General features: G+C 56.6%; 50 protein-coding genes and 2 pseudogenes. 4 read left to right on the plus strand and 48 right to left on the minus strand.

The window, feature by feature from the left end; genetic code table 11:
• A partial coding sequence (locus ACTQ3V_RS08340; RefSeq protein ID WP_441467120.1) for a hypothetical protein occupies positions 1–240 on the plus strand: 240 nt, incomplete at its 5' end.
• 113 nt (positions 241–353) lie between these two features.
• On the opposite strand, the gene ACTQ3V_RS08345 is transcribed toward ACTQ3V_RS08340, so the two are convergent.
• On the minus strand, positions 354–719 hold the full coding sequence (locus ACTQ3V_RS08345) for a hypothetical protein (protein WP_441467121.1): 366 nt from the start codon (positions 717–719) through the stop codon (positions 354–356).
• Positions 720–1219: 500 nt separating this feature from the next.
• Between ACTQ3V_RS08345 and ACTQ3V_RS08350 the strand changes: the two genes are divergently transcribed.
• Entirely contained in the window at positions 1220–1978 is a 759-nt protein-coding gene (locus ACTQ3V_RS08350; RefSeq protein WP_441467122.1) for a hypothetical protein, read from the plus strand.
• Here ACTQ3V_RS08350 and ACTQ3V_RS08355 read toward each other — a convergent pair.
• The 9 genes and pseudogenes from ACTQ3V_RS08355 to ACTQ3V_RS08395 form a co-directional block, all read right to left on the minus strand.
• Positions 1898–2794: a BRO-N domain-containing protein gene (locus ACTQ3V_RS08355; protein ID WP_441467123.1), complete on the minus strand. Its 897-nt coding sequence runs from the start codon at positions 2792–2794 to the stop codon at positions 1898–1900. The two genes, ACTQ3V_RS08350 and ACTQ3V_RS08355, sit on opposite strands and share 81 nt — an antisense overlap.
• Entirely contained in the window at positions 2795–3262 is a 468-nt protein-coding gene (locus ACTQ3V_RS08360) for a low molecular weight protein-tyrosine-phosphatase (protein ID WP_441467124.1), read from the minus strand. It abuts the gene before it with no gap.
• Between the two features lie 85 nt (positions 3263–3347).
• Positions 3348–3743: pseudogene (locus ACTQ3V_RS08365) on the minus strand (DUF1016 N-terminal domain-containing protein); the annotation flags it as partial.
• Positions 3744–3828: 85 nt separating this feature from the next.
• Positions 3829–4575, minus strand: coding sequence for a metallophosphoesterase family protein (locus ACTQ3V_RS08370; protein ID WP_441135864.1), 747 nt, complete (start codon positions 4573–4575; stop codon positions 3829–3831).
• Positions 4576–4597: 22 nt separating this feature from the next.
• The gene (locus tag ACTQ3V_RS08375; protein WP_441467125.1) at positions 4598–5257 is read right to left on the minus strand and encodes a recombinase zinc ribbon domain-containing protein; all 660 of its coding nucleotides are present in this window, start codon (positions 5255–5257) and stop codon (positions 4598–4600) included.
• Positions 5254–6033, minus strand: a complete 780-nt coding sequence (locus ACTQ3V_RS08380) for a recombinase family protein (protein WP_441467126.1) — start codon at positions 6031–6033, stop codon at positions 5254–5256. Before ACTQ3V_RS08380 ends, ACTQ3V_RS08375 begins: the two co-directional genes overlap by 4 nt.
• A gap of 74 nt (positions 6034–6107) precedes the next feature.
• Entirely contained in the window at positions 6108–6260 is a 153-nt protein-coding gene (locus tag ACTQ3V_RS08385) for a hypothetical protein (RefSeq protein WP_165366523.1), read from the minus strand.
• 549 nt (positions 6261–6809) lie between these two features.
• Positions 6810–7097 (minus strand): helix-turn-helix domain-containing protein, encoded by a 288-nt coding sequence (locus tag ACTQ3V_RS08390; protein ID WP_116721491.1) that lies wholly within the window; start codon positions 7095–7097, stop codon positions 6810–6812.
• Positions 7098–7139: 42 nt separating this feature from the next.
• The gene (locus ACTQ3V_RS08395) at positions 7140–7418 is read right to left on the minus strand and encodes a hypothetical protein (RefSeq protein WP_207723788.1); all 279 of its coding nucleotides are present in this window, start codon (positions 7416–7418) and stop codon (positions 7140–7142) included.
• A gap of 225 nt (positions 7419–7643) precedes the next feature.
• Between ACTQ3V_RS08395 and ACTQ3V_RS08400 the strand changes: the two genes are divergently transcribed.
• Positions 7644–7994, plus strand: a complete 351-nt coding sequence (locus ACTQ3V_RS08400; RefSeq protein ID WP_441467127.1) for a helix-turn-helix transcriptional regulator — start codon at positions 7644–7646, stop codon at positions 7992–7994.
• A gap of 58 nt (positions 7995–8052) precedes the next feature.
• Here ACTQ3V_RS08400 and ACTQ3V_RS08405 read toward each other — a convergent pair whose 3' ends face one another.
• From ACTQ3V_RS08405 to ACTQ3V_RS08520, 24 genes are all read right to left on the minus strand, one after another.
• Positions 8053–8229, minus strand: coding sequence for a cysteine-rich KTR domain-containing protein (locus ACTQ3V_RS08405; protein WP_116721489.1), 177 nt, complete (start codon positions 8227–8229; stop codon positions 8053–8055).
• A gap of 74 nt (positions 8230–8303) precedes the next feature.
• Positions 8304–8684, minus strand: a complete 381-nt coding sequence (locus tag ACTQ3V_RS08410; protein WP_075705351.1) for a hypothetical protein — start codon at positions 8682–8684, stop codon at positions 8304–8306.
• Positions 8685–8787: 103 nt separating this feature from the next.
• Entirely contained in the window at positions 8788–9357 is a 570-nt protein-coding gene (locus tag ACTQ3V_RS08415) for a DUF6935 domain-containing protein (protein WP_441467128.1), read from the minus strand.
• 49 nt (positions 9358–9406) lie between these two features.
• Positions 9407–10519, minus strand: coding sequence for a hypothetical protein (locus ACTQ3V_RS08420; RefSeq protein ID WP_441467129.1), 1113 nt, complete (start codon positions 10517–10519; stop codon positions 9407–9409).
• A 15-nt stretch (positions 10520–10534) separates the two neighbouring features.
• Positions 10535–11851: a TPM domain-containing protein gene (locus tag ACTQ3V_RS08425; protein WP_441467130.1), complete on the minus strand. Its 1317-nt coding sequence runs from the start codon at positions 11849–11851 to the stop codon at positions 10535–10537.
• A 19-nt stretch (positions 11852–11870) separates the two neighbouring features.
• The gene (locus ACTQ3V_RS08430; RefSeq protein ID WP_216503812.1) at positions 11871–13004 is read right to left on the minus strand and encodes a TFIIB-type zinc ribbon-containing protein; all 1134 of its coding nucleotides are present in this window, start codon (positions 13002–13004) and stop codon (positions 11871–11873) included.
• 69 nt (positions 13005–13073) lie between these two features.
• Positions 13074–14288, minus strand: a complete 1215-nt coding sequence (locus ACTQ3V_RS08435) for a hypothetical protein (protein WP_441467131.1) — start codon at positions 14286–14288, stop codon at positions 13074–13076.
• 92 nt (positions 14289–14380) lie between these two features.
• On the minus strand, positions 14381–15391 hold the full coding sequence (locus ACTQ3V_RS08440; RefSeq protein WP_441467132.1) for a DUF5067 domain-containing protein: 1011 nt from the start codon (positions 15389–15391) through the stop codon (positions 14381–14383).
• 12 nt (positions 15392–15403) lie between these two features.
• Complete coding sequence (locus tag ACTQ3V_RS08445; protein WP_441467133.1) at positions 15404–16870, minus strand: hypothetical protein; 1467 nt, start codon at positions 16868–16870, stop codon at positions 15404–15406.
• 24 nt (positions 16871–16894) lie between these two features.
• Positions 16895–17578 carry a TIGR00266 family protein gene (locus ACTQ3V_RS08450; protein WP_441467134.1) on the minus strand — a complete coding sequence of 228 codons (684 nt, stop codon included), beginning with the start codon at positions 17576–17578 and terminating at the stop codon, positions 16895–16897.
• A 48-nt stretch (positions 17579–17626) separates the two neighbouring features.
• Entirely contained in the window at positions 17627–18478 is an 852-nt protein-coding gene (locus ACTQ3V_RS08455; RefSeq protein WP_441467135.1) for a DUF4428 domain-containing protein, read from the minus strand.
• Between the two features lie 22 nt (positions 18479–18500).
• Positions 18501–18902, minus strand: coding sequence for a hypothetical protein (locus ACTQ3V_RS08460; RefSeq protein ID WP_238074045.1), 402 nt, complete (start codon positions 18900–18902; stop codon positions 18501–18503).
• A gap of 44 nt (positions 18903–18946) precedes the next feature.
• Positions 18947–19912, minus strand: a complete 966-nt coding sequence (locus ACTQ3V_RS08465) for a hypothetical protein (RefSeq protein WP_441467136.1) — start codon at positions 19910–19912, stop codon at positions 18947–18949.
• Positions 19909–21333, minus strand: a complete 1425-nt coding sequence (locus ACTQ3V_RS08470) for an SPFH domain-containing protein (protein ID WP_441467137.1) — start codon at positions 21331–21333, stop codon at positions 19909–19911. The genes ACTQ3V_RS08465 and ACTQ3V_RS08470 overlap by 4 nt, the downstream gene beginning before the upstream one ends.
• 29 nt (positions 21334–21362) lie before the next feature.
• On the minus strand, positions 21363–22697 hold the full coding sequence (locus tag ACTQ3V_RS08475; RefSeq protein WP_441467138.1) for a hypothetical protein: 1335 nt from the start codon (positions 22695–22697) through the stop codon (positions 21363–21365).
• A 215-nt stretch (positions 22698–22912) separates the two neighbouring features.
• On the minus strand, positions 22913–23053 hold the full coding sequence (locus tag ACTQ3V_RS08480) for an S-layer homology domain-containing protein (RefSeq protein ID WP_441146557.1): 141 nt from the start codon (positions 23051–23053) through the stop codon (positions 22913–22915).
• 17 nt (positions 23054–23070) lie between these two features.
• Positions 23071–23439, minus strand: a complete 369-nt coding sequence (locus ACTQ3V_RS08485) for a hypothetical protein (protein WP_075705364.1) — start codon at positions 23437–23439, stop codon at positions 23071–23073.
• Between the two features lie 150 nt (positions 23440–23589).
• The gene (locus ACTQ3V_RS08490) at positions 23590–24207 is read right to left on the minus strand and encodes a response regulator (RefSeq protein ID WP_441467139.1); all 618 of its coding nucleotides are present in this window, start codon (positions 24205–24207) and stop codon (positions 23590–23592) included.
• Positions 24204–25634, minus strand: coding sequence for a sensor histidine kinase (locus ACTQ3V_RS08495; RefSeq protein ID WP_441467140.1), 1431 nt, complete (start codon positions 25632–25634; stop codon positions 24204–24206). Before ACTQ3V_RS08495 ends, ACTQ3V_RS08490 begins: the two co-directional genes overlap by 4 nt.
• Positions 25627–28047 carry a histidine kinase N-terminal 7TM domain-containing protein gene (locus ACTQ3V_RS08500; RefSeq protein WP_441467141.1) on the minus strand — a complete coding sequence of 807 codons (2421 nt, stop codon included), beginning with the start codon at positions 28045–28047 and terminating at the stop codon, positions 25627–25629. Before ACTQ3V_RS08500 ends, ACTQ3V_RS08495 begins: the two co-directional genes overlap by 8 nt.
• Complete coding sequence (locus tag ACTQ3V_RS08505) at positions 28044–28397, minus strand: hypothetical protein (protein WP_441467142.1); 354 nt, start codon at positions 28395–28397, stop codon at positions 28044–28046. The genes ACTQ3V_RS08500 and ACTQ3V_RS08505 overlap by 4 nt, the downstream gene beginning before the upstream one ends.
• A 172-nt stretch (positions 28398–28569) precedes the next feature.
• Positions 28570–29979 (minus strand): response regulator transcription factor, encoded by a 1410-nt coding sequence (locus tag ACTQ3V_RS08510; RefSeq protein WP_441467143.1) that lies wholly within the window; start codon positions 29977–29979, stop codon positions 28570–28572.
• Between the two features lie 206 nt (positions 29980–30185).
• A complete protein-coding gene (locus tag ACTQ3V_RS08515; protein ID WP_441467144.1) occupies positions 30186–31559 on the minus strand; it encodes an ABC transporter substrate-binding protein in 1374 nt (457 codons plus the stop codon).
• 149 nt (positions 31560–31708) lie between these two features.
• Complete coding sequence (locus ACTQ3V_RS08520; protein ID WP_441467145.1) at positions 31709–32263, minus strand: SLOG family protein; 555 nt, start codon at positions 32261–32263, stop codon at positions 31709–31711.
• Positions 32264–32391: 128 nt separating this feature from the next.
• Here ACTQ3V_RS08520 and ACTQ3V_RS08525 point away from each other — a divergent pair, with 128 nt between their 5' ends.
• Positions 32392–32646, plus strand: a complete 255-nt coding sequence (locus ACTQ3V_RS08525; protein ID WP_242976500.1) for a helix-turn-helix domain-containing protein — start codon at positions 32392–32394, stop codon at positions 32644–32646.
• Between the two features lie 195 nt (positions 32647–32841).
• Here the strand turns inward: ACTQ3V_RS08525 and ACTQ3V_RS08530 are convergent, their stop codons facing one another.
• The 14 genes and pseudogenes from ACTQ3V_RS08530 to ACTQ3V_RS08595 all read right to left on the minus strand — a co-directional run.
• Positions 32842–33099, minus strand: coding sequence for a helix-turn-helix domain-containing protein (locus ACTQ3V_RS08530; RefSeq protein ID WP_006572730.1), 258 nt, complete (start codon positions 33097–33099; stop codon positions 32842–32844).
• Positions 33096–34913 (minus strand): type IV secretory system conjugative DNA transfer family protein, encoded by a 1818-nt coding sequence (locus ACTQ3V_RS08535; RefSeq protein ID WP_195560582.1) that lies wholly within the window; start codon positions 34911–34913, stop codon positions 33096–33098. Before ACTQ3V_RS08535 ends, ACTQ3V_RS08530 begins: the two co-directional genes overlap by 4 nt.
• A gap of 116 nt (positions 34914–35029) precedes the next feature.
• Positions 35030–35935: a DUF3991 and toprim domain-containing protein gene (locus tag ACTQ3V_RS08540; RefSeq protein WP_441467146.1), complete on the minus strand. Its 906-nt coding sequence runs from the start codon at positions 35933–35935 to the stop codon at positions 35030–35032.
• Between the two features lie 12 nt (positions 35936–35947).
• On the minus strand, positions 35948–37906 hold the full coding sequence (gene mobP3 / locus ACTQ3V_RS08545; RefSeq protein ID WP_441467147.1) for a MobP3 family relaxase: 1959 nt from the start codon (positions 37904–37906) through the stop codon (positions 35948–35950).
• A gap of 3 nt (positions 37907–37909) precedes the next feature.
• Positions 37910–38488, minus strand: a complete 579-nt coding sequence (locus tag ACTQ3V_RS08550) for a hypothetical protein (RefSeq protein WP_116721462.1) — start codon at positions 38486–38488, stop codon at positions 37910–37912.
• 158 nt (positions 38489–38646) lie between these two features.
• Positions 38647–39171, minus strand: coding sequence for a hypothetical protein (locus tag ACTQ3V_RS08555; protein ID WP_441467148.1), 525 nt, complete (start codon positions 39169–39171; stop codon positions 38647–38649).
• Positions 39172–39195: 24 nt separating this feature from the next.
• On the minus strand, positions 39196–40227 hold the full coding sequence (locus ACTQ3V_RS08560; protein WP_441467149.1) for a hypothetical protein: 1032 nt from the start codon (positions 40225–40227) through the stop codon (positions 39196–39198).
• Positions 40224–40838 carry a hypothetical protein gene (locus ACTQ3V_RS08565; protein WP_441467150.1) on the minus strand — a complete coding sequence of 205 codons (615 nt, stop codon included), beginning with the start codon at positions 40836–40838 and terminating at the stop codon, positions 40224–40226. Before ACTQ3V_RS08565 ends, ACTQ3V_RS08560 begins: the two co-directional genes overlap by 4 nt.
• Positions 40835–41092, minus strand: a complete 258-nt coding sequence (locus ACTQ3V_RS08570; RefSeq protein WP_441467151.1) for a DUF6103 family protein — start codon at positions 41090–41092, stop codon at positions 40835–40837. Before ACTQ3V_RS08570 ends, ACTQ3V_RS08565 begins: the two co-directional genes overlap by 4 nt.
• Before the next feature lie 14 nt (positions 41093–41106).
• Positions 41107–42303: a hypothetical protein gene (locus ACTQ3V_RS08575; RefSeq protein WP_441467152.1), complete on the minus strand. Its 1197-nt coding sequence runs from the start codon at positions 42301–42303 to the stop codon at positions 41107–41109.
• 356 nt (positions 42304–42659) lie between these two features.
• Positions 42660–43172, minus strand: a pseudogene (locus ACTQ3V_RS08580) (type VI secretion protein); the annotation flags it as partial.
• Positions 43058–43897 carry a secretion protein F gene (locus ACTQ3V_RS08585; protein ID WP_441467153.1) on the minus strand — a complete coding sequence of 280 codons (840 nt, stop codon included), beginning with the start codon at positions 43895–43897 and terminating at the stop codon, positions 43058–43060. The gene ACTQ3V_RS08585 and the pseudogene ACTQ3V_RS08580, both read right to left, overlap by 115 nt.
• Before the next feature lie 4 nt (positions 43898–43901).
• Positions 43902–44831 carry a type II secretion system F family protein gene (locus ACTQ3V_RS08590; RefSeq protein ID WP_071430776.1) on the minus strand — a complete coding sequence of 310 codons (930 nt, stop codon included), beginning with the start codon at positions 44829–44831 and terminating at the stop codon, positions 43902–43904.
• A partial coding sequence (locus ACTQ3V_RS08595) for a CpaF/VirB11 family protein (protein WP_441467154.1) occupies positions 44828–45560 on the minus strand: 733 nt, incomplete at its 5' end. The genes ACTQ3V_RS08595 and ACTQ3V_RS08590, both read right to left, overlap by 4 nt.

Below are 45560 nucleotides of genomic sequence, written 5' to 3' on the forward strand. Positions count from 1 at the left end.
ATACATGAATATGAAGCACTTGGAGGCGGCTCTGGAAGACGTCTCTATTGCCGGCTGACCTCATTCAGCCAGAATCTGCAAACATTTTTGCGCATAATTCTTGACAGCACCTGTTCTATTCAATCACGCTATGTACCTGCTGATAGAAAGGCAAAAACAACCTTCAATAATTATAAAAAAAGGATGCACTCCAACGCCAAAGAAAGCCATGTTGGAGTGCATCTTTCTAAATTTCACTGAAACAGCATTGCATGATAACAGCGAAAGCTGCTTTCGGCTGAATCCCTATCGGACACGATTCAATCACAACCATACCGGTTCATCGCGCAACAAAGAACACGGTTGCGACTCTGTTACACCGTCAGGGTGGTACCTTCTGTCACCGGAGCGATTTTTTCACAGCTGGTGCAAATATCCTCCTCAGAAGCACCGTTACAACTGACGAAGCTGTCACCCACAGTGGCTACCGCGCCAAACTCAACCGGAACAGCGACACAAATATCCTGCGAAATGGTAAAGAAGCAGGAGCCGTTCTTCACCCCGCCGCACACCTCACGGCCCGGGATAACAACCGGCGAACCACAGCATTTTGTGACGGTAGCGCCTGCCTGTGCAAAAGGCGTAACGGTTACCGGAACACAAATGGAGGCAGATTGATACCCTACGGCAGGGCAGGTCTGAGATTCATTGACAGTATCGGAATTCGTATTAACAACCATAAGAAGGTCTCCTTTCTGGCAATCGCCATTATCATATTATGAGCCAAACACAAATATGTTCTTTTGCTCTCTCCCACAAAATCAGCGCGCATGCAAAAGGGACAAGATGACTTATATCGCTCCCTTCATGTCATCCAATAAAACCATATCGACTCGGTTCTCCTGTTCGAGCCGTCTTGCTAAAGCAGTTGTTCCATTTTTTCTTGTCCATGGTATAATGCAATCAAAAGTTTAGTATCCTGTCCTTCACCTCTATATACAGCATCCCGCCATCGGGCGGGATGGAAAAGGGATGGAGAGCGTTATCATGTATCACCAAGTATCAAAATAGCCTAATTATACGCTCAAACAAGTTATTCCCCCATGCCGTCACCACATTTTGCTATAACTGATACGATGACGGAAATGGGAAATGGTCTATCGGGATAATTGGTACCATGGATTTCTATTGAAAGAATGGAACGGCTGGCCGGAACGGTCAGGAGTGCAAAGGCTGTACTATGGATAAAAGAGGTAAGGGCATGGGCGAAAAAAAGAAAAGCACTATCAGCAAAGCAATTAAAACCATAGCAGGAGTTCTGTTTGTTTTCTGGCTGTTCATGAGTGCCCCCACCGGCTGGATTTATGATTTGAGGGCCGGGACAGGGACGGAGCAAGGCCAGATACCGGATTCGTCTGTCTCGGTCGTACATACCCAGCCCGATGTGGAGGACTTCTTCTTTCACAGTACTCCGGCCACGGTGTCCAAAGCAAGCCTGATTCGTTGTCCCCTATTGCGTCTACGGGACTCAGAGTATGCGGGAGAGCACACCCACCACAACAGCGGGGGAAAGAAGACGGCTATCATTTCCGAATATATCCCCGTGGCCTATCCCACTGGCCCGGCAAGGCGTTTCCTGCTGAGATTCTTGGCGTCTGGCTCCTATAATGGTTACTATCTGGCTCCGCTGGAGGACGGCACCTATATCTGCATCTACTTTGATGATTATTTCATGCTGCGCTCCGGTGATGAGCTACCCACAGGCTATGTGCGGTATGCCACAACAGAGGAAAAGACCATGCTCCATCAAATGGCGGAGGATTATGAGGTGGATCCGGTGTATGTACTGGATATGTACCGCCACGGCAAGGTCAACTGGATGCTGGATTTTGTAATTCGCGCTGGCGTTGGGATTTTCCTACTGGTGGTCGGTTCTGGCATCGTAAAAGGCATCAAGCGGGCTCTCGGGCGTAAAAAGAAGGAAGGCGCGGAGCCATAAAACAGACACCTTTGCACACTTTGTCCAGAGGTGGAACAAGCGAGGTATAGCCTTTCGGGCATCTCCAGCGACTTTACCGCCTGCACGAGCCACTTCGATATTATCAGAAAAAGATTCCGGTGCTTTCTGCTTGGAAATTTCTGTGGTCGTAGCCTCGGCCAGCATATTCAGAACCAATTCCAGTGTAGTCATATTGTCCCGCAGGTTTTCCTTTTTCAGCCCCTTGAGATTCTTATACTGTCTGGTGGACATCCCGGACCATGCTCGGGATATCTCATCTGTAAGAATGGCATACTCAATGCCCTTTTGAACACCACGGGCATCCCATTCATCGGTCAGCTCTTTGCGGACCTGGATCGCCTGCAGTCGCTGATTGATCCATTCACGGGTATAGCCTTTCTTCAGATAGGTTTCCAGCGCCCGTTCAATGGTCAGTTCCGGATCTATCGTTTCTTCGATTCGCTCCCGACCAACCTGTGCCAACCATAGCTTAAACGGCTCAGCTTTAGGAGATGGTATGGACTGGATGATACGCAGAAGCTGTTCCGTATCTGCCACATCAGTATTATACCGTTTTCCATCCTTTGGGGACCTCAATTTCAGTTGCTGACAATTTGTCAGCAACTGATCTGCACCTTCGTCTTTAAGGCGTTGTTTCAGCTTTGCCCAGTAGTTGCTTGCGCCACGCTGATCCGGCTGATCGGTCAAAACTGCAACGACATCAACAACAGAAAAGTACCATTCCTCTTTATCCTCGTCCCAGGCGGTGCGGATGCGCTTATCTTCAAAAAGCTGAATCTTATCCTCTTGCCCCATTCATATCACACCTCTTTTCTTCAGCAAATCATCAAGCAGTCCCTGACAGCCTTCCATAACATCCTGCCAGGTCGCATCGAAGTCGCCGGTGTACCACGGGTCGGCTACCTCTCCGGGTCGGCTTGTAAAATCCATCAGAAGGTGCATTTTGTCGGCAAAGTCGCCACCACAGATCTGGTACATACTCCGGATATTGGCGCAATCCATGCCGATCAGCAGGTCGTACTTGTCGTAGTCGCTGTTCTGGAGCTGCCATGCTGTTTTGCCGGAACAGTCGATTCCATGCTCGACCAATTTCCGGCGGGCAGGTGGGTAAACAGGATTTCCGATTTCCTCGGTGCTGGTAGCTGCTGATTCGATCTGGAACTCCTGTGCCAGACCAGCTTTCTTCACCATATCTTTCATCACAAACTCGGCCATCGGGCTTCTGCAAATATTGCCGTGACAGAGAAAAAGTATCTTGATCATTTTCGGAACTCTCCAATTGATTTTCTTCATGATCAGTATAACATGGAACCTCAAATTCGTCGAGCGTGAGTTCCTGATGAGCACATTCCTGGATAGCGTTCTGAAGTGCGGATTTTGACCATCCGTACTGTTTTGCGGCCAGCAGATACCAGCGTCGCTCCGCCATGTTCAGGTCCGCCTCCAGAATCACAACATTTTGTGTCCAGGAGATCTCTGCGGCGAGTTTCAAAAGTTCTTCGTTTTCACCATACATCCGGTAAAAATCACGCATCCTCCGCAGATTGCGCGGGGAGAAGCCAGGGACATTCGGATACTGTTCAGACAGGTATTTGGCAGCAGCAACCGCAGCACCCTTTTCAGAACGACCACATACAATTCGGCCTAATTCGCAGTATAGTTGCAGTTGAGAAAAGTCAGCAGTTACTGCTGCATCCAAATCCGCAAACATGGCAGAATAGTCGATGTTTTTGCGAGTGTTCATAGTTTCTCCTTCCTGATAAATTATGCTTAACCGAAAACAGACCAAAGAGAAATACGGGATACTCCCGCACTTCTCTTTGGCCTGTTTACACCACCCGAATCATCTGTTCCCAGAGAAGAACGAATCGGTCATCCAGGATTTTGTTGTCATGATAGTGTCCGAACAGCCAGTAATGAAACCGGGTTCTTTCTTTGACTTCTTCCAGATAATCTGTCAGGGGATCATGGGCATATCCTCCTGCGCCCAGTTGGTCTACAATACTGCTGGGAGCACAGTGGGTGATGATATAGTCCACTTCATGCCGGACACGCTCCAGATTGTTTCGGGCTTCTTCATATTCCGCAGCACTCGGAAGCTCCTGTTTCCACCAGGAACGATGGTTTACACGGAAACTGGCCCCCATCCTGCGGAGTGTCCAGTACTGTTCTTCAAAATCTGGAGCGTAGGGATTCAGTACACCGTATTCCATATCGTGGCTCCTTGCTCCGCCCATAGTAAAGAATGTGTATCCCTGCAGTTCAAACACCTGTCCCCGCATCAAATGGATCACATGCGGGCGGATGCGCTGGACTTTCCCACCGTTCCATTCCTCGACAGGGTATTTCCCCAGCAGATCAAAGTTCTCGTGATTGCCGCTGACAAACAGCACGGTGAAGGGTAAGGATTCCAGCCAGTCCAGGTTCCGATTATCTTTTTTTCGCCCGTCCCACAGACCACCAAAGTCGCCGCAGATGATCATGTAATCCTCTTTGGTCATTTCAGCTTGCTCCGGGAAGTATTCGGGCTGAAACCGCTCGAAATTGCCATGGGTATCGCCGGTCGCATAAATCATATCGTTCACCTTCTTTTTCTCATTATATCATATCCTGCTCCACTTGAATGCCCCCGCGCAGGATCACCGTGATATGTTCCGCAGAAACGACCTTCACCGTATCCACCAGCTGTCGGATGAGGGTTTCATCCCATTCCTGGATCTCTGCAGATGCGCCCTCCATGACCGCGGCAGCTTCTTCGATCCGTCGAATTGCCTGCGTATTACTTTTTCGCTGTTCTTCTATGGCTTGCCGTTTTTCCTTCAGAACAGCGGCCTCGTCCATAATTTCCTTGAGCTGGACTGTATAGATGGATGGATTTTCTGCATGAGCGGCTTTTGCCACCAGAGTCCTTGTCAGGTCATTCAGCTCATCCAGCCGACTTTCTATATCTGACAGGCTCATGCTCTCGCCTGGAATCGGTGCCAGCACCTGTTCCATAGCTCCGGTGATTTTCCGGATGAGTGTGCTTTTCCGGCTCATTGCAGAGTTGATTGCTGCGAGAATCGACCGCTGAAGCTGATCTTCATCGACTGATGGCGAGTTGTGGCAATATTTTGTTCCATAGTCCAGTCGGCTGACGCAGCGCCATACAACCCGTTTTTTGCCCCGTTTGGACCATGTGCATCGGCGGTACAGTGTTCCACATTCTCCACATACAAGCCGCTCTGAGAGCGCATATTTGCTGGCATAGGAGGTCATTCCCGTGGGAGCATTCTTTTTTGAAGGACTTTTTCCTGCGTTGCGCCTTGCCATTTCTGCCTGTACCGCATCGAATGTCTTGTGATTTCCGATGCGATTTCTGTGGTGCTGTACCCAGCCAGGAACCTGTCGAAGATCAACCGCACGATTTGTGCTTCGGATTCTACGATTTCAAGCCTCCCATCGCACAACCGGTATCCAAACGGCGCCTTACAGGTAATGAACTTACCGCTTTGCATTCGTTTCTGATAGCTCCACCGCATATTACCTGAGATTGATTCGCTCTCAGCCTGAGCGAAGGCAGCGAATATGGCCGTCATCATCTCACCGGACATGGTGGATGTGTCGATATTTTCTTTTTCGAAGTAGATGCTGATTCCCAGCGCTTTCAGTTCTCGGATCGTCTCCAGACATTCTGTGGTGTTTCGGGCAAATCGGGAGATGGATTTCACCAATATCCGGTCAATCAGCCCTCTGTGGCAATCTGCCAGAAGTCGTTGGAAGTCCTCCCGCTTTTCAGCAGAAGTGCCTGTGATACCCTCATCTGCATAAATGTCCACCATGCTCCAGTTTTCTTTTCCGGAGATCAGGTCTGCGTAGTACCGATTCTGAGCGGCGAAGGAGTTGAGCTGGTCATCGGAAGCAGAGCTGACACGGGCGTAAGCAGCTACCCGCAGCTTGATGTCCTGCTGCTTTTCAGTAGCCTCTATCGTAATAACTCTGCACTGCTTTTCCTGCAGGGCCATACTTCCATCGGTCAGCTGCTTTTTCTCCATGTCAGTTCACCTCCTTACAGCAACAAACACTACCACACTTTTGCCCCAATAGCTATCACCAAATGCAACGAAAATCAGGGAAACAGAATGATCTCCACACCATCCTGCACAGAGAGGTAGCTTGCAATTTTTTGAGCCTCTTTTTCGGTGCATTTCCCAATCTGGACAAGGTTTTTAAGCAGCGTGATAATGCCACAGTAATCGATGTTTACATTCTGTACTGTCATAGTAATCCTCCCTTCATTTACGGTTTTACTGAACCTTGATACCACAAAAATAGAGGCCGCCCAATTTGGTTGGGGAAGCCTTGGCTTGCTCTACTACATTGCAGGCGACCTCCATTGCTTCTAATATCAAGAATTTTGCCTGTATTCGACACTACTTCCCCAGGCAGGGCGGCAACATAAACTGTGCTGGCGCACATCACGGGAATCTCACCCCTCCGGGGAACGCCCGAAGCTGCGTACAGGAGTACCATTGTGGGCTGACGGGATCTTGGCGAAGCAGGGTGCCAATCCTGCTCTGGCCTGAGTGGGTATCGCTCTGCACCTTAATTGGCCGTCCTTAGATGCGGAAATGATCCGCACAGGTGGTCTTCGCGCACTCGGCCTGACGCTGGCTCCGTCAGCTGATGTATCTATGCTACCGGATATGACTGCCTGGAGCAGTATTTTTCAAGGTACTGTGAGATTAACTGATCTCACTAAGATTGTAACTCTGTGTGTTTCAGAATTACATAAACAGAATGGAAGGTTACCTACCCAAAATGGAAGGTTTTAGAGTTTTGCCTCCAATTCAGACAAAAATGCAATGGTCATTCGCAGGTTCTGCTTCTGATCCATAGCTTTAAATTCTCTCCCCGACAAAAGATAATCCAGGGAGACATCGAAGAATGCTGCAAGCTCCACAGCCAGTTCAACTGAGCCGGTCTGCTTTCCGTTTTCAATTTTCAGGATGTATGTACTGGTGATGTTCATTTTCTCTGCCAGCTGCTCCTGCGTAAGTCCTCGGCTTTTCCGCAAATTCTTGATTCGAGCGGCATAGCTATCTCTGTTGAAGCCCATAACACTTGCCTCCGTTTTCTGAAATTTGGATGAGACTGAATTTCAGTTCGGAGGATCACGGCACCCAACAGAAAGATTATCATTAAAAAATAAATTGCCGATCCCGTGCAAAAATGGAGAATCGGCAACCTGTGCTTGATCTGCATTAAGAAGTCCAGGGCGGGATACAGGGGCAGCAGGCGGAGGTTTTTCTTTCTTTCTCATATGCCCAGCTTGCGTACCCCGTTTTTTCCTTGACAGTCTTCCTCGTGCTGTCCTGAAAGCAGTGTGACTCGGCTTAACCAGATGGAACAACTTAATGCGGCAGCTGTTATCTGCCATGTCGCATTTCTCCTTGTCCACTTACGCGGCCGGCACACAGACAGCCAGCATCACCCCCTTAAAATTTTTGTTTTTCGCCAAATACGACTGTCTTGCCGATAATGTAATTCAGTTTTATGTATCTCAGGCTTGTTGGTTCGTGCATCGCGATACATCTAACAAGCGAATTGTGTCGCATTCACCCGCAAAAAGATGTATTGTAGAATATCTTTGAGGTGAACTGCGATGTATGACTTCTCCTATCCATTGGGAAATGCGGTGAAGAGCACACGTTATCAGCGCGGTCTGACCCAGCTTCAGGTAGCAGACATGGCGGATATCGATGTGCGAACCGTGATGAATATTGAGAACTACAAGGCAAATCTCAAGATGGAGGTGCTCTACCCTTTGATCCGTGCCCTCCGTATTGATGCCAGAACCATTTTTAACCCTGAGCAGCAGCGCGAAACTCCCGCTCTACAGCAACTTCGGCTTATGATTGAGGAATGCAGTGAGCAGGAGGCCGAAGCGTTGATCCCGGTGGTGGAATCGGTCATTGCCGCACTCCGGACAAAGGACGCCATTGAGATTGGATGACTATATAAAAAAACAGAGCCTGCTTTTCCCCGGCAGGGGGATCAGCAGGCTCTGTGCTTTAAGCATCCGGCTCGTCGCTCAATACCATCTTCAGTTTTACCACATTGACCATGAATTCCTTTTTACATTTTGGACAGTATAGCGGGAATTTTACTAAAACCGTTTCTTCATATACTTTGACTTTCGTTTTGCTGCCGCACTGAGGACAGCAGATCCATTTTGACTCATGCCGCATAGCAATCACTCATTTATTCGTAGTTACAAGTTAGATAATTGCAGTCGGTTTTTCTTCATTGATATCCAATCATTCTATGAAAACGCCGCCAATTTCGCCAGCAGATACGCCAGAGAACTATCATAAAAGACGAAATCATCGATCAGTCCGGCATTTTTTGCATCTATGACACGGCTGCATACGGCGGACTGTTCCGGCCTGACCAGAAGCAGGATCTTGAGGTCCTGTTCAACCTGCCGAAGAGGTTGGCAGATCCCGACCGCCTGATCCATATCCGCCTGATCCACAATATCCAATATCACCACATCCGCATGAAAGATATCAACGCCGACCACAGCCTGCGGATAATGGAGCTGGGCCGCCCACAGGAAGTCAAGCTCCGGCTTTGCCTGGATGGCCGCTGACAACCCCTGTCCCAGCACCTTATTGGATGATATAAACAGCACTGTTTTCATGATCGGCACCCTCTATCCAATCCGATAAATACAGATGGTTTTCTGATCGCTCCCGCCTGCTCCGGCTTCCATGAGCCGAGCCTCCACAGCCGCGCCGCCTGACTCACGCCCAGGGGTCGGCGGACTTGGGGGTACGGACACCGGTGAGCAGATATTGCTCCCAGAGGAACCATTTCCCATCGCTGCCCCGCTGCCGGAGTTTGATGGGGCGAGGGCTGTCCGCGCCGCCGCAGGGGATAAACAGTTTCATATAGCCCTGCTCCTCGCCGGAAACATGGTTGCTTTCCACCCGGATGGTATAGGGCTGGGCGGGTGTATAATTGTTGTCGGGGGTAGAGCCGGCGAAGTAGGTGAAGGGAAGGTAGGTTTTTCCGTCACGGAAGCGGTCGTTTAAGAAGGAGATCTCCTGTCCGTTCAAAGGACGGGGCCCCCGCAGCCAATTCAGCATATCCGTGCCGATCTGCCGGTCAGCGGCATAGGCGCACAGGGCCAGCACGGTCAGCGCCGCCGTCTGAAAGGGGGTGTCAAGGGCCGCCTCCGGGAGAGCCTGCATCTGGGCAAGGCTCTCAGGGAGGGCCGTGAAGGTAAAGGTTTCCCGCTTGTTTCCAATGGCTGTGGCTGCTGTCGCCGCGGCATCCACGGCGGACTGCTTTAGCCTGTCAAAAATACTCATACAAATACTCCTTTCACGCCTGTCCCACACTCGTGCGCCTGATGTTCTCTCAGCCATAGGCGCGTATCAGATCCATACAGGTCATGCCCTCGCCAAAAAAGGGTGGACACACACCGGTTTCACGATCCTGCTGGATATGGAGAGATTCGCCGGAGGGGTCGATCAGCACCGGGAAGCTGCCGCTCATGCGGGTGCCCGCGCCATCCGAGAGGTCCAGATACAGACAGTCGCCCTCCATACGCCAGATGCCGGAATATGAGTATGCATACTCCTGCCCATCCTCCGGCTGATGGTAGAGATCGATGCGTCCGGAATAGTCCGGGTCGCTGTCGCCCCAGCCGAACTCCATGTACCAGCGCTCGCAGGTCCAATTTGTGTAAGCCAGCCCCCAGTCTGTGGGCGGCAACCAGTCCTCGGGGTAGTCCAACCCGGTCACATAGCCCCAGATGCCGAAATCCATCAGCATGGGAAGGTCGTTCTCCCCGGTGGGCACGATGGGAATGCCGTATTCATCGGTCAGCGGGAGCCACTTCACCTCCACGCCATCGTTTGCCACAAGGACGATCTCCGTGTCCGGTTCATCCCGCCATTGCTCATAATTTACGAATATCAGTACAGGCTGGGCACACTCTTCCCGGTAGAGCACCTCACCCGGTACAGGCCGAACGCCGTTACCGAGAGATTCCCAGGTGACATGGTTCACGGCAAGGCTGGTAATCTCATCCCGGGGAACGATGCAGAATAAATCCCCCCAACCTGCGCCGAGGATATGTTCGGCCGGTATATGCAGCAGAAACGGCATCGCCTCGACCAATCCGGCACAATTCTCCGCCAGCCAGTCCGACAGCGGGGTGGAGTCCTCCTGCTCCCTGTGTCCCAGATAGGCGACCGCGCCGGCGTACTGGTCATCGTATGCCATGGCGTCATGCAACAGGTTCAGGGACTCCTCCGCCAATTCCGCCTCCGCTGTTTCTTCCCCGCTGCCGGGAAACACACCCACCCCGGAATCTTTTCCTCCCTTGCTGCCAGAAAGGGTGCCCATCGCACCGTCCGTTTCCGTTTCAACGGGCGGTGTGTCTTTTCTTCCGCAGGCGGACAGGCCAAGGGCCAGCGCCATGCACAAAATCGCCGGGAGAAAGCGGCGCCGGAGCAAATTCATCATCATCTGGCCTCCTTCTCAGAATTTCCCGCTGCGGCCGCTGCCGCCGCCCCCGCTTTCGCTGTAGGTGCTGCCGCCGCTGCCACCCGAGCTCTCTTTCTGGATCTTGGTGCGTGTTTCGGTGGTATGGGTGTACCGGTCATACTGCTTTGTCAGGTGTAAGCCGCCAGCGGTGAGGTACGCATCGGCTTCCGCCTTTTGATGGACGGACTTCATCTTACGCAGCAGCCATAGGCAAACCGTCCCTGCGGCCAGACAGGAGCATCCTGCTGAAATGACGAACCAGATCCAGTAAGGACGGCGCACCGGCTTGCCGGCGTCGGCCTTCGTCAGATATTCCTCACAGGCATCTAAGTAATTGGAAATGCCGCCATACCAGTCGTCTTCCCCAAAATCTCCAAGGAATCGTTCTTCCAGCTTCTCCTGCCCATATTCATCAAAGGCATACTCGGCGTATTCGCCGTAGACGAACATGGCATAGTTCCGCTTGGCCATGCTCAGGAGCACGATGATCCCATCCCGCCCGCTGCCCATACCGAGCTCACTATCGTGGTAGAGCTGATAGGTGACCTCATAGACACTGCCGTTCCCGTATTCCGTGTAATCATCTACAAGAGCAAAATAAACGCCGCAATCCTGCTTTTGGGAAATAGCTTCGGCCCGATCCTCCAGCTTTTCCCACTTCTCATAGGGAAGAAGGTCTGCAGCATCAAATACATACTGCATCGTGCCGCTGCCCTGCACCGGTTCTTCCACACCGGCATCCTCGCCGGAGCCGGCCGGCGGGCAATTTGTGAGGATGTAATCCTCCGCCGTTTCCGCCATGGCGTCCACTACCTGTGTCAGCGCCACGGCGCTCATGGTCATGTCCTCGCCGTTCCACGCCCGCGCCGCCATATAGGGCTGTACCGCATCGTAGACGGCATCGGACAATTCCTGGCTGCTGCCCCGCTCATCGCTCAGTCTGGCGTAGACGCACCAGTCATTTTCGTCAACCATCTTGTAGGTATCCCCATCCTGCGGTTCCAGCAGAATAGTCAGCGTAACGCCCTCCTTGTGCTCGCCATAGCCGTAATCATATTCCTCATAGATTCCCGCGGCGGCGTCGCCAAGTTCGTCATAGCTGTTTTGGGTCAATACATCCACCCGCAGATCAAGGCCCAGCGCCTGGGAGAGCTGGGGGAGGGTCTGTTCTCCCTGCATGGTCAGCTCCTGCGATCCCAAGGATTCCGTTTCGTCATAGATCACGCCGTACTCCATTGCCGCCATTGCGGGAGTGCAGAGGGACAGGGCCAACAGGAACGCCAGCGCGAGAGCAGTATATGCTTTCTTCATATCCGGTCCGCCTCCTTTCTCACGGCAATAGGACCAGCGCCGAACTGATCAAAGATAGGGGGACGGCGATGGCGGCAAACAGCCCCCAGAACTTCCCCCAGCTGACCGGCAGATCGCCCACCAGCTTTCCGGTCTGTCCATTCATGGCAAAGAGGAAGTCCTTCCCATGCCATTTGGTATTCAGCATCCAGACGGGCATCAGGGCGTAATGCACCTTGCCCCTACGCAGGTGAACGCTGCTTTCTTTGAGAACGCAGAGGTCATAACGCTTCACTGTGCCGCGCAGCGCGGAGGCAAGGGTCCCCTCACAGCGCTGATCCGCCCGCTGCCGGCTCTGTTCCACCGTCACATCGAACTTATCGGCCAGGAAGCCGGGGAGATACGCGGTGGAAAAGGGCTTCAGCTCCTTGTAGTCATAGGGTTCAATGGAGTCCATGTGGCCGTCCGGCATCTTGCTGGAGGCGTCCACCGGCACCTTCTCAAAGGCGACGGTTCCGGCCCGGTAGACATCGTAGTGTTTCGTCTCCGTGATCTCGTAGTCGCCGGAGCGGTATGTGCGGGAGCGGTCAGCCTCATAATGGGCATCGCCCTCCGCCTCGCCGTCGAACATCCAGAAGGGAACATAGATCCCCCGAATCTCCTGCACGTGATTTTCACCGGTAAAGCTTTTCGGCAGGAAAAACTTCCCTTTGTAGTGGGACTTGAGGGCCTTTACCGCATCTTCCTTGCTCAGCTTGAACGGAACGATGAAATCCGGCCGCAGTGCCCCGGAGAACTGGCCCGGCACCACAGTGGGGTTCCCGCAATAGGGGCAGGAGGTCGCCGCCGTGCTCTCCTCGCAGATGAGCTCCGCACCGCAGCTGGGGCAGCTGTAGGCCCGCATACCGTCGCCCTCAGCCCCCCAATCCTCGCAAAAGTCAGAGGTGTCCCATGCGCCTCCATCCGTGGCCGGCGCGCCCTGTCCGGCGCCGCCTTCCTCCGCCGCCTGCTGGGCTTCTGCTGCCTTTTTTTCTTTCTCTGCGTAGAGCGCCTCGATCTCCGCCACATCGTAACTGGCACCGCAGTATTCGCACTCCAACCGGCCGGACGCACCGGAGAAATGCAGCGGTCCCGTGCAGCTGGGGCATTGATAATTTGTTACCTGTGTTGGCATCTGAAATTCCTCCTTCCCATGCCGACGCTGTAACGGTCTATGCCGAAACAGGCCGTAATCCGCAGAAGATCAGCCGAGCGGGTCGGTGAGCCAGCTGTCCAGCGTCAGGACGCACAGCTGCGCGTCGTACTTCGGCATAAACGGCAGGCTGACTTCGTTCTCCCCTGCGCCGATCACCATCTCCTCGCCGCTGGGACTCATCAAAATCGGATAAGTCTCCGAGATATAATACGGGCCGTCTGTGACGCCATAGTTGCTGCCGCCAACAAGGGACAGGCTGATGGTCACATAACTGGGCCCATCCATGACGGATGTGGTCGTCCAGAAACCGCTCCACACCTCTTCCCATGTCGTTTTAGAAGGATCGGCACCCTCGTATTCCCAATACAGTTCGACCGTTCCTCCCATCTCATCCTCGGGAAAGAACCACAGGTAGTAATTTGCCATACGGTCCGTATCCCATGCCACCGCCTGCGTTGTCCAGCTGCCGCCAAGCCCGGAGGCATATACGCCACTCCAGCCGTCTGCCAGCCACGGTGCAAGCTCGGAAGAAACGCCCTGCCATCCGTATTCCGTAAAGTCGAAGGAGAGGTAGTCTCCGTTTTCCGAGAAACATGGCGCGATGTGCCCCGTTGATGTATAGAGCTGCGGCTCCCACATGCAGCTGTTGCCTGCGCTGTCTACGATCTGGATCTGTGTGTAGGACAGGTATGCGTATGCATCGTCCCCGCCGGCTGCAAAGATCAGCAGCGGATCTCCAGCTTCAGACCGGTAGAGAACCTCGATGACCTCTTCGGTATCTGATTCCGGATCCCACCGCATGCGATTGACGGAAACCGTCGCATTTTCATCCAGCGGCACGATACCGTACAGATGGCCTGAACTGCCAATGATGCGGGTTTCGTCGATCTCCGCAAGGAAGGGATATTCCTCCAGCATGGCCTGGTCTGCCGCTGACAGCCAATCGCCGGCTTTTTCCACATAGCCCAGATAAGCCGCGCCGAACATGGTCTGCGGAAAAGCCATTCTCTCCCGCAGCCAAACAAGAGATTGTTCCGCTTCCGCGGAGAATCCGGTCGGTGTCGGCTGCATATCCGATCCCCCGGCCCCCGGGCGCAGCTTTTTCGGCAGTTTCTGATCGGGCATACCAGACAGCGTCTCATCATCGGCGCTTTGATTTGGTTCGTCTGTTCTCGCTTGCTGTTTTTGCTCGCAGGCACAGAGAGACAGCATCAGAACCAGTATTAGAAAAAATGCGATCACTCGTTTTGATGTCCTTTTCATAACTGCTCCTTTCAAACATCACCGCTCCATACCATTGCGCAAACGGGGATCGCTCCGCCCCAAATGGGGCGGGAACGATCCCCATTCTGGTGTTATCCGATGCTGTCCGGCATAGGCTCCTCCGCATCGATCAGAGGCAGATACCAGCTGTCATAGAGATTGGGCAGATCCTCCTCGTCCACATCCACCCAATAGGTCCCCCACGGGCGCAGGTAGATATCATAGTGGAATGCATCTCCGCCGTTTTCGTAATCACCGTCAATGTGGATCATGTCCCCATAGTCCACCAGTCCCGGGTCAACGATCCAGTCCCCGTGCTCCAGCGCAATATCCGTGAAGGCACCGCCCTCGGATGTCATGGTGCCATATATGCTGGTCCCATCATCACTGAGGCTGACCGATGCGGAAACCATCGGTTCCGACTTCGTGTAGTCCTCATCCCAGAGGGTGACAGTGCCCGTGCCGTCCCCGCCGATGTCAATGGCGCCGCAGATGTCCCACCAGGCGCCCTCCAGATCCTCGTAATCGCCCGAGCAGCCGGTCATGATCCACCAGCCGTACCAGTCGCCGTTCCACCAGTCCAGCAGTATATCTCCGGTCCCAGTATCCTGACCTGTACCGCTTCCCGCCGTTTCCCGGCTGAGTGTGGACGGATCGACGGTGATCTTACCGGTTTTGTCGCCGAATGCCTCCTCAAAGGTCACCTCGACCTTGCTGGTGGTATCCGCCAGCACAAAGGCGGTGCGGAGTTCAAGGGTTTCACCCGGCGCGACATCCGTAAATTGACTGTCGATCACCGTGTCGTAGGAGTCGCTGTTCGCAAAGACGGTGGCGATAGCCAATTCTGCGCCGTTCTGTATCGCTGTTTCAGAGATGGACCATACATAGGAGCCGCTGTCCTTGCTGTTGTTGGTAAAATCCAGCGTCAGGACCAGCGCGTCGTTTCCATCTAAGTCCTCCATGATGCTGGCCCCCTTGTAGAGCAGCGCATAGTCCCCGATCTGGAGCGAATTGGACTCTTTCGGGTCGTCCTTGCCGCAGGCGGCCAGACTGAGCAGCATCGCCGCCGCAAGCAGGACGCAGAACAACCTTGTGCGTTTCATGTCAGGCCCTCCTTAAAAGCCACTGAGTTTGAATGCCACCAGTTCCATTGCGGACTCGTCCGCTCTGTCTTCGGTCATAATGGCAAGGATGCTGCCGTCAGCCAGCTTCGCGCCGCCGCAGAACCAGGGATAGTCCGTGCCGAACAGGTCGCCGTCATCCGCCTCGCCGAGATAGGTGCCGTCCTTCGTCCAGAGCACCACCTCACGCATATTTCCATCCAGAGCAAGATACCCGTTTGCGGTCTCTGTAATAAAGGTAATGCTTCCCAGGCCGCTTCCGTCGGAATCTGCCAAAGTCATTTGCAGCGCGCCATTGCTGTCATAGACAAACACCTTGTGACCGCTGCCATCCACGGCAGACCCGCAGACATAGATGTGGCTGTCGTCGATCAGCAGATGACTGAGGATATCCACTTCCTGGAATACAATGGGCTCCGTCTTGAGGGCTCCGCCGGAGAGGGTGATCTTTTCACATTCCGGGCCGGAGAACCAGCTGACGCCCCAGGTCCCGGATGGGTGCATGGTGACGTGATCCGGGCCCTCATAGGACGCCGTCTGTGCGCCGTCCTTCCAGCTGATCAGCGGCTCCATAAAATTCGCCAGCCAGAGGGTCCCTGTGGTGTCGGCGGAAATATCCTCATATTCCGCGTCCAGCACAATATCCTCTGCAAAGGTCAGGGATGTGCCGTCGTAATCGTAGCGCTTCAATTCTCCGTCCACCAGAAGGTAAGCCTGATCTCCTGTGACAGCAGCTGCGTGATTGAAGGTCTCCTTTGTGATGATGCAGTCTGTAATAGGCAGCCACTGGCTGCTGAGCGTGTGCGTCCCCACCATGACGCTGCGGGGCTGGGCGGAAAAGGGCTCACCCTCCCAGTACCAGGGGCCATCCTCGTTTCCGGTATCCTCCAGATGGATCGTCAGGCCGGAGAGCAGCTTGTCTACACGCTCATCCTCGTACTCGCCGATGATCTCCATAAATACGGTGGCTCCCGCGCCCTCCACCCGGTTCATATACCGCAGGCAGGGGGAGCCCCAATAGTTTCCTTCTGCTTTGAGGCAATCGATACCGCCGACCTGAGTGAAGTCATAAGCCTGATTGACCGCGTATTCATATTCATCAAAGCCGTAGCTGGTAAGATAGTCGCGGAAGGTATACGGATCTTCCACAGAAACGCGGATCTCCGCATCGACGATGCTTCCATCCTCGCCTTCCTTGGGAAGCGTCAGGATGATCTTGGAGGATGTTTCATCGTCATGAAGGTCGTCCTCCTCATAGACCCAGCCGTCCGCCTCATCGTAAGTAAGATCCCACAGATTTGTATGGATCGTTGTTCCGCTTCCCGCTTCCACAGGAGGCTTTGTCTGCTCGGTTCCTTCCGATGTCGAGCTGGGCTCCGGGTTGTCCTTGCCGCAGGCAGTGAGGCTGAACAGCATCAGCGCCGCAAGGAACAGGCACGACAGCTTGAACTTGGTTTTCATGGCCATTCTCCTCTCTGTCCTTTCTTATTTTTTGTTGCTGAAAAACGGCGTCAGCAGCTCGGCTACCTTGCTGATGGGCATGGTCTGCAGGATCACCTTGCCGGGTCCCCGGACAACGGTATTGAAAATACCCTCTCCGCCCAGGAGCATGTTCTTTGCGCCCTTGACCGCAACCACATCCATGGTGCAGCTCTCCTCCATAGCCGCCAGGTACCCCGTGCTGACCAGAAGCTCCTGTCCGGCGCTCAGGTCATACTCTGCCGCGTGACCGTCGATCTCAATAAAGGCGATCCCGTTTCCGCTCAGTTTCTGCATGATGAAGCCCTCGCCGCCAAAGATGCCGGAGCCCAGTTTTTTCTGGAAGTGCATGGACAGCTCCACACCCTCCTCAGAGGCAAGAAACGCGCTTTTCTGCACAATCATGGACCGGCCGCCACTGATATTCAGAGCCTTGATGGCCCCGGGAAAGCTGGAAGCGAAGGCGATGAACCCGTCCCCACCCTCTGCGGTGAACTTGTTCTGGAATGCGGAATCACCGGACACCAGCCGCCCCAGCATCTTCTTCATACCGCCTCCGGTGGTGGTTTCCATTTTCATATTTGGGCTCATCCAGCTCATGCTGCCGCTCTCCGTGATCATGGATTCGCCTGGGGACAATTCACATACGACGACCGGCAGATTTTCTCCTAAAATTTCATACTTCTTCATGGTGGAGCTCCTTTCATTTTCGTTGTTTTCTATTGCTCCAAGGTATTCTTATCCGTTGATTGCGCCGCCGCAAAACTCGCAGCAGCCGCTGGCATCCGGTGTGGTGGTCGCCCCGCAGTACGGACAGGTCACCGCCGCCTTGGGTGCTGCTGCCGCGGCCGCTTCCTCCCGCGCCTGCTGCCGGACCTGCAGCAGCGCATCCCGGATCTCACAGCCCATTTCCTCATATTGCCGGTATTCCACGCTGGAGCGCACCTCCTCCGCGTTGGAGGTCAGGGAGCCGCCGCCCATTCCGCCGGCTTTAGCCCGGAGACCCCCGCGGGGTCTGCGCATGGCGTCGGGCCCACCCAGCAGTGTTTCCTCATCGTTATCCACTGAGCTGCTGTTGAGTTGAAAGCGGATCTCGCTGAAATAGGGATTGTTGACGTTGATCACGATGTAGAAATCGTAGGAATAGGCATACCGTTTGGGATTGAAGCTCTGCCGCTCTCCATCCTTATCCCTGTATTCGATCTCCGTCCTGCGCTCGTCGATGTCCAGCTTGCAGCCGGTCACATCGGAGAAGGACAGCACATCCGGATTGGCCTCCTCCCAATTTCTGGCAGAGGTGACCATAAACAGACCCGCATCCTCGTCCAGCAGCACCTTGGTACGCTCACCCAGAGTACGGGTGGTGCGAAAAGAGGATACCTTGGCTTGATTGGCCTCCCGGTAGGTCAGCTGCTCCTGGATCTCCGCCACCGTGCTCTGGCGGCGGTCGCTGAACCAGGGGGAGAGCTTGGCGGCGCATTCCTTGCACAGATTGCCGTCCTCCAGCTTGCGGTTGCCCAGCAGCCCGATCTCGCCGCCGCAGACCGAGCATTCCTTTTTATCAAATAGTTTTCCAAAGAGCCCCATCATCTGCACCCCTTTCTGAAGCCGCTTACGCGGTACCCTTCATCTGCATGGCGCCGTAGACATACAATCCCGGCAGCAGAAGATTGAGCACCAGACTGGTGATGCTGAACTGGCCTCCGCCTACAAGGCCAATGATAATGGAGATGATCGCTAAGATCGCAATGATAATGCCCCATTTGACGCAGGAAGCGGCCTTCTGGGGTGCGCTGCAGGCCCCGATGCCCTTGATGCCCGCGATAAACTGGATTACAGAGGCAACCGTTACAAGAATGGAACTGGCATAGAGCAGGCCGGTACCCTCCGCGCTCCCCGACAGGGCTGCCAGGGCGCTGACGCCGAGAATGGCGATGACGCCGGCGATGGCGGCGATGATGCCGCCGATGATCATGAGAATGGATGTGACTTTCAAAATCTTCTGACCTTTCATTTGTAGTACCTCCTATGTTCTGTTTTTATGGATCGATTTGCGTACTATGGCTGTTCATCCAGCAGGCACAGGGCCAGCTCTGTAAAATACGCCCGGAGCTGCTTCGCTGTTTCCTGATCCAATTTCTTCTGTTGCTGTTTGCCGTCAGAGTAATAGAGGGTGCAGGCAGGCTTTTCAGAGCTGCCGTCCGGCTGCTGCTCCAGACGGATCTCCTCCGCAAACGCGGTGAAGGCATCCCACTCCTCATCTGACACGGCCCAGTCACTCCAGATCTCCTGCTTCCGACCGGACGGGGTAAATCTGGCCCGGAGGATATAGGGGGCGTCCTCTCCGTACACAACAGACGGACCCCGGTCGAATTGGAAGAAATAGTCTTTGGAGAAGAGAGCCCCGGACTGCCCCATATAGAAGCCGCTCAGCTCCGGCGGGTCATAGCGGGGGATCTCCCGTCCAATGGGGTCGGCCAGCTCCTCCAGCAGAGCGATCAGCGTATGGATACGGCGGTCGTTTGGCGGATCATAACGGATGCTCCGTGTTCCGTCTTCTGTGCTCCAGGTCAGGATCAGGCTGGTGGAGTCCCCGCCATCCATGACTTCGATCCCCGGTGGCAGCTTCACCTCACGCCGGTTTTCCGGGATGGGCTCCATCAGCGGGTAGAGCTCCAGAATGATCTGCTCCACATCCGACCACTGAGCCGCGGTGATGGGGACATTCTCTTTGGTGGACGGATGATACCAGTCCTCGTCCTCCGCCGTATCCGGAGCAAGGGCCGGATAATAGCTTGTTTCCAGAATGGCCTCCGGCGAAAGCGTGATGGCAAAATCCGCTCTGGCAACCATGCCGCTGGTGTGGCTGTATGTGACGCCGGTCAAGGTACCGGGCGGCACGGCAGATTTCTTCTGTATGGATGAATCACCTCCCTGATGACCTCTGAAACAATATCCCGCAGCCGCCAGAAGCAGGAACAGACCTACAACAGAAAATACGGCGGTTTTTCTTCCACGGGTCATCCCTGCACATCGCCATCGTCAAAGGGATCGCCGCACTCCGGGCAGAACTTGGGCGGATGGGCGGGATCATCCGGCTCCCAGCCGCATTTGTCGCATTTGTACTGGGGCACGCCGGCGGGCTTTTTCGCCCCGCACTCCGCGCAGAATTTCCCTTTGTTCACCGCGCCGCAGGAACAGGTCCAGCCGTCCGCTGCGGGCCGGGGCTTGCCGCACTCTGGGCAGAATTTTCCGGTGACGGCCGCACCGCAGGTACACTGCCAGCTCTCTGCTGCCGGCTTGGGCTCCGGCTTTTTGCTGCCGCAGTTAGGGCAGAAGCTGCCGGTGATGCCGCTTTGTCCGCAGGCGCAGGTCCAGCCAGGGGCGGCAGGCGGGGGCGTGGGTACAGGTGCGGGGGTGGGCTGAGCCTGCTGCTGCGCGCCCATCTGATAGAGATTCTGGGCGTTCATGCCGCCCATCTGTCCAGCCATCCCCATGCCCATAAAAGCCATAGCGGGACCGGCATTGGGGTTGCTGGCCGCGGACTGCATGGCGCTGGCCTGTGCGCCCACCAGATGGGCCGCCGCCCGGGTGGGGTCCATAAAGGCCGCGTTGCGCTGCAGCTCTTTGATCATCTGCTCATCTTCCTCGTTGGCCTTGACGCTGGAGACGCCAAAGGAAACGATCTCCATGCCCCGCAGGTCCCGCCACCGGGAGGAGAGCTGCTCGTTGAGGGCTTCTGCCAGCTCCAGGGTGTGACCAGGGAGAGCGGAGTAACGGATACCCATTTCCGAGATCTTTGCGAATGCGGGCTGCAGGGCGGTGAGCAGCTCCGTCTTCATCTGCCCCGCGATCTGCTCGGTCTTAAAGTCCTCGCTGACGTTGCCGCAGACATTGGTATAGAACAGCATGGGGTTTTTCAGGCGGATACTGTACTCGCCGAAGCAGCGGATGGCGATATCGATGTCGATACCCGCCCGCTGGTCCACCACCCGGAAGGGGACGGGGCTTGGGGTTCCGTACTTGTTGCCGGTGAGCTCCTTGGTATTGAAATAGTAGATGCGCTGGTCCTTGGGGGCCTCGCCGCCGAAGGTGAAGCGCTTGCCGATGTTCTGGAACACGCCCTTGATGGATTCGCCCAGATCGCCGGAGAAAAGGCTGGGCTCGGTGGACATATCGTAGGTGTACTCGCCCGGCTCGGCGCACATATCCACCACCTTGCCCTGCTCCACGATGAGCATACACTGGCCGTCTGCCACCGCGATGACAGAGCCGTTGGTGATGATGTTGTCATCCCCCTTGGTGTTGCTGGAGCGGCCCGTGACCTTCTTTTTTCCTTTGACGGCCAGTACATCCGCGGGAATCGCTTCGCAGTAGAAGAATTCCTTCCACTGGTCGGCCATCACGCCGCCGGCGGCTCCCAATGCAGCTTTGATCAGTCCCATAATGCGGTCTCCTCTCTTGTTTTATTTTGTTATGGTGTCAGGAATGTCCACCCATCCACCAGATACCCGTTTGTGTCGGTGATGGGCCAGAGGTACCAAAAATCCTCCCAGGAGCGCTTGATGTGCAGGCACAGGTTCGGTACGCCTTCCGGGATCGTCAGGGAAAACCACCGAGGTTCATCAATGTTGAGCGTTTCGTCGTACAGGATCTCGTCCGTGACCCAATCCAGAAGCCGTCCGCTGTCATCCCACAGGGGCTCGCCCGTACAGAACCGGATCTGTGTTTCATACCAGCGCCCCACCACCAGCAGCCTGTCCAGTCCATCCGGCTCCAGCTTTGTGACCGGCAGTACCTCCAGCCATGCGGATACATCGTCCGGTGGGTTGGGCCAGTAGAAAATCAGGCTGTCAGACGGTTCCTCATACAAAGCCGTCTGCAGCGTTTCCGGCAGGAATGCGTCTACCCGCTGGTAGACCGCCGTGCGGACTGCCGGAGCGCCGTCCGTCTCATAATGCTCCTGGAGATACAGCGTATCCGGATCGGTCAGCGTGAGAAAGAACTCCGCGCCGGTATCATCGTGAAAGAGCCGGACGCTCCAAAGCTCGTTGGAGAGGCCGTGGAACAGCGGTTCCTCCAGCAGCTCCGTCCGAAGCTCGACTTCCTGCCGGTATTCCGGCTCATCCGTATCCAGAAAGTCCGCGAAGTAATAATCCGCGCTCAGCACATATCCCTCGATGGCGTCGCTCCACCTGCTTTCAAAAACCAGCGTGGAGGCCAGGCCTTCTTCCCGGACGTTATAGCTCCAGCCCTCCACCTCGCCTGTGGTCATGTGCCATGTCCCATGCAGATTTGCGATGCACAGTTCGCCGCCCGGGCCCGGCCGCTCCGCTTTTTCAAAATAGAACCGGTCCCCATAGAAGGATTCCAAAATGATGCGGCCATCTTCAATGCGGCCATTCATCTCACCATCTTCATCGCCGTCCGAACTTGTCAGCCGCAGGGTGTGATCCGCGCCGAGCCACCAGGTCCCGCTGCCCAGATAGCTGTTGAAGCTGTCGCCCAGGACCTCACGGAATTGCGCCGTTCCGTCCTCGTTGAGAAAGAGATCGGCCCACCACCGCTCCGTGGGCATCTGGCTCACCTCTGTGCGATCAAAGAGATCGTTGTAGGACTCGTGCTGTACAGCCGTCCAATAGGTACCGCCCAATGAACTGTCGGAGTTATGGTCGGACGGAGGGGCGGAGGTCGCTGTGTCATCAGGAGACTCGGGCGGCCCTTCTTCTCCGCCGCCGGGGGTGCCGCCGCAGGCCGTCAGGCAGAGCGCCAACAGCAAGGCCAGCATAGACATCCATACTCGTTTCATCTCACTGCACACCTTGACATCATCATTTTCCTGTTTGCAGTTACTTGCATGACGACACCTCTTTTCTTTCTGTTTTTGTTTCTCTGCGCTCTACTATGGTTTCATTTTACCGGGTGCCGCTGTTTTGCGCCCTACCCGCAGCGGGTAGTTTTTCGGACAAAACGCAAAAAAGCGGAGCGGCATTTGCCGCTTCGCTTGGTAAGAATATCCTGTTATTATTCCACATACCGATAGAGGAAGGTGACGATCTGGGCGCGGGTGCAGTTGTTATCCGAACCGAACAGGCCATTGCCGATCCCGCCAGTGATGCCCTTGTTCGCCGCCCATGTGACCGCGTCGGCATACCCCCATTTCAAAATGATTTTTGCCTATCTCAAAGGGATTGCAGACTGGCGGCCAAATAGTCCAGAGATACATCATAAAACACAAAGTCGTCGATCTCGCCCCTACGCTTAGCCTCGATGGCGCGGCTCACAGCCTCCGGCTGTCCTTCGGGGCACATCAGCATGAGCCGGCAGTGGGGCGTGACTTCCCGCAGCCATGCGCACAGGGCCAGACAGAAGTCGATGCCGTGATCGCCGTCCTCGGAGACCTCCAGCAGTGCCCCAGAGGCCAGATGGCTGCGGATGGCCACATCCGCGTTGGCATAGTCCGGCTCATAGCACAGCTGTATTCCCGGGGCGTCCCGCACTTTCGCCATCAGGCCCTGAGCCAGCGATGCCCGCCGCATAATCAGGAGCACAGTTTTCAGCCTCCCCACCTCCCATACCTTCTGTATTACAGATTTATTGTAGAGCTTATTTCGAATTTGCACCCTACCCGCTGCGGGTAGTCTTTTCCCTGAAACAAAAAATCCACCGGCACAAAGCCGGTGGATAGGAAGTGCAATTCTTTAATACAGGGGATTGATCCAGCCGTTGGAGATCATGTAGAAGGCCAGATCCACCGCCTTGGTAAAGCCGGTCTTGCCCAGCATGTTCATCTTGTGATACTTGACGGTGTTTTCGCTGATAAACAGCTCCTGGGCGATCTCTTTGTTGGTCATGTGCCTGCACATCAGCCGGAGCACCTCCATCTCCCGGTCGGTAAGGGGGGCCTCCCCCTGGGGCATGGGAATGGTCCTGGGCTCCGGGAAACTGCTGCCCCCCGCCATCACCGTCCGGGCCACCTCCAGAAAATCGTGCAGGCTCCGGCTTTTGTAGACAAAGCCGTTGGCCCCGGCGGCCCTGGCCCGGGGGATATAGGTGATCTCGTCAAAGGCGGTCATGACGATGATCTTGACCTCCGGATCTGTTTTGCGGATGGCCTCCACCGCCTTCAGCCCAGAGGCGCCGCCCTCGGTGCAGACATCCATCAGCACCAGTTCCGGATGCAGATGCTTACAGAAATCCAGGGCATAGTCTGCGTTGGGCACTTCGCCCACCACGGAAAAATCTCCCGCCGCCGTCAGCGCCGTGGTCAGCGATTCCCGCATGGAAACGTGATCCTCCACAATCAGAACGTTTGTCATTTCTCCACAGCCTCCTTTGGAACAGACAGTTCGATTCGGAATCGGGGGACAGTATAGAGCTCCATTCTTCCGCCAAGCTGACGGACCCTACGGCGCATCCCGCTGATGCCACCGCCCTCCCGGATGGGTCCGGCGGGCGGGATGCCGTTGTCGGTGACCGTCATGCGCCAGCAGTCATTCTGGAAAAAGTGGAACTGGATGCGGGTGGCATACCCGTGGCGCACGGCGTTGGTGACACATTCCACGGCGATCTCGGCAAAACTGTCCGCCACCGCCCCATCCTCCGGCAGCGCGCCCTGGAACTCCACCGACACCTCCATGCCCTGGAAGGTCTCCCGCAGCATCTCCAGACGATGAGCAGGGCTGGGCGTGGGATCTTCCCGGAGGGCCGTGGGAAGGCTGCGGGCAAAGTCCAGCAGCAGCGACTCATCCATCTGCCGGTCATCCCGCAGCGCCCGGAGCAGCAGGCTGATCCGCTGTCCCAAAAGGTCATGTACCCTCGCCTTGCTTCGGGCGATCTCCTCCGCTTCACAGATGGCCTGTAAATGCGCAATGGTGCTGCGAAGCTCCTGTCCGCGCTGCTCAAGTGCCTGGTTTTGCCGGGCAAGAAAGGTCACTGCGTCCCAATGCTCCGTGACATCATCGGCAGTCAGCAGAAGCATGGTCCGGCGCCCCATGGGGAGCTCATGGGCGGAAAAGCTCCATACAGAGGAATCGGGGAGGCGAAACACCTGCTGCCCACCCAGAACTTCCCGTGCGCAGCCGCTGCACAGCGGGCCGCACTCCAGCAGCCGCTGAAACAGCCTTCCGTCCTGTACCGGCTGCCCCGTCATCTGCCGTGCCAGCGTCTCCATGCTGCGGTTGCACAGCAGGAGCTCCCCCGACCGCCGAAAAAACAGCAGACCGGTATGCAGGGTATCAATGGCTTCCTTGACGGATACGGAGGAGAGCTGTGTGTAGAGCTCCCGCCGACGCAGCAGGCAGATATGCACGCTGCGCAGCAGGAAGAACGCCATGCTCATCAGAAAAAAGATGGGATAGGCGGGCCCTGTGACCGTCTCTGTCAGGGGGAGCAGGACAGCCGCCCCGCCCACGGCAAAAAACGGCCAGATCATTTCCATCCCCACCGCAGCGGTGGTTCCCAGCACCGCAGTCAGCAAAAACACCGCCTGCCGGACAAGGCCGTAGGCGCTGGGCGCCAAAAAGCCGCAGAACAGCCCATACTGCACCTGTGCAAGAAGGGCGGCGAAGAGGAACAGCACCCCGAGGATGGCGCACTCCATCCCATTTTCCACCCGGCGCACCCAGCCGGTGGGCAGACGTCGGATGCTGTAAGAGATGGCCCTTGTTTGAAACACGATGCACAGGGCGGCCGCCATCACCAATGTGGTCAGCGCCCAATGGGGAAACCGGTAAAATTCAGCCACAGGACTCACCTCCCAAGGGCAGCGTCATGCAGATCCCAACGGCATCGTCCAGATCCTTGCAGGCGATCTGACCGCCCAGTGCAGCCGCCGCCGTCGTCAGTTCCTCCGAAAAGCGCCATTGTCCGGGATCACCCCCCGGAAGAAAGCGGAAAACCAGATGGGCGCCCTCCGGCTCCAGATACCCCAGCAGAGGAGAGGCGTTCTCCCTCAGGGCCCAGGATATGGCTTCAAAGGCAAAGTCGTAGCACAGTGCCGCCCTGCGGATCTCCAGCACTCCACGCTGCCCGCAGCGAATGAGCAGCTGCAGCCCCGCATAGCGGGCCAGTTCTGCCAGCTCATCCAGATAAATGCTCAATTCCTCTCCGGGCAGTCCATCCCCCTGACGTGCCAGGAAAAACAGATTGCATCTGCGTTTGATATGGCACAGGCAAAGAGTGATGTAGGCGGTCAGGTCCCGGGGATGGGGCGTATCCGGCAGAGCCTCGATCAGCCGTCCCAATGTCTGGATGCGGCGCTCCATGTCCCGGTCCAGCTGTTCAAACATGGTGCGGTTTGTCTCCGCGGCCAGCAGGCGCTTTTTCACATCGCCCTCCTCACGCAGCAGGGCGTTGACCGCCTCCAGACGGGCCTGCACAGCCAGGATTTCCTTGCGCAGCCGGTTGAGCTGGGAGAGGTCCTCCTGCCATACCGCCATACCGCCATGAATGGGGACTGCGTGAAGCTGGGTGTCGCTGTCCCGCAGCAGCGGATGGGTCATATCCATGGAGATCCTCCGCCAGATGGAGCGGGAGACGGGAGGCGCGCCCCGGGAGGACAGGACGGTGCGGCCCTGCTCATCCAGCAGCGTCAGCCCAATGGGAGCGGCGGTGAACAGGCGCTGATACTGAAGATTGACCGGGATAAACCCCGCGTGGAGGGCCGACTCAAAAAACAGGGCGGACAGCACGCAGATGTTCACGGTAAGATCGCTCTCCCACGCCAGAGGCACCCGCCTGATGTAAGCAGTGATGTAGGCCAGAAGCCCCGCGCAGAACAGCAGCGGAACCACCCTGCCGGCCCAGTAGGGGCTATACCGCCCCCTGCGGAGCAGCTTCCAGACTGCGCAGGCCAGGAACAGGATGGATAAAGCCGTTACGCCCCAGTATCCCGGACCGTACCGGTAGTCTGAGGCCCAGTCCCCGACCGGGTCAAAACGAAATACCAGCTGGTGGAGATCGTTTGTGAGTACCAATAGCACAGAGAGGGCATAGCAGGCCAGAGGCGGCCACAGAGGGCGCAGCGGCTTTTTCTCACCCTCCGGATGATCCAGGATCACGGCCAGATACAGCAGCGTTACCGGAAGGGCAAGCTGAAAGATGTAATAGCCGTACCAGCACATCCGGCACAGAAGCCCATCTGCTGTCAGCTGATATTTGAACAGGCGCAGCAGCAGCCATCCCACCATCAGCCAGCCCATGACCCCGACTACTCGGCGGACATCCCGGCGGATCATCCGATGGGATACCGTCCCCTTCCATAACAGGATGGCGGCGACGATGAGCAGGGCGGATAAAATATGCTCCCGGAGATCTGCTGTGGTATAGCGCCGGATGTGGAGCACCTGCCGGCGCAGGTCCCGGCTGCTATCCCCGGTCAGTTCCAGAAACCAGCCGTAGTCCTCCTCGCTCAGGGTATGGGCCGACCGGTAATCGCTGGGAAAATCAGCCGGTCTCTCTCCGTCCGCCAGGGGCAGCCCTGCTGACAGAAGGGTTTCATCCAGCCCCGGCTCCAGCGTCAGAGGGACATCGGAGAGCAGCCCCATACGGCAGGACAGCGTGCCCTCCGCCGGCACGATGATCTCGTAATTTCCTCCGTTCCGGTTCCACGCGGCAGCCTCGCAGTCCAGACAGATCAGAATGGGGGCGTCCGGCGCCTCCAGCCGGAATTTTCCGTTCTGGCCAAGGTGTTCCAGCAGCTCCAGCGCGTCACGCTTGGAGGGCGCCTCCCGGTCCAGCCCGTAGGACAGGGCGCCCAGAGCAAGCATATTGCGGATCGCGGAGCTGCTGCTGATGCCGATGGGAACCGGGCTGTCCCAGAGGCTGTTCCAGCCGGTGACGACGGCGTCCGTCCGGCTGCGGTCCACCGCCAGGATCACGGTGGCCGTGACATGAGGATACCAATACCGGCCGATGCCCCGCTCCAGCGCCGGGATGGCCTGTACATCAAAGCAGGCCACGGCGCTGCCCCGGCTCACCTCCGAGTAGAGGGTATCCTCTGCCGTCTGAAGGGAATACCCGGGGAGGAAGGGAACGAGAGCCGCGCTGTATGCCTCAGCGCCCTCCGCTCCGGTGATCAGACGGTCCCCTGCGTCCACCGTGCCGCACCCAGCCAGGATCAGGCACAGCAGGAGGAGCGGCAGCCAACGCCCCTTCATGGAGCCACCGGCTCCCCGGACTCCTCCATCCGGCCGGCACACTCCCGGCACAGATCCATCTCATCGCAGATGAGGAAACAGGCGTCGCAGACCAGCCGACGGCAGATGGGGCATTGGCTGAACCGCTCCCTGGCCTCCTGACTGGCCGCCTGCTTGGCCCGCTGCTTTTCCCGCTGATAGATGGCGTCATAGAGTTCCTTCTTCTCCCGGTGTTCCGCCGCCTGCAGCGCTTTGGAAAAGGGGATGATGCTGCTGTACCAAAATTCTCCGCACACCTCGCAGCGGATGGAAAAGCAGAAATACTGGGGCGTGGACCGGTCCTCTAAGTGGCTGGACAAGAGATTCGTCATATTCCGCACCTCCTCGTTTCTACTCCTATTATAACAGGAGTAAGGGGGAGAGTATATGGTCCGTCGGATACTTTTTTCCACTTTTTCGCAAAGGTATCCATTGGATAATAGAGAAAGCGCACAAAACCAGAGGACTGGTTTTGTGCGCTTTGCTGTGATGGAGAAACTTGTCTTAGAAAAGCTCCTGAAGCCTTCCGCAGCGGCGGAGCAGATCGATGTAGAGCATCAGCTCATCCCGGGAGGCCACCCCCAGCTTCTCGTAGATGCTCCGGTTGTGCTTGCGGACCGTACTCATGCTGATAAAGGCCAGGTCCGGGATCTCCGCGATCTCGTGCCCGTCGATGTAGTAGCGCAGGATATTCCGCTCCGCCTCGGTCAGCAAATCCTTCCGCTCCACAAACTGGTCGAACAGTTCCGCAATGTTGGGAGGAAGCTCTCCCTGCTCCAGCCGCTGATTCCGCGCCCGGGCATTGAGGAACTCCGCCAGCTCATCCAGCTCCGAGATGCCCGAGGACATCCCCTGTTCCGGCCCCTCCGCCTGCTGGAACCGTTTCAGACTGTCGGTGATGGGCCGGACAAATCGCCGGGACAGGAAGGAGGACAGGGCCAGCAGCACCAGGAGCAGTCCCAGGGCCGCAATGATCCAGGTCTGCTGGACGCCGGCTGTGTAGGCGGCATAGCTCTCCTGGGGGATCAGGATGGCAACGGCCCAGACGGTGTCCTCCGGTTTCCCTCTGGAGATGGGTATGGTCTGGTGCAGGCCGATATACCGTCCAGCGCCTGTGTCGTATTCGTTATAGTATCGCCCCTGATGGATGGCCAGAGTCTCCTGACCGTCCAGGTAGGTGCCGTTGACGCTGCCCACCAATCCATCCGGCAGCAGCAGACGGCTGTCCTGGACCGGAGCCAGCACGGTGACGGCGGAGCCGAACTTTCCCTCCAGGGTGGGATAGGAAAACTGGAAATACAGGGCGCTGAGCTCTACCCCGCACACGCCGTACACCGTTCCGTCGCTCCCCACAATGGGGACACACAGCAGCATAGCGGATTCCCAGGTATCCTTTAGATCGATCCGGCGGGACCAGAAGTATCGGTCGGCAGGCCGGCTCAGCGGTGCATCCATCAGCTCCCGGCAGCCCGGGATCTGATCGGTGTCAAATTCCAGATTCCATCGGTTGTGCAGTTCCAGATCCTTTTGACGGGCGATGTCCGGGATGCCGCGGAAGTAGACCACTGTAGGGGCTACCGGATTACTGGCGCTGAGGTTGGTGTAACGCAGGTAGAGCCCGCTTCTGGAGTGATCTGCCACCTCCAGGGTGGTATTGGCCGTGGCATTCAAAATTACATAAGCTCCGTTGCAGTTGGCGGTCTGGAGGGTGGTATTGACCAGCGGGTGCATGATCTGCTGCAGTTTCAGCAGCCGCTCCGGATCATCGTTGACCTCCTGCAGCGAAATGCCCTCCTGTACCAGCGCCCCCTCGATCTCCCGGCTGAGCTCCTTGGAGAGATTTAGGCTCTGGGCGGTCAGATGGTCCAGTTGGCTGGCCAGCGTATCTCCTGTGTTGCTCAGGTGGAGCTCCATTACCTCATGGAGCTGCTCATCATCCCGGGAGAAGGCCCCAGCGATGGACAGCAGAAGGATCACCGCCGCGAAGACCACCAGGATCATGGACACCCAGTAGAGCATCAGCTTTCGCTGCATCCCTACGCTCTGCTTTTTGGCAAAGGCGTTCAACGCCCGGAGTTCTTTCAGTCTGTTGCGCACGGTGGTTCCTCCTCTCTTACAGGTTATCGCTCCATGATCTCCCGGAAGGACTGGAGCCGCTCTGCGCTGATCTGCTCCAATCCGGTTTCTCCGGCCCCCAGATAATCCTGACGGCCCAGCGCAAGCTGTGAGCGCACCTGATCTTCCAGGGTCGTTTCCAGACTCAGGTAGCTCTCCAACTGGGGCGGCACATAGAATTTATAGTTTTGCTGGGTATCCAGATAGGCCTGATAGAGAGAGGCATATTTGGCGCTCTCCAGCCCTTCAATGGCCTTTGGCAGCTCCGTTTCAAATGCGGCCTGGGTCACCGGCATGTAGCCTGTCCGGGTCGCGAACTCCACATTGTGCTCCGGCTCGATGAGCCATTTGAGAAAGGTCACCGCGGCCCGCTCCCGCTCCGGGGTGGAGCGGACGGTACAGAAGCCCGCGCCCCGCTGCATCACCAGCTTTTCTCCGTTTTCAAACACCGGGCAGGGCCGGGAGATGATGGTGATGTCCTCAGAGGTGTTGTCCGGATAGGTCACCACATCGCTGTAATAGAGGATGCTGGCAGAGGAGGCCACGCTGACGATGCTGTCGCCGGTGCGGATAGACTCGGTGGCGTACCCGCCCTTGAGCCAGACGCCGCCCCGCAGGGCGGCCCGGGCCAGCGGCTCCCACGCCGCCTGGAATGCGGGGCCAAAGGCCAGCTTGTCACCCTGGAAGAAATCCTCGCCCAGGGATTCCGCCCCCACCTGGAAATAGTTGAAATAGTAGTCGTGAACGAACATGGACTTGGCGTCGCCCGGAATATCCGGCGTCTGAGCGTCGGTCCAGTCCGCATAGACCTCTGCTGCCTTGAAAAGCCCCTCCCAGGTGTCCAGATCCTCGATCGTTACACCGGTAGCCTGGGAGAAGCGGTCGAAGATCGTCTGGTTGATATACATGATCTCTGTGGATTTGGCCACCGGCAGCACCACCAGACGGTCATTGACCGTCCCCTCCTCCAGAAAGGCTGGGAGGAAGGCGGACAGCTCCTCCTGGCTGAAATAGTCCCGGTAGTCCACCAAAATGCTGTCGTCGGGCAGGGCCATCACCGTCTTGGGATAGGAGATGAAGAGGTCGGGCAGCTCCGGAGCTCCCGGCTCTCCGTTGGCGGCGGCCAGCACCAGCTCGTGGATGGTGTTGGTGTTGGACACGGAGGTGACCTGCACGTTGATCCGCTGCTCCTTTCCCACCGTCTGGTTGAACGCATCGATGAGGTCGTTGAGTGGGGAATCTGTCTGACCGCCATAGACATGCCAGACCGTAATGGTGGTCGGCGTCTCTTCTTTTTTGGCCGTGTCGGAACAGCCCGCGCAGCAGTAGGCCAGCAAGATACCTGCCAGCAAAAACGCCGCAATTCTTCGTACCTTCACATCGCATCACCTCGTTTTCATTATATCTGCTGAGGGTAAAAAAAGCCAGTTGAAACAGGATACTTTATTGAATTCATTTCGTGGAGTATCCATTTCCATTCAGTATAACATGGATTCCATAAACCTGCACTATCCGCAGCAGGTAGTTTTCATCGTTCAGGTTTTTCTTTTGATATCGTTGCCTTATCCGGGTGGATCAGAGTGATGGGCAGCCCCTTTTTTCTGGCATAGTTGACGGTCATTCCCGTTCCGCTGCGGATAGAACGGTCGTTGTCATAGACTGCCAGTAAGTAGCCTGCACGGTCCACCATATACTCGTTGCGTCTCCGGTAATTGACCGCCGGGGGCGCTTCTTTATTACCCACGATAACCGTTTCCGCACTGTGTCGGATCAGAAAAGACATACGGCTGCGGCTGCGATCTTCCCAGTCTGTGTCGTGGCCCTCAAAGGGCAGAGCGATCTTCAGTTGGATCTCGCTATATTCCGGCTGTTCTTTGAGCCGCAGCAATATCTCCCCGGCCCACATATCCACGCCCAGAGCGCCGCCTACCCAAAACTGGCGAAAGCCTTGCTCATAGAGCTGGATCAACTGATCCCGGATGCGTTTCTTGATCCGCTTGCAGCCGTTGTTGTTTTCATCATATTTGAAGCGAAAGCGTGTCGATCTATGGCCGGTGATGGCACAGGCAAGTCCCCTTGTCATATTGACACCTCACATAACATCGAACAAAATAGTGTTTTAATTATATATTGACGCTTTATAAGCGTCAATAATGCTTTAGGGTTAATTTTAGTATGCGCTGCCTTCGGATAAACTAATTCCGTAAGGTGGTGATAACTCTGGAATGGGATTTTGACTTTTCCGAGCGCATGGAAAACCTGTCTTATGCTATCGGATACTATCGCAAGAAAAAGGGATATTCCCAGGAACAGTTGGCAGAGATCCTTGATATTAGCCGCCAGCATCTCGCGTCCGTTGAAGCGCCCGGCATGAGTCATGGCCTGTCTCTGGATCTGCTGTTTAGGATAGCCACCGTCCTTGAAGTGGAGCCGTATCTGCTGCTGAAATTTCGACTTGAGAAGTAAGATTTTTCATTAAGATGATGATAAGTCTTTTCTCTGACCTAAATCTCTGATAGAGTGAGTCCTTCTGGGTGGTTCACAATGAACCGCTCCTGGGTCCAGCGAATGGGCGCAGTTCTCCCTTGGCGGAAGATTTTGAAATTGCCATTGATTCAGAGAGTGGTTTGTACTACATTTTGGTACAAACCACTCTCTCTTTTATTTCACGGTATAGAGATTGGAGGTGCTGCTCCCATTCGGCCTGTGCCGGGAAGCCTTTTTCAGATAGCCGTGCTGCTCCAGATCGTGCAGCGCCCGCTTGACCGTGGAGCGGGACAGCTTCATGTCCGAGGCAATGGTCTTAATGCCCGGCCAGCACTTTCCCTCGGCATCGGAGCGATCCCGCAGGTACATATAGACCGCCTTCGCTCTGGAGGGAAGCTCAGTGTCGGCGTAAATCGTTCCGAAGTAACTCATCGTTCCTCCTCTCCGAATGTCTTCATTTGCTTTCCTCTTTTTACAGCCCTCTCCTGAGCCGGAGCATGGGCGATGCCGCCCCGGCTGGATACCGCATAGCCGCGGCTTTCGTCCATCTCCTCCGGCTCACTGAGCTGCGGGAGATTCCGCTCCAGATCCACCCGGTTGGCATAGGCCACCGCTCGGTTGGCTCTCTCCGGCACCACATACGGCTCCCCGAAGGTAATGCCCCAGTTTAAGAAGAGTTGGAGCCGGGTCCGCATGGGATGAGTGCCGGTTTTCATGACGATAAAGCTGCCCTTGGGAATGGATTTTAGCTCGTCGGGCGTCAGCAGGGCGCGCTCCATCATCTGCAGGCTCTGGCTGGGATCGTTCTTGCCACGGCTCACCGAGCCGGAGAGGACGGTGCGGCTGCCCAGGGCTTTGGACAGCACTTCGGCGGTCTGGCTGTTGGGTGCAAAGCCGCCGAAGATGGTGTCCTGGCAGTTGTCCTGAATGATCTCGCAGCCCTCTTTCCCGTAGTTTTTTTCGAGCTGCGCTAAGGACTGGATGATCGGCACGAGCGTTAACCGGCGAGAGCGTCCAGCGGAGAAAAGGGGCAGTATATCAAACGGGGGCATGGTGCCGAATTCGTCACAGAAAAGCACCACCCGGTTTTTCAGCTTGCCGCCGTTCTCATCGGCCACAGCGAACAGCTCCCGGCTCAGGTTCTGGATCATGAGACCGGCCATGAAGTTCTTGGTTGTGTCTTCTTCCGGCAGGATCAGGAAGATGGCAGACTTCTCCGAAGCAAACTTCTCAGCGTCAATGGCGCTGTCGAAGCACAGGATCTGCTCCAGCTCGCTGTCCAGAAAGGCATTCAAGCGGGACAGCACGGTGGACATGACGGAGGCCATTGCCTGCTCGGCGCTGTTGAGGGCGGCACCGGCAAACCACCTCGCCTTGTGATCCGGCGGCAGTTTTGCCATCAGGAGCTGGAAGTGGCTCTTGCCCTTGACACGGCTGGGCTCCAGCAGATCCTGCACCAGCTTGAACACGGAGACGATATGGCGGCGCTCCTGGGGGTGGTCTTTATCGGGCGGCAGGAACTCGGCCAGCATCAGGATGACCGAGGTGAGAAGCCCTTCCGCCGCATCGTAGAAGAAAGCGTTCTGGCCGCGGTTGCTGTCATCGCCGTCCGGATTGACGATGGTCTTGGACAGGATTTTGGCGTATTTCTCGGCCTTGGCCCGGGCCGCGAGATTGTTCGGGTCACTCCGGGCAATGTCCATATACCGGTTGACCAGCGTCAGCAGATTGTTACCGTCTGAGCGGGTGGGATTTCGCAGGTCGATCACGGCCACATTCTGATACCCATAGCAGTTCTTGGCAATGGCGCCGTAATTGCGGGCGAGGTCGCCCTTGCTGTCCAGCGCCAGCCAGCTCATGCCGCTGGCGCAGGCGTACTCCAGATTGGGATAGAGAAAATAGGCGGTCTTGCCGATGCCGGAAGCGCCGATCATCAGGCAGTGGATGTCATCGCTGTCCACGAGGGCGGTGAGTTCGCCTTTCTTTCCCTTGCACCCCAGCACCAGCCCCTGCTCCGTGGGCAGGTTCTGGCCGCTGCGCCATTTCTTCACCTCGAAGGGGACATGGGCATAGGTCTGCCGGATCTCTTTGGCTGTGGCCCATCTTGCGGTGCCGTGCTGGCCGTCGCCGACCGTTTTGGATTTGATCCCGCTCAGGGTGTAGTAGTGGGACAAGGCGGCCAGACAGCCGATGACCAGAAACATCAGCCCGCCAGCGGCCAACAAAATCAGGACTTGGTGTGGCATGGTTAACCCCTTTCAGGGCACACCACTTCCTGCTCAGTTACATACTTCTGAATGCGCACATCACTCTTGTTACGGCCTACTTCGGGCGAACAGGAAGTGGTGTGCGTTGTTGTTATTTACTGCATGACTTGTGCGTAGGACGGTTCCTCAGCGGTCAGATCATCATTCCAATCCTTGTGTGCGGGAATGAGCCTTTCCACCGTGAACCTCTCTGCCAGCTGTTCCTTCATGCGCCGGCTGGCCAGATGGCCAGCCTCGTCATTGTCGAGGCAGAGCAGGACCGTATTGATTTGCGGCTGCCGCTCCAGCAGCTTCAGCACCGGCTGAATGGAGGTACCGCAGCAGGCCACATAGCTGTGACTCTGCCAGTCCTCCGGATGGAGCGTGATGTAGGAAAGCATATCAATGGGAGCCTCAAACACATAGAGGCTTTCGTCTCTGCCGATATGGTGAAAGCTGTGGCGCGGGTCGCAGCCCTCCACATTGAGCCGGAAGGCTTTGCCGTAGCTGTTGGCACTGCGCTTGTGAGCATGGCGGGGAATGCCATCTTCATCCGTACCCACGAAGACTGCGTTGTGGTACTCGGCATCCTCATACAGGAGCTTCTCTCTGGCGAAGTGCGCCACAACGCTCCGGTCGATATTCCGGTGCTTGACCAGATAGGCATAGACCCGGCGCATATTGGAATTGGCCGCCGGAAGGACAAAGGGTTTCGGCGGCTCCTCCACTCGTTCTTGGGCAGAGGGATAGACCGTTCCCAGCTCACCCCCCAGAAGCATGGTCACCGCCTCCGGATAGCTGAGGTGATAAAACCGCTGCACGAAGCTGACAGCGTGACCGCCCCGCTCCTCGGCATGATCGTACCACTCGTTGCCGCGGATGGTGACGCTATGGTCACGGGCCAGCCGTTTCTCTCTGCCAGAGGTAAGGAGCTTTTCACCGCGGCAGCGAAGAAACTCCTCCAGATCAACGGAGGCGGCTCGCTGTTTCTGTTCATCTGTGAAATGAATGTAGGTCGACATAGGTTCCTCCTGTTACATGGTCTGCTGATACGATACCTGCTCCTCGTGATCATCCGCCTTGTGGCCCATGGCCATCCGCTTTTCCGTCAGCCGCTTGCGCCGCTTGGAGTCAATGCGAATCCCTGCCGGATTGTGAGGCGGCACGGAATTGTCCCGGAAGATCCGGCTCATGTGATGGAGCAGCTTGGTTGCCGCCAGCATGACGGACGGATCTCGGAACTGGTCAAAGCGGTCAAGGAAGAATTGAGCATACGCATTGCCCTGGGCAGCGGAGCGGGTGAACCAATCCCTGGCCTGCTCCCGATCCTGTTCCACATCCCGGCCCAGGAGATACAGCTTGCCCAGTGTGTACTGAGCAAACGGGTTTCCTTGTCTGGCGGCGGCAGTCAGGTACTCCAGAGCTTTTCTCACATCCTTCTTTACAGACTCGCCGGTGAGAAAGAGCTTCCCAAGGCGGTATTGGGCAAACGGATTCCCATGCCGGGCGGCCTTGTCCAGCCAGCGTACTGCCTCCTCGGTGCGCTTTTGAGAGAGCAGGAGCTTCCCGAGCGCGTATTCCGAAAAGTCATTTCCGGCCTCTGCGGATAAGCGAAACCAACGCTCCGCTTTTTCATAATCCCGCATGGTGGAAAGGTCATCCCGGTAGAACTTTCCCAGCTGATGCGCCGCCACCGTGTATCCTTCCGCCCAGAGCTGTTCCAGTGCCCGGACGGCTTCAGCGTGTTTCTCGTCCAGCGCATAGACATCCTGCAGGACCGTTTTGGCGGCGCGATAGCGTCGAGCCTGTTCATATACGCTGCTGGATCGCTGCTCCTCATGTGCCGCCTCCGGCTCCGGCTCATCTTGCATCTTCTCATCTTCAAAAGTCGGGAGGCCGAGGCGTATGTTCTCGGCCTCCCGGATGATATCGTTTTTGATCCGGCGGAACTCTTTCTGCTGAGAGAGCGGGAGATGCTCCCGCGGTATGCGGCTGCCATAGCACTCGTTCAGCTCATCCCGGATCTGATTCCAGGTTTCGTAGCATTTCGCCACTTCCGGCTGCCGGGCCAGCTCGTCCACGATGGTATCCACCAATGCTTTGAGCGGTTTCTTCAGATAGCCATACTGCTTTTTCCCGGTGGTAGTTTCCAGCGCCTGCACCAGCTGGCGCATCTGCTTCTCGATGACAGGGTTGTCGCAGAGCTGATGCTCCATCTTCTGAATCAGCTCCCGCATGGTATCCTGCGCCACTTCGATCAGCTCTTTATAGGCAACATCCTTCCGCTCGTAGATCTGGAGCATCTCATCACGGAAGATGGTGTTGGTCAGCTTGGAGCGCATGGCCGCAATGCCTTCCCTGGTCAGGAAGCCCTCCTTCGGAGCATCTGACCAGACCATCATGTGGATGTGGGGGTGATGCCCCTCATTGTGGAAGGCCGCATACCAGCGAAAGTGATCAGCCGGTATCTTCATGGCCTTGGCCAGATCCTGTGCGTGCATCATGAGCAGGCCGCGCCATGCGTCCGCATTGTCGTACCCCAGACGGGCAGCATCCTCACGGCGCAGGGAGTAGATGATGGTCCACACATTTCCGTCGTGAGCTTCCAGCTCGGACATGGCCGCGTCAAGGTCGACTGCGGCTGCGGAACTGAACAAGCCGTGGGTGCCGCGGCGCTCCACACGGGGGCGGGTGGCAATGTAGGACAGGTATCCGCTCTCAGAATTTATTTCGTGGAGGTTTGCATCCAGCGCCATGGTGATGAAAGCTGATGCGGTACCAAGGGTAGGCGCCTTGCGGTAATCCTCATACTCGAACAGCTCCACGGCATCAGGGAAATCATGCAGGAGCTTTTGGATCAGCTCCTGTTGTCCTTTGGTGACGGGACCGTTGCCGGTCAGCTTCTCCACACCTTCGCGGGTGGCAATGTATTTCATGTACCCGCCGGCCTTTTCGGATTTGATGTAGCCGCTTTTCTGTACGAGCTTTGCCATGGGTTACACCGACTTCTGGAAGTCCAGCGCATCCTTGAACGAGATGCGCCCGTTGGTGCGCTTCATATCCCGAATGGCGCGTCCCCGCAGACGCTGGTACTCGCCTTCGTCGATATCGGTGTCGTAGGCGATGATCTGCCCCAGCACATTGAGATCCACACCCTGCTTGAACAGGAGCGAGCCCATGCGTCCGGCAAAATTGTCCAGGGTGCCGGTGAGCATGGCGGAGAGTGCTTCGGGCAGGAAGCCGCCGGCGTTCTTCGTGTTCAGGTAGCCGATGTAAAACCGGAGCGCATTCTCCACGAATTCGCTCCGGCTGGCACAGTTGTCGAGGCGCAGGTAGATGTCTACCTTCTCGTCCAGATCCTCAGAGATCCAGAACCCCTTCTTCGTTTTTCTGCTTTCGGACTTCAGTAAAACCACTCCTTTTTTCGTCAAGTCCCCGCTGAGAACCCTTGCCACAGCGGAGCTTTTCCGCATCATAGGGTCCAACAGCTCTTTCCACCCGCCGGATTGTCCCCGCTGCGAAAAGCCGGAAACTGCCCGCACTGCGGGCAGAAGTGGGAGAGCCGGGGGCGGCATTGTCCCCGGCTCTTTCTCCTGCTTTGCTTTCGTCAGCTTCCCGCTCTCTTGGAAAGCGCCCCAAATTCCGCCCGTTTCCCTCTGGAGGGGTACACGGTCGACTGGCCGCTGAAAGCCGCACACAGCGGCTCACAGGGGGCAACGGGGCGTTTGTTTTGTCAGCACAACTGTGGCCCGATTTCCGGCTCCGCCTCCTGATGTTGTTCCACCACGTTGAGTAGGTCTTCGGTTTCAGCCAACCATGCAGAGAGGCAGTCTATCAATTCATCTGACTTTCGATAGACGCTTTCGTAGATTTGAGAAACTGGTGCGCCGTCATCGTTGGTGTGCGCAAACTCATCGGTGTACACATCTCGCGCCTTTTGCTGAAGGGTAATCGCCGCATCCAGCAGCTCATACACACGGTTGAGCTGCTGGTCGCCAACTGCGCCGCATATCATCGCCGGGGTCATCTTTTGATAATATCCAAACCGCACACGCATATACGGGAAGTCCGGCTGCTCCAGACGGTTGGAGAAGGCCAGGATAAAATTCCGCAAGTCAAGCTGGCCTTCGAAGGGAGTCCCTACCGATTTGGTACAGGCGTAATCATAGATTTCACGATACCGGTGAATCTTCCCGTCCTCCAGCACTGCGCAAAAGCAATTCCGAATAAAATCTGCTTTGGTCATAATCTTGTTCATCACCATCCTTCCGTATTGAGCGAATTACATTGCGGGGCCATTCATCTGCATTGTCTCTGCTTCATACTGTGTACAACAATCCGCTAACCCCTGTCCCAAGTGATGGCGGCAGTATTCCTCCATCTTTGGAAGGAGGAGGGAGCATTCCGCCTCGCTCAGCTGGTACTTGAACGACTCCTCGTCGCCGTTGCCACGCTGCAGATACACCTCCAGCGTGTCACAGACACGACGGGCCTCCAGATCGTAGTTGGCATAGATGTTCAGCAAGTCGTCATTCTCGGAGGTGCAGACATCAGTTCCGAACACTTGATCCGCATTGAACGATACTTCCATGTAGAACTCCAGCAGGTTGTCGTTCTGAGTAATGTCCTCGGCGAAGGAGATGTCCTCGGCACAGAGCCGCCGACTGCCAGTGAGGTATGCCGGTTCCGGCTCCTGGTTGAGTGTTCTCTCCTCCAGACGGTCCAGGAAGATCCGCCACCTCTCATCCGGCGCAGCGTTGCCTTTCTTCATGGCGAAGTAGGCGGCGGTGCTCACATCCCGGATTCTGAACCGCTTCCAGCCATCCATGATGTTGACGGCCTCCATATCTCCGCTGTCGAGGTCGATGTCGTAGGCACCCACCACCCGACCGGTGTTGTCCAGCCGCTCCGACACATAGGAGTTGCACTCCTCCTGAGAGATCCGCTGGGTGCGCGGCAGCGTTTCAACAAAGCGGTGGGGCGCTTCGCCGGGCGGCTTGCGGATGTAGCTGCGCAGACGGCAGGCGACCCGGAGCAGCTCAAGATTTTCCTCGGCCAAAATATAATCGGAGCTGCCGCTCTCCGTGACATGAAAGACAGCGAAGCGCCGTGCGGCCTCCCGAGCCTCCTTCTCCGCCTGCTGCTCCGCCCAGAGCTCATGGCTGATGCGCTCGTACTCCCGCTGAGGAAGCTGGTTGCACATTTCATCAAGGACATTCTCCAGATGCTCCTCCAGCGTTTCCCCCTTCAGTTGTTTGCTCAGAGCGTCATACCACCGCTCGTCGAGCCAGAGTGTGATCTCACGGCCCCTCATTGCATTCCTCCCATTTCCGGCCCGCACTGCTTCATCTCAGGGTATTCGGTCAGAAGATGCCAAACGCCGTTTGCGTAGTTGGCGCTGTTGACCGTCTGACTGAGAAGATCGTCGGCAGAGAGCGACATCGTGATACCGGGCACGCCGGGATGCGCTGCGGCACTTTGGCCGCTCATCAGTCCTTCCGCCTGGGCTGCGGTCAGGGGCACAAATCCGCACGGGGTCATCAGGGAAAAGACGCCGCCAACATGGGTGGCCAGGAAATCACGAACCGTGCGAGGGCCTGCGTCATCAGTCAGATCCTCCCGAAGCGTCCAGACGCAGTGGAGCAGCTCCTCACCATGGGCGGCATCCAGACCATTCCCCGCAATCCAGTGGTCTGCCAGCTCATCCAGCGGCTCGTCCAGCCCCAGCAGAAATCTGGCGTCCTCCTCATTGATGGAGTCCTCGATATTGTCACGGATCAACCGTGCGGCGGTGATCTCCTCAGCAGCATCGATCAGCTGAGAGGGATCGGCCGCCATCCACTGCTTGACCCGGCGCTCATAGTCGGCGCTGATCCGCTTCTTCAGCTCCTTCTTGTAATCCATGGCGATCTCATCCTTGATCACTGGCTCACCTCCGTTTCTTGGTCAGGCTTCGGCGCGGCGGTTCTCGGGCTGCGCCGGGGCTTGCTCGGAGCAACGGCGCTTACATCGCTCTCATCGATATACTCCCGCACAGGGGCGGGCACATATTTTTCATAGAGCTTCACCAGCGCATCCGTCATCTCACGATCCAGGTCAAGCTCCTTCTTGCCCATATAGCGTTTGAGCGCAGAGAGCTTCTCCTCGTCGAAGGTGATGGTCAGGTTCACTTGCTTCATTGGCACTTCCTTTCTCAGTCATAGTTGATGTATTCGATCTGCAGCCAGTGGGTCCAGCCCCGACCCTCCAGCTTTGTTTTCACCACACCTTTTTTGGTATTCATAGCTTCAATCACATAACCGTCACCGATGTACACGCCGATGTGGCCGTCATGCCAGACAGCGAGGCCGGGGATATCCGGCATGGTGTCGATGGTTCCGGATACTGAGGCGTTATAGTACATCTGGTTGGCGCCAAGATCCGGCATCCCGTTGGTCCCATACTCAATGGTCATGGTGTCGGGATTGAGCCATCCGTACCCTTTGATCAGGCCCACGCAGTCTGTGGTTCTGCCTCCCAGCCAGTTGGCACGGATGAAGTCCGCATAGCTGCCGACGCCATCAGGGTACTGCTCCAGCTTGTAGGCGAAGAGCGAATCGGTGAGGACACTGCCGTATGTTCCCCAGACATAGCCCCAGCCGGACTCCCAGGCGTGGATGGCGTAGGTCACAAGGTCTGCGGCGTTCTTGGTGGTTGGATCGGTGAAGGCTGAGATGTCCAGCTCTATGCTGCTCCCATCCCCTCTGAGATACTCGCCGCTGTAGCTGCCGCCTCCCACGGTACCGGCTATCATGGTATAGATGTGATCGATGTTGCTCTTGTCATCTTCCGTGATCTCTCTGCCCAGATGGGCTTCCAGATTGGCGTAGGCCTGGGACAGAGCGACCGGCACCGCGACGGTGTATTCTTCTTCCTCTGTACTTGTGGTTCCGTCCTCCAGAGTCACTTCCACGGTTCGTGTCCGGGTTTCTGTGGTGTAGAAGCATCCCACGAAGCTGTTTGCCGCCCGTGTGGACGGGGCGTCGTCCCCAAAGCAGAGGGCATAAAAAACAGCCTTGACTCTGATCGGGTCAAGGCTGTTGCCGCTGTCCATCTGCCCGTTGGCAGAGGACACCGCCGAATCCAGAAGAGAAAAGGCCGAGCGCATCTCCTCGATGTGATATCGAAACTCCGCCGGGACTTCTGCGGAGAATTCCGCTCCGTAGAAGCACGCCTCCACCGAGTAGTTGTTATGCTCCGCCCCGCCTGAGCCAAGGGAGCAGAGCAGGGCAATCAAAAGAATGACTGGCGAAAAGACTGCCACCAGAATCCAGCCCACACCTTTCCGGGACTTTTCGTTGGTAAGCAGCATGGCAGCGGCCTTGGCCACTGCGGCAGCGGGTATAGCCATGTATTCCACCTCCTGTTCTTTACAGCTCAATGATGCTATGATATACTATCCAAGTAATATCGCTTGCATCTTTCGTTGTTGCGTCCATTGCGTTTTGGTATCCGCTCAATGCCGTTTCTCTCATGCTTGCATTTGCAGGTTGCGTGTTATGTTACATCGACAAGGGGGAAACTAATATGAGCAGCAGAATTAATGCGGTGAGCCAGGGGATCTGCGGGACGGAGCGGCCAAGTTCTGGGTACCTGAATAGATGGGGATACCGCAGCACGAGAGTGTAGGGTTGGATCTCCCTTGGGGTTCAATGCCCCACCGTCTCACCATAGAGAGCAGAGGCTTCGTTTGAAGTCTCTGCTCTTTTATCGTCCACCTGCTGATCCGAAGAGCTTCTCCTTGTAGGCCGGGGCGTGAACCTCCAGCAGGTATCGTTCATTGCCGCACTTATACAGGCAGACACCGCGCTGGGGGAACTTGATGAGGTTATATTCCGACTCCTCCAGCTGGAGCATATCCATGTAGGACCGCTTATCGATGGAGCCGGCGTTGAACAGAAACTGGTGAGGCGGGATGCTGAACAGGGGCTTGGTCATCTCACGGACGCCCTCCTGATCGAAGTCCTCCAGATTCTGACTGGCCAACAGCATCGCCGATTCCTTCTTTCGCACACGCTTCAGACAGTTTCGGATGTACTCGATGGCGGTGGGGTTGGACAGCCAGATATACAGCTCGTCCAGGGCTGCCACGGTATTGCCCACGGTCAGAAGCTTGTCGGACATGAAGGACAGCACATTGAAGAGCATGGCGTTTCGGACATTCTTGGCGGCGCTGAGCATTCCCTTGACGCCGAACACCAGGAAGCGGCTGGAGGTAATGCCTTCAGATCGTGGGACAGCATCTGGAAGTACATTCGCCCGTCGTCACCCCGCAGTATGCCGATGAGGCCGCGGACGATGTCTGAAATGATGGCGGAGCCCATTCTGGCCTCAAAGCGGATGAGCGCCGCCTCGTAAGAGGAGGACCGCATATCCGCAGTCAGCACATCCAGCTCACGACCAAAGTCAGGCCCGGCGTGTTTCTTGTAGTTTTCCAGAATCCGCAGCACATCCCGGCTGGCAGCCAGCTCCTGATGGATGGTGGCGACGAACCGGGGCAGCTCGCCTTCGATCAGTTCCATTCTGGCCTTGACCAGCTCGTCAGCACGGCGGCTCTCCTTGAACCAGGTCAGAACGGCCAGCACCACGATGAGGGGGCTCAGGATGGGCAGGATCAGCAGGCACGGGATGATGCCGAGCAGGATGAGGCAGGGCTTCAGAATTGAATAAGCCGAGTAGACCTGGGGCGTCATATCCAACCCTGCCGCCGTGAGCTTGCTCTCCAGACGGCGGTATTTGTATTCGTCCATTCGGATCAGCGGCGCCAGCTTCAATGCCCAGCCGAGGATCAGCGCCTCCAGAGATTTGACCAGACTGCGTTCCCGCCGCCCAGCAGAGATGAGCGCCCGTTCCGCAGCCAGCCGGGGAATTTTCAGCAGGTCGGCAAGGACAAAATACAGTCCGGCGGCCAGTGCGGCGCCGAACAGAAATAAAAGTGCGCCCATTTCCTCACCTCCGATACTCGATGGGCTGCGTCAGCTTCACCACAAAGGCAAAGGACACGAATACAGCTGCGATGCAGACGGCGATGACCATCTGGCCGGGGATGGTGTCCACCAGAGTGTGATACCAGTCCGTGTTGATAAACCGCACCAGCGGGATATTGATCAGCACCAGGATCGCCATGGTGACGAATTCCTTGCGGGGGCCGAAGACCAGATTTTCCAGCTCTCCGTTGACTACCCGCATATCCGACAGCTTGCTGACGATGGGAGTCAGGGTGCTTTTCAGGCTGCGGTCTGTCTGGCAGGCGGATACCGCCTCGCACCACTCCTGCCATACCTCGTTGTCGATGGCATATTTCAGGTCATGAAGCGCGGCGTCCATGTCCGGGTCAATGTGCTTGATGCGGGTGAGAAACCGCTGGAACACCTCCTGCACCGGGTGGTGCAGGTACCGGACATTTTCCTCCACCGCCTGCTGGAAGTTTTCCGTGCGCAGATAGGCGGTGGTGATGACCGACAGCGCCGTTTCCAGCTCGGCGGCCACATCCTTTTTGAAGCCTCCGGCCGTCAGCTTGACATACCAGAACGGCATCAGCATAAAGCCGACGGCCAGTACGGGGACGAGGAAGGCGTTCCCGGCAAGAATGGCGATGCAGGCGCCCAGGGCAAACAGCACCAGAGATGCCATGCACACCATGGGGAATTTTCCCTCCCGCCCGGATGCGGCCAATACCGCCTGGGCTTCTGTGATCTCCCGGCGAAAGAAACCGGCCTTTTTGCGCTTGGTCGTCTCATTGATGTCCGCCCGGATGCTGCCGGGGGCGGCAGTCAGCCGGGAAAAGATGCTGTCGCTCATTTCTGCGGGGGAGATCCCCAGCACCATAAAAAGCCCGGCGATCATGCCCACGCAGGCGATCAGTTGGATCGTTGTCATGCAGTTTCCTCCTTCCTCTGGATAAACTGCTCCAGCTCACCGTGGGGCATGCCGTTTTCGATGAACCGGCGCTGCAGGCTCCCGGACATCTCCTCACACTTCTGGTGATGTCCCTCGATGATAAAACGGTCGCCCTCCAGACGGTTTTCCGTGATGTTGTACTCATAGAGCTTATGAAGCCTGCGGCTTCCGTCTGGCAGGATCTCGCACTCGGAGATGTTGGTGATGCGGCGCTGCTTGTTCTCCAGCTGGCGGCAATAGACCACGATGGGATAAGCCTCGGTGACATAGCCCATGAGCGTATCGTCGGGGGTGTCCACGGCCCGCTTGCACAGGGACACCATGCGCCGATAGGTACCCTCACTGGAGCTGGAGTGGATGGTGGTGAGAACGGCCACACCCACACGGGCGGCTTCCTGGGCAGCATTGGCCTCCGGGCCGCGCATCTCACCAACTGCGATGATGTCGGGGTTGAAACGAAGGGCAATGTCCAGCAGTGCGATCTGGTCGATGCGCTGCCGCTCATTCTCGCTGTCACGGGTCTGGGTATGGACGACGGAGTTGACCACCCTGCCGTTCTGCTCCCGGATGAGCTGAAGCTCACGGGAGCCGTCCTCAATGGTGAAGATCCGCTTGCGGTCGGGAATGGTGGACATGAGCCAGCCCGCCACGGTGGTTTTGCCGGAGCTGGTGGCGCCAGCCACACAGATGGACACGCCATAGCGCAGG

The sequence above is a fragment of the Candidatus Agathobaculum pullicola genome (assembly GCF_052117205.1).
Classification (GTDB): Bacteria; Bacillota; Clostridia; order Oscillospirales; family Butyricicoccaceae; genus Agathobaculum; species Agathobaculum pullicola.

What these genes read in the sequence shown, in the direction of transcription:
- ACTQ3V_RS08345 (WP_441467121.1), bottom strand. Translation starts at nt 719, where the DNA reads ATGGTTGTTAATACGAATTCCGATACTGTCAATGAATCTCAGACCTGC.
- ACTQ3V_RS08350 (WP_441467122.1), top strand. Translation starts at nt 1,220, where the DNA reads ATGGATAAAAGAGGTAAGGGCATGGGCGAAAAAAAGAAAAGCACTATC.
- ACTQ3V_RS08355 (WP_441467123.1), bottom strand. Translation starts at nt 2,794, where the DNA reads ATGGGGCAAGAGGATAAGATTCAGCTTTTTGAAGATAAGCGCATCCGC.
- ACTQ3V_RS08360 (WP_441467124.1), bottom strand. Translation starts at nt 3,262, where the DNA reads ATGATCAAGATACTTTTTCTCTGTCACGGCAATATTTGCAGAAGCCCG.
- ACTQ3V_RS08370 (WP_441135864.1), bottom strand. Translation starts at nt 4,575, where the DNA reads ATGATTTATGCGACCGGCGATACCCATGGCAATTTCGAGCGGTTTCAG.
- ACTQ3V_RS08375 (WP_441467125.1), bottom strand. Translation starts at nt 5,257, where the DNA reads ATGACCTCCTATGCCAGCAAATATGCGCTCTCAGAGCGGCTTGTATGT.
- ACTQ3V_RS08380 (WP_441467126.1), bottom strand. Translation starts at nt 6,033, where the DNA reads ATGGAGAAAAAGCAGCTGACCGATGGAAGTATGGCCCTGCAGGAAAAG.
- ACTQ3V_RS08385 (WP_165366523.1), bottom strand. Translation starts at nt 6,260, where the DNA reads ATGACAGTACAGAATGTAAACATCGATTACTGTGGCATTATCACGCTG.
- ACTQ3V_RS08390 (WP_116721491.1), bottom strand. Translation starts at nt 7,097, where the DNA reads ATGGGCTTCAACAGAGATAGCTATGCCGCTCGAATCAAGAATTTGCGG.
- ACTQ3V_RS08395 (WP_207723788.1), bottom strand. Translation starts at nt 7,418, where the DNA reads ATGGCAGATAACAGCTGCCGCATTAAGTTGTTCCATCTGGTTAAGCCG.
- ACTQ3V_RS08400 (WP_441467127.1), top strand. Translation starts at nt 7,644, where the DNA reads ATGTATGACTTCTCCTATCCATTGGGAAATGCGGTGAAGAGCACACGT.
- ACTQ3V_RS08405 (WP_116721489.1), bottom strand. Translation starts at nt 8,229, where the DNA reads ATGCGGCATGAGTCAAAATGGATCTGCTGTCCTCAGTGCGGCAGCAAA.
- ACTQ3V_RS08410 (WP_075705351.1), bottom strand. Translation starts at nt 8,684, where the DNA reads ATGAAAACAGTGCTGTTTATATCATCCAATAAGGTGCTGGGACAGGGG.
- ACTQ3V_RS08415 (WP_441467128.1), bottom strand. Translation starts at nt 9,357, where the DNA reads ATGAGTATTTTTGACAGGCTAAAGCAGTCCGCCGTGGATGCCGCGGCG.
- ACTQ3V_RS08420 (WP_441467129.1), bottom strand. Translation starts at nt 10,519, where the DNA reads ATGATGAATTTGCTCCGGCGCCGCTTTCTCCCGGCGATTTTGTGCATG.
- ACTQ3V_RS08425 (WP_441467130.1), bottom strand. Translation starts at nt 11,851, where the DNA reads ATGAAGAAAGCATATACTGCTCTCGCGCTGGCGTTCCTGTTGGCCCTG.
- ACTQ3V_RS08430 (WP_216503812.1), bottom strand. Translation starts at nt 13,004, where the DNA reads ATGCCAACACAGGTAACAAATTATCAATGCCCCAGCTGCACGGGACCG.
- ACTQ3V_RS08435 (WP_441467131.1), bottom strand. Translation starts at nt 14,288, where the DNA reads ATGAAAAGGACATCAAAACGAGTGATCGCATTTTTTCTAATACTGGTT.
- ACTQ3V_RS08440 (WP_441467132.1), bottom strand. Translation starts at nt 15,391, where the DNA reads ATGAAACGCACAAGGTTGTTCTGCGTCCTGCTTGCGGCGGCGATGCTG.
- ACTQ3V_RS08445 (WP_441467133.1), bottom strand. Translation starts at nt 16,870, where the DNA reads ATGAAAACCAAGTTCAAGCTGTCGTGCCTGTTCCTTGCGGCGCTGATG.
- ACTQ3V_RS08450 (WP_441467134.1), bottom strand. Translation starts at nt 17,578, where the DNA reads ATGAAGAAGTATGAAATTTTAGGAGAAAATCTGCCGGTCGTCGTATGT.
- ACTQ3V_RS08455 (WP_441467135.1), bottom strand. Translation starts at nt 18,478, where the DNA reads ATGATGGGGCTCTTTGGAAAACTATTTGATAAAAAGGAATGCTCGGTC.
- ACTQ3V_RS08460 (WP_238074045.1), bottom strand. Translation starts at nt 18,902, where the DNA reads ATGAAAGGTCAGAAGATTTTGAAAGTCACATCCATTCTCATGATCATC.
- ACTQ3V_RS08465 (WP_441467136.1), bottom strand. Translation starts at nt 19,912, where the DNA reads ATGACCCGTGGAAGAAAAACCGCCGTATTTTCTGTTGTAGGTCTGTTC.
- ACTQ3V_RS08470 (WP_441467137.1), bottom strand. Translation starts at nt 21,333, where the DNA reads ATGGGACTGATCAAAGCTGCATTGGGAGCCGCCGGCGGCGTGATGGCC.
- ACTQ3V_RS08475 (WP_441467138.1), bottom strand. Translation starts at nt 22,697, where the DNA reads ATGAAACGAGTATGGATGTCTATGCTGGCCTTGCTGTTGGCGCTCTGC.
- ACTQ3V_RS08490 (WP_441467139.1), bottom strand. Translation starts at nt 24,207, where the DNA reads ATGACAAACGTTCTGATTGTGGAGGATCACGTTTCCATGCGGGAATCG.
- ACTQ3V_RS08500 (WP_441467141.1), bottom strand. Translation starts at nt 28,047, where the DNA reads ATGAAGGGGCGTTGGCTGCCGCTCCTCCTGCTGTGCCTGATCCTGGCT.
- ACTQ3V_RS08505 (WP_441467142.1), bottom strand. Translation starts at nt 28,397, where the DNA reads ATGACGAATCTCTTGTCCAGCCACTTAGAGGACCGGTCCACGCCCCAG.
- ACTQ3V_RS08510 (WP_441467143.1), bottom strand. Translation starts at nt 29,979, where the DNA reads ATGGAGCTCCACCTGAGCAACACAGGAGATACGCTGGCCAGCCAACTG.
- ACTQ3V_RS08520 (WP_441467145.1), bottom strand. Translation starts at nt 32,263, where the DNA reads ATGACAAGGGGACTTGCCTGTGCCATCACCGGCCATAGATCGACACGC.
- ACTQ3V_RS08530 (WP_006572730.1), bottom strand. Translation starts at nt 33,099, where the DNA reads ATGAGTTACTTCGGAACGATTTACGCCGACACTGAGCTTCCCTCCAGA.
- ACTQ3V_RS08535 (WP_195560582.1), bottom strand. Translation starts at nt 34,913, where the DNA reads ATGCCACACCAAGTCCTGATTTTGTTGGCCGCTGGCGGGCTGATGTTT.
- ACTQ3V_RS08540 (WP_441467146.1), bottom strand. Translation starts at nt 35,935, where the DNA reads ATGTCGACCTACATTCATTTCACAGATGAACAGAAACAGCGAGCCGCC.
- mobP3 (WP_441467147.1), bottom strand. Translation starts at nt 37,906, where the DNA reads ATGGCAAAGCTCGTACAGAAAAGCGGCTACATCAAATCCGAAAAGGCC.
- ACTQ3V_RS08550 (WP_116721462.1), bottom strand. Translation starts at nt 38,488, where the DNA reads ATGCCGCCCCCGGCTCTCCCACTTCTGCCCGCAGTGCGGGCAGTTTCC.
- ACTQ3V_RS08555 (WP_441467148.1), bottom strand. Translation starts at nt 39,171, where the DNA reads ATGAACAAGATTATGACCAAAGCAGATTTTATTCGGAATTGCTTTTGC.
- ACTQ3V_RS08560 (WP_441467149.1), bottom strand. Translation starts at nt 40,227, where the DNA reads ATGAGGGGCCGTGAGATCACACTCTGGCTCGACGAGCGGTGGTATGAC.
- ACTQ3V_RS08570 (WP_441467151.1), bottom strand. Translation starts at nt 41,092, where the DNA reads ATGAAGCAAGTGAACCTGACCATCACCTTCGACGAGGAGAAGCTCTCT.
- ACTQ3V_RS08575 (WP_441467152.1), bottom strand. Translation starts at nt 42,303, where the DNA reads ATGGCTATACCCGCTGCCGCAGTGGCCAAGGCCGCTGCCATGCTGCTT.
- ACTQ3V_RS08585 (WP_441467153.1), bottom strand. Translation starts at nt 43,897, where the DNA reads ATGGGCGCACTTTTATTTCTGTTCGGCGCCGCACTGGCCGCCGGACTG.
- ACTQ3V_RS08590 (WP_071430776.1), bottom strand. Translation starts at nt 44,831, where the DNA reads ATGACAACGATCCAACTGATCGCCTGCGTGGGCATGATCGCCGGGCTT.